Source organism: Bradyrhizobium sp. BWA-3-5 (assembly GCF_032917985.1).
Classification (GTDB): Bacteria; Pseudomonadota; Alphaproteobacteria; order Rhizobiales; family Xanthobacteraceae; genus Bradyrhizobium.
Genome location: NZ_CP136626.1, coordinates 684423 through 739004, shown reverse-complemented (window position 1 = coordinate 739004; position 54582 = coordinate 684423). Strand labels below are relative to the sequence as shown.

General features: G+C 64.4%; 57 protein-coding genes, 1 tRNA gene and 1 riboswitch (2 of these 59 running past the window's edge). Of the genes, 26 read left to right on the top strand and 32 right to left on the bottom strand.

All coding sequences use genetic code 11. From position 1 onward, the window contains the following. Positions 1-859: the 5' portion of a class I SAM-dependent DNA methyltransferase gene (locus tag RX331_RS03475; protein ID WP_317255264.1), read on the bottom strand. Its footprint begins 68 nt before the window's first position; the window shows 859 of its 927 coding nt (coding positions 1-859); it begins with the start codon at positions 857-859; its stop codon lies beyond the left edge, outside the window. Between the two features lie 144 nt (positions 860-1003). On the opposite strand from RX331_RS03475, the gene RX331_RS03470 reads away from it, so the two are divergent. The 5 genes from RX331_RS03470 (at position 1004) to RX331_RS03450 (ending at position 6185) form a co-directional block, all read left to right on the top strand. Continuing rightward, a complete protein-coding gene (locus RX331_RS03470; RefSeq protein ID WP_317257993.1) occupies positions 1004-2041 on the top strand; it encodes a ligase-associated DNA damage response exonuclease in 1038 nt (345 codons plus the stop codon). After that, complete coding sequence (locus RX331_RS03465) at positions 2038-3690, top strand: cisplatin damage response ATP-dependent DNA ligase (RefSeq protein WP_317255263.1); 1653 nt, start codon at positions 2038-2040, stop codon at positions 3688-3690. The genes RX331_RS03470 and RX331_RS03465 overlap by 4 nt, the downstream gene beginning before the upstream one ends. Positions 3691-3787: 97 nt before the next feature. Continuing rightward, entirely contained in the window at positions 3788-4090 is a 303-nt protein-coding gene (locus tag RX331_RS03460; protein WP_317255262.1) for a DUF6460 domain-containing protein, read from the top strand. Between the two features lie 26 nt (positions 4091-4116). Then, positions 4117-4851: an MBL fold metallo-hydrolase gene (locus RX331_RS03455; RefSeq protein WP_317255261.1), complete on the top strand. Its 735-nt coding sequence runs from the start codon at positions 4117-4119 to the stop codon at positions 4849-4851. Positions 4852-4853: 2 nt separating this feature from the next. After that, positions 4854-6185 carry an MATE family efflux transporter gene (locus tag RX331_RS03450; RefSeq protein WP_317255260.1) on the top strand — a complete coding sequence of 444 codons (1332 nt, stop codon included), beginning with the start codon at positions 4854-4856 and terminating at the stop codon, positions 6183-6185. A 164-nt stretch (positions 6186-6349) separates the two neighbouring features. Here RX331_RS03450 and RX331_RS03445 read toward each other — a convergent pair whose 3' ends face one another. Beyond that, the gene (locus RX331_RS03445) at positions 6350-7447 is read right to left on the bottom strand and encodes a quinone-dependent dihydroorotate dehydrogenase (protein WP_317255259.1); all 1098 of its coding nucleotides are present in this window, start codon (positions 7445-7447) and stop codon (positions 6350-6352) included. Then, positions 7444-7788 carry a DUF952 domain-containing protein gene (locus RX331_RS03440; RefSeq protein WP_317255258.1) on the bottom strand — a complete coding sequence of 115 codons (345 nt, stop codon included), beginning with the start codon at positions 7786-7788 and terminating at the stop codon, positions 7444-7446. The genes RX331_RS03445 and RX331_RS03440 overlap by 4 nt, the downstream gene beginning before the upstream one ends. Positions 7789-7963: 175 nt before the next feature. Between RX331_RS03440 and RX331_RS03435 the strand changes: the two genes are divergently transcribed. Then, positions 7964-8617 (top strand): helix-turn-helix transcriptional regulator, encoded by a 654-nt coding sequence (locus RX331_RS03435; protein WP_317255257.1) that lies wholly within the window; start codon positions 7964-7966, stop codon positions 8615-8617. Further along, on the top strand, positions 8614-9189 hold the full coding sequence (locus RX331_RS03430; protein WP_317255256.1) for a mismatch-specific DNA-glycosylase: 576 nt from the start codon (positions 8614-8616) through the stop codon (positions 9187-9189). Before RX331_RS03435 ends, RX331_RS03430 begins: the two co-directional genes overlap by 4 nt. An 82-nt stretch (positions 9190-9271) precedes the next feature. Here the strand turns inward: RX331_RS03430 and RX331_RS03425 are convergent, their stop codons facing one another. Next, on the bottom strand, positions 9272-10054 hold the full coding sequence (locus RX331_RS03425) for a class II aldolase/adducin family protein (protein WP_317255255.1): 783 nt from the start codon (positions 10052-10054) through the stop codon (positions 9272-9274). Between the two features lie 207 nt (positions 10055-10261). Between RX331_RS03425 and RX331_RS03420 the strand changes: the two genes are divergently transcribed. The 3 genes from RX331_RS03420 (at position 10262) to RX331_RS03410 (ending at position 12198) form a co-directional block, all read left to right on the top strand. Continuing rightward, a complete protein-coding gene (locus RX331_RS03420) occupies positions 10262-10870 on the top strand; it encodes an AraC family ligand binding domain-containing protein (protein ID WP_317255254.1) in 609 nt (202 codons plus the stop codon). Next, a complete protein-coding gene (locus tag RX331_RS03415) occupies positions 10867-11352 on the top strand; it encodes a cupin domain-containing protein (protein ID WP_317255253.1) in 486 nt (161 codons plus the stop codon). Before RX331_RS03420 ends, RX331_RS03415 begins: the two co-directional genes overlap by 4 nt. A gap of 90 nt (positions 11353-11442) precedes the next feature. Then, entirely contained in the window at positions 11443-12198 is a 756-nt protein-coding gene (locus tag RX331_RS03410; RefSeq protein WP_317255252.1) for a carbonic anhydrase family protein, read from the top strand. Between the two features lie 143 nt (positions 12199-12341). Here the strand turns inward: RX331_RS03410 and RX331_RS03405 are convergent, their stop codons facing one another. The 5 genes from RX331_RS03405 to RX331_RS03385 all read right to left on the bottom strand — a co-directional run bounded on the left by RX331_RS03405 (position 12342) and on the right by RX331_RS03385 (position 16570). Next, positions 12342-13982 (bottom strand): lysine--tRNA ligase, encoded by a 1641-nt coding sequence (locus tag RX331_RS03405; RefSeq protein ID WP_317255251.1) that lies wholly within the window; start codon positions 13980-13982, stop codon positions 12342-12344. Between the two features lie 154 nt (positions 13983-14136). Then, on the bottom strand, positions 14137-15054 hold the full coding sequence (locus RX331_RS03400; RefSeq protein ID WP_317255249.1) for a transporter substrate-binding domain-containing protein: 918 nt from the start codon (positions 15052-15054) through the stop codon (positions 14137-14139). A 93-nt stretch (positions 15055-15147) separates the two neighbouring features. Beyond that, entirely contained in the window at positions 15148-15738 is a 591-nt protein-coding gene (locus RX331_RS03395) for an SCO family protein (RefSeq protein ID WP_317255248.1), read from the bottom strand. A 22-nt stretch (positions 15739-15760) separates the two neighbouring features. Next, positions 15761-15925: a hypothetical protein gene (locus tag RX331_RS03390; RefSeq protein WP_317255247.1), complete on the bottom strand. Its 165-nt coding sequence runs from the start codon at positions 15923-15925 to the stop codon at positions 15761-15763. Positions 15926-16099: 174 nt separating this feature from the next. Beyond that, positions 16100-16570 carry a hypothetical protein gene (locus RX331_RS03385; protein WP_283031813.1) on the bottom strand — a complete coding sequence of 157 codons (471 nt, stop codon included), beginning with the start codon at positions 16568-16570 and terminating at the stop codon, positions 16100-16102. 288 nt (positions 16571-16858) lie between these two features. Here RX331_RS03385 and RX331_RS03380 point away from each other — a divergent pair, with 288 nt between their 5' ends. Both RX331_RS03380 and RX331_RS03375 read left to right on the top strand, forming a co-directional pair. Further along, positions 16859-18517: an FAD-binding dehydrogenase gene (locus RX331_RS03380; protein ID WP_317255246.1), complete on the top strand. Its 1659-nt coding sequence runs from the start codon at positions 16859-16861 to the stop codon at positions 18515-18517. A gap of 91 nt (positions 18518-18608) precedes the next feature. Next, positions 18609-18959 (top strand): RidA family protein, encoded by a 351-nt coding sequence (locus RX331_RS03375; RefSeq protein ID WP_317255245.1) that lies wholly within the window; start codon positions 18609-18611, stop codon positions 18957-18959. Between the two features lie 68 nt (positions 18960-19027). On the opposite strand, the gene RX331_RS03370 is transcribed toward RX331_RS03375, so the two are convergent. Both RX331_RS03370 and RX331_RS03365 read right to left on the bottom strand, forming a co-directional pair. After that, positions 19028-20167, bottom strand: coding sequence for an alpha/beta fold hydrolase (locus RX331_RS03370; protein ID WP_317255244.1), 1140 nt, complete (start codon positions 20165-20167; stop codon positions 19028-19030). A 143-nt stretch (positions 20168-20310) separates the two neighbouring features. After that, on the bottom strand, positions 20311-21375 hold the full coding sequence (locus RX331_RS03365) for an aromatic ring-hydroxylating dioxygenase subunit alpha (protein WP_317255243.1): 1065 nt from the start codon (positions 21373-21375) through the stop codon (positions 20311-20313). Between the two features lie 121 nt (positions 21376-21496). Between RX331_RS03365 and RX331_RS03360 the strand changes: the two genes are divergently transcribed. From RX331_RS03360 to RX331_RS03340, 5 genes are all read left to right on the top strand, one after another. Beyond that, positions 21497-22405, top strand: a complete 909-nt coding sequence (locus tag RX331_RS03360; protein ID WP_317255242.1) for a LysR family transcriptional regulator — start codon at positions 21497-21499, stop codon at positions 22403-22405. Positions 22406-22487: 82 nt separating this feature from the next. Next, positions 22488-22850: a nuclear transport factor 2 family protein gene (locus RX331_RS03355; RefSeq protein ID WP_317255241.1), complete on the top strand. Its 363-nt coding sequence runs from the start codon at positions 22488-22490 to the stop codon at positions 22848-22850. Positions 22851-23008: 158 nt separating this feature from the next. Further along, on the top strand, positions 23009-23692 hold the full coding sequence (locus RX331_RS03350; RefSeq protein ID WP_317255240.1) for an RNA polymerase sigma factor: 684 nt from the start codon (positions 23009-23011) through the stop codon (positions 23690-23692). A 199-nt stretch (positions 23693-23891) separates the two neighbouring features. Continuing rightward, the gene (locus tag RX331_RS03345; RefSeq protein ID WP_317255239.1) at positions 23892-24413 is read left to right on the top strand and encodes a DUF4142 domain-containing protein; all 522 of its coding nucleotides are present in this window, start codon (positions 23892-23894) and stop codon (positions 24411-24413) included. A gap of 10 nt (positions 24414-24423) precedes the next feature. After that, positions 24424-24744, top strand: coding sequence for a cupredoxin domain-containing protein (locus RX331_RS03340; protein WP_317255238.1), 321 nt, complete (start codon positions 24424-24426; stop codon positions 24742-24744). A 21-nt stretch (positions 24745-24765) separates the two neighbouring features. On the opposite strand, the gene RX331_RS03335 is transcribed toward RX331_RS03340, so the two are convergent. From RX331_RS03335 to RX331_RS03325, 3 genes are all read right to left on the bottom strand, one after another. Further along, positions 24766-26841: a HAMP domain-containing methyl-accepting chemotaxis protein gene (locus tag RX331_RS03335; protein WP_317255237.1), complete on the bottom strand. Its 2076-nt coding sequence runs from the start codon at positions 26839-26841 to the stop codon at positions 24766-24768. 109 nt (positions 26842-26950) lie between these two features. Beyond that, positions 26951-27526, bottom strand: coding sequence for a hypothetical protein (locus tag RX331_RS03330; protein ID WP_317255236.1), 576 nt, complete (start codon positions 27524-27526; stop codon positions 26951-26953). Between the two features lie 21 nt (positions 27527-27547). Then, a tRNA-Gly gene (locus tag RX331_RS03325) sits at positions 27548-27621 on the bottom strand. Between the two features lie 145 nt (positions 27622-27766). Between RX331_RS03325 and RX331_RS03320 the strand changes: the two genes are divergently transcribed. The 5 genes from RX331_RS03320 (at position 27767) to RX331_RS03300 (ending at position 30743) form a co-directional block, all read left to right on the top strand. Next, positions 27767-28339: a methylated-DNA--[protein]-cysteine S-methyltransferase gene (locus tag RX331_RS03320; protein WP_317255235.1), complete on the top strand. Its 573-nt coding sequence runs from the start codon at positions 27767-27769 to the stop codon at positions 28337-28339. 9 nt (positions 28340-28348) lie between these two features. Next, the gene (locus tag RX331_RS03315) at positions 28349-29188 is read left to right on the top strand and encodes an AraC family transcriptional regulator (RefSeq protein ID WP_317255234.1); all 840 of its coding nucleotides are present in this window, start codon (positions 28349-28351) and stop codon (positions 29186-29188) included. A gap of 54 nt (positions 29189-29242) precedes the next feature. After that, complete coding sequence (locus tag RX331_RS03310; protein ID WP_317255233.1) at positions 29243-29602, top strand: VOC family protein; 360 nt, start codon at positions 29243-29245, stop codon at positions 29600-29602. A gap of 138 nt (positions 29603-29740) precedes the next feature. Further along, complete coding sequence (locus tag RX331_RS03305) at positions 29741-30142, top strand: SRPBCC family protein (RefSeq protein ID WP_317255232.1); 402 nt, start codon at positions 29741-29743, stop codon at positions 30140-30142. Positions 30143-30260: 118 nt separating this feature from the next. Further along, complete coding sequence (locus tag RX331_RS03300) at positions 30261-30743, top strand: hypothetical protein (protein WP_317255231.1); 483 nt, start codon at positions 30261-30263, stop codon at positions 30741-30743. Between the two features lie 124 nt (positions 30744-30867). Here RX331_RS03300 and RX331_RS03295 read toward each other — a convergent pair whose 3' ends face one another. After that, positions 30868-32310 carry an MATE family efflux transporter gene (locus tag RX331_RS03295; protein ID WP_317255230.1) on the bottom strand — a complete coding sequence of 481 codons (1443 nt, stop codon included), beginning with the start codon at positions 32308-32310 and terminating at the stop codon, positions 30868-30870. 210 nt (positions 32311-32520) lie between these two features. Here RX331_RS03295 and RX331_RS03290 point away from each other — a divergent pair, with 210 nt between their 5' ends. Then, the gene (locus RX331_RS03290; RefSeq protein WP_317255229.1) at positions 32521-33858 is read left to right on the top strand and encodes a sorbosone dehydrogenase family protein; all 1338 of its coding nucleotides are present in this window, start codon (positions 32521-32523) and stop codon (positions 33856-33858) included. A 167-nt stretch (positions 33859-34025) separates the two neighbouring features. On the opposite strand, the gene RX331_RS03285 is transcribed toward RX331_RS03290, so the two are convergent. Continuing rightward, positions 34026-35132 carry a 2'-deoxycytidine 5'-triphosphate deaminase gene (locus RX331_RS03285; protein ID WP_317255228.1) on the bottom strand — a complete coding sequence of 369 codons (1107 nt, stop codon included), beginning with the start codon at positions 35130-35132 and terminating at the stop codon, positions 34026-34028. A 122-nt stretch (positions 35133-35254) separates the two neighbouring features. Then, positions 35255-35334: riboswitch (SAM riboswitch) on the top strand. 70 nt (positions 35335-35404) lie between these two features. Here RX331_RS03285 and RX331_RS03280 point away from each other — a divergent pair. After that, positions 35405-36631 (top strand): O-succinylhomoserine sulfhydrylase, encoded by a 1227-nt coding sequence (locus RX331_RS03280; RefSeq protein ID WP_317255227.1) that lies wholly within the window; start codon positions 35405-35407, stop codon positions 36629-36631. 108 nt (positions 36632-36739) lie between these two features. Here the strand turns inward: RX331_RS03280 and RX331_RS03275 are convergent, their stop codons facing one another. From RX331_RS03275 to RX331_RS03265, 3 genes are read right to left on the bottom strand one after another with little or no spacing between them, the layout of a single operon-like run. Continuing rightward, on the bottom strand, positions 36740-37795 hold the full coding sequence (locus tag RX331_RS03275; protein WP_317255226.1) for an SGNH/GDSL hydrolase family protein: 1056 nt from the start codon (positions 37793-37795) through the stop codon (positions 36740-36742). Positions 37796-37806: 11 nt separating this feature from the next. Continuing rightward, positions 37807-38589, bottom strand: a complete 783-nt coding sequence (locus RX331_RS03270) for an SGNH/GDSL hydrolase family protein (protein WP_317255225.1) — start codon at positions 38587-38589, stop codon at positions 37807-37809. Beyond that, complete coding sequence (locus tag RX331_RS03265; RefSeq protein WP_317255224.1) at positions 38586-39833, bottom strand: OpgC domain-containing protein; 1248 nt, start codon at positions 39831-39833, stop codon at positions 38586-38588. Before RX331_RS03265 ends, RX331_RS03270 begins: the two co-directional genes overlap by 4 nt. 238 nt (positions 39834-40071) lie before the next feature. Here RX331_RS03265 and apaG point away from each other — a divergent pair, with 238 nt between their 5' ends. Continuing rightward, positions 40072-40467 carry a Co2+/Mg2+ efflux protein ApaG gene (gene apaG, locus RX331_RS03260; RefSeq protein WP_317255223.1) on the top strand — a complete coding sequence of 132 codons (396 nt, stop codon included), beginning with the start codon at positions 40072-40074 and terminating at the stop codon, positions 40465-40467. 260 nt (positions 40468-40727) lie between these two features. Here the strand turns inward: apaG and RX331_RS03255 are convergent, their stop codons facing one another. The 3 genes from RX331_RS03255 to RX331_RS03245 form a co-directional block, all read right to left on the bottom strand. Continuing rightward, positions 40728-41732, bottom strand: a complete 1005-nt coding sequence (locus RX331_RS03255; protein ID WP_317255222.1) for an Hsp33 family molecular chaperone — start codon at positions 41730-41732, stop codon at positions 40728-40730. Between the two features lie 217 nt (positions 41733-41949). Then, positions 41950-42876, bottom strand: coding sequence for an ornithine carbamoyltransferase (argF, locus tag RX331_RS03250; RefSeq protein WP_317255221.1), 927 nt, complete (start codon positions 42874-42876; stop codon positions 41950-41952). Further along, a complete protein-coding gene (locus tag RX331_RS03245) occupies positions 42876-44084 on the bottom strand; it encodes an aspartate aminotransferase family protein (protein ID WP_317255220.1) in 1209 nt (402 codons plus the stop codon). The genes argF and RX331_RS03245 overlap by 1 nt, the downstream gene beginning before the upstream one ends. A gap of 503 nt (positions 44085-44587) precedes the next feature. Here RX331_RS03245 and RX331_RS03240 point away from each other — a divergent pair. Further along, positions 44588-45100, top strand: a complete 513-nt coding sequence (locus tag RX331_RS03240; protein WP_317255219.1) for a GcrA family cell cycle regulator — start codon at positions 44588-44590, stop codon at positions 45098-45100. 191 nt (positions 45101-45291) lie between these two features. On the opposite strand, the gene phoB is transcribed toward RX331_RS03240, so the two are convergent. The 10 genes from phoB to RX331_RS03190 form a co-directional block, all read right to left on the bottom strand. After that, the gene (gene phoB, locus RX331_RS03235; RefSeq protein WP_283031785.1) at positions 45292-46002 is read right to left on the bottom strand and encodes a phosphate regulon transcriptional regulator PhoB; all 711 of its coding nucleotides are present in this window, start codon (positions 46000-46002) and stop codon (positions 45292-45294) included. 10 nt (positions 46003-46012) lie between these two features. Further along, on the bottom strand, positions 46013-46729 hold the full coding sequence (phoU, locus tag RX331_RS03230) for a phosphate signaling complex protein PhoU (protein ID WP_317255218.1): 717 nt from the start codon (positions 46727-46729) through the stop codon (positions 46013-46015). A gap of 13 nt (positions 46730-46742) precedes the next feature. Further along, positions 46743-47564, bottom strand: a complete 822-nt coding sequence (gene pstB, locus RX331_RS03225; RefSeq protein WP_317255217.1) for a phosphate ABC transporter ATP-binding protein PstB — start codon at positions 47562-47564, stop codon at positions 46743-46745. Further along, the gene (gene pstA, locus RX331_RS03220) at positions 47561-48406 is read right to left on the bottom strand and encodes a phosphate ABC transporter permease PstA (protein WP_317255216.1); all 846 of its coding nucleotides are present in this window, start codon (positions 48404-48406) and stop codon (positions 47561-47563) included. The genes pstB and pstA overlap by 4 nt, the downstream gene beginning before the upstream one ends. 1 nt (position 48407) lies before the next feature. Then, positions 48408-49397 carry a phosphate ABC transporter permease subunit PstC gene (pstC, locus tag RX331_RS03215; protein WP_317255215.1) on the bottom strand — a complete coding sequence of 330 codons (990 nt, stop codon included), beginning with the start codon at positions 49395-49397 and terminating at the stop codon, positions 48408-48410. A gap of 195 nt (positions 49398-49592) precedes the next feature. Continuing rightward, positions 49593-50603 (bottom strand): phosphate ABC transporter substrate-binding protein PstS, encoded by a 1011-nt coding sequence (gene pstS, locus RX331_RS03210; RefSeq protein ID WP_317255214.1) that lies wholly within the window; start codon positions 50601-50603, stop codon positions 49593-49595. Positions 50604-50743: 140 nt separating this feature from the next. After that, positions 50744-52045: an ATP-binding protein gene (locus RX331_RS03205; protein WP_317255213.1), complete on the bottom strand. Its 1302-nt coding sequence runs from the start codon at positions 52043-52045 to the stop codon at positions 50744-50746. Positions 52046-52089: 44 nt separating this feature from the next. Then, a complete protein-coding gene (locus RX331_RS03200; RefSeq protein ID WP_317255212.1) occupies positions 52090-53151 on the bottom strand; it encodes a lysylphosphatidylglycerol synthase domain-containing protein in 1062 nt (353 codons plus the stop codon). 277 nt (positions 53152-53428) lie between these two features. Beyond that, positions 53429-53725 (bottom strand): hypothetical protein, encoded by a 297-nt coding sequence (locus RX331_RS03195; RefSeq protein ID WP_317255211.1) that lies wholly within the window; start codon positions 53723-53725, stop codon positions 53429-53431. 2 nt (positions 53726-53727) lie between these two features. Beyond that, positions 53728-54582 carry the 3' portion of an OmpA family protein gene (locus tag RX331_RS03190; protein ID WP_317255210.1) on the bottom strand. It continues 540 nt past the right edge of the window, so the window shows 855 of its 1395 coding nt (coding positions 541-1395); the start codon falls outside the window, past its right edge; its stop codon occupies positions 53728-53730.

The following is a 54582-nucleotide window of genomic DNA, read 5'->3' as shown; positions in this document are numbered from 1 at the left end:
CTTCCAGCAGGGACAGCTTGAGGCCGGCGGATTCGACCGTGGCGCGCACATGAGCTGCCGCGTGGGCGTAGCGCAAGCCCTCGCCAATGATGACGCCGTCGCCGTCATGGGTTTCGGTGGTGAAGGCGACCAGTCCGCCGGCGACGAGCACACGTCTGGCTTCTTCCAGAACGGGCGCGATCTCGGCCACATACACCATGGCATCCGCGGCGAGAATGAGATTGGTGCTGGCGGCCGGCTGCGCGACGAGCCCCTGCAGCATGTCAGCCACGTCCAGTTCGGCATAGATGCCGGTGACGCGCGCACGTTCGATCATGCGCGGCGACAGATCGACACCGATGAAATGATCGACGTTCCTGGCGAAGGCCGATGCGGCAAGGCCGGTGCCGCAGCCAAGATCGATCGCGCGCTTGAAAAACGCCGGTTTGCGCTCCGCCGATCGCACCTTCAGCACGGCGCGAAACAGCAGCTCCGGCCCGCGATAATCGAGATCGCCGACGAGCGAGGATTCGAAGCGCGGCGCATATTGGTCGAACAGGGTCTGCACATAGGCCTGCGACATCCCGGCCAGAGGCGCCGCGCCGAGCCGCATCAGGCGGAGCCCGGCGCCATGGCGATCACCGACATCGCAGGCCTGCGCCTTCTGGAACGCCGCGACGGCGGCCTCGCGCTCGCCGAGCTCTTCGCGGATGCCGCCGAGCGTGAACCAGGCGGACGCGAAATCCGGCGCCAGATCGATCGCCTGCAACAGCAGATCGGCGGCGGCGGGCAGATCGCCCTTCAACTGAAGATCGCGCGCAAATTCGAACCGACGGTCGGCCATCAGATCGCCGGAAGAGAGAAAAAGGCGGGCAGGCATGCTGGGGAACCAATTGTGCCGGGCAATCCGGCCATCCATCAAAAACAGAGAAATCGCAAAAGATGGCCGCGCCGGTCAAGCCCGCGTAAGACGAACAAACATCGCACCGCTAAACATCGCGGATAGACTGCCTATATGGAAGGCATGCGTCCGCAGGACATCCTGATCCCCCTTCCCGCCGGCCTGTGCTGCAAGCCGGGCGGCTTCCATATCGATCCCGTGCGCCCGGTCGAGCGGGCCGTGATCACCCACGGCCATTCCGATCATGCGCGGGCCGGCCATGGCGCGGTGCTCGCCACCCAAGAGACGCTCGACATGATGCGGCTCCGCTATGGCGAGAATTTCGCCCGAGCTACGCAGGCGATCCGCTATGGCGAGGAAATCACGCTCGGCGACGTCAAGGTAAAATTCCATCCCGCGGGCCACGTGCTGGGCTCGGCGCAGATCGCGGTGAGCTGCAAAGACACCTGCATCGTCGCCTCCGGCGACTACAAGGATGCGCCCGATCCGACCTGCGCGCCGTTCGAGGTCGTGCCTTGCGACGTCTTCATCACCGAGGCGACCTTCGGCCTGCCGGTGTTTCGCCATGGCGACGCAGCCGAGGAAGTGAAGAAGCTGCTGGCGTCGGTCAAGCTGTTTCCGGAACGCGCCCATCTGGTCGGCGCCTATTCGCTCGGCAAGGCGCAGCGCGTGATCGCGCTGCTGCGAGAGCAAGGTTATGACGCACCGATCTATCTGCATGGCGCGATGGAGACCATCACCTACTACTACGAAAGCCGCGGCATCGCGCTCGGCGAGCTAAAGCCGGTCAAGGGCATGAAGAAGGCCGATCTCGCCGGCACCATCACGCTGGCGCCGCCCTCGGCCACTTCAGACATCTGGACGCGGCGCTTCCCCGATCCGGTCACGGCATTTGCCTCAGGCTGGATGCGGGTGCGGGCGCGGGCCCGCCAACGCGGCGTCGAATTGCCGCTGGTGATATCAGACCATGCCGACTGGGACGGGCTGACCGCGACCATCGCGGCGACCGGCGCCGGCGAGGTCTGGGTCACGCATGGCCAGGAAGACGCGCTGGTGCATTGGTGCAAATCGCGCGGGCTTGCCGCACGGCCGCTCGACCTCGTCGGCTATGGCGACGAGGAGGAGCACGAGATGATCGCTGCCGGCGAGGCTGATGCATGAACCGCTTTGCCGAACTGCTGGATCGGCTCGCCTACGAGCCCGGCCGCAACAATAAGCTGCGGCTGATCACGGCCTATTTCCGCGACACGCCTGATCCCGATCGCGGCTATGCGCTGGCGGCGCTGACCGGCGCGCTGTCGTTCAAGCACGCCAAGCCGGGGCTGATCCGCGACCTGATCGCCGACCGCACCGATCCAGTGCTGTTCGGGCTGTCGTACGATTACGTCGGCGACCTGTCCGAGACGGTTGCGCTGATGTGGCCAAAGGCAGAACTCGCCGGCCACAACAACCCGCCGCCGCCCGGCCTCTCCGAAGTCGTCGCCACGCTCCGTACGCTCGGCAAGACCGAGCTACCAAGACAGCTTGCGCGCTGGCTCGACGAGCTTGACGAGACCGGCCGCTGGGCGCTGCTAAAACTCGTCACCGGCGCGATGCGGATCGGCATTTCGGCGCGGCTGGCGAAGACGGCTGCCGCCGCGCTCGGCGACAAGGATCCGCATGACATCGAGCTGATCTGGCCTGGTCTCGTCCCGCCCTATCTCGACCTGTTCGCCTGGCTAGAGGGCCGCGGCGACAAGCCGGTCAACCGCGATCCCGCACCGTTCCGGCCGGTGATGCTGGCGCATGCGATCGAGGACACCGATTTCGCCAGCCTCGATCCGGCCGATTTCATCGCGGAATGGAAATGGGACGGCATTCGCGTGCAGGCGGTTTCGGGCCGCGATGAGCGCGGCTACATGCAGGCGCGGCTCTATTCGCGAACCGGAGAGGACATTACCAAAAGCTTTCCTGACCTCGTGCCGTCGCTGCATCTGCCCGGCGCCATTGACGGCGAGCTGCTGGTGCTGCGCGAGGGCCGCGTGCAGAGTTTCAATGTGCTGCAGCAGCGGCTGAACCGCAAAGCCGTCTCGCCGAAACTGATCAAGGAATTTCCGATTCACTTGCGCGCCTACGACCTGCTCGGCGACGGCGAGAACGACCTGCGCGAACTGCCGTTTGCCGAACGCCGCGCGCATCTCGAGGCTTTCGTCAAAAAGCTCGACGATGTCAGGATCGACCTGTCGCCGACAATCCCCTTCGAAAGCTGGGAGACGCTGATGGCGGCGCGCACCGATCCGAAAAGCGCCGGCGCGGGCGAAGATTCTGATGCGGTCGAGGGCGTGATGCTCAAGCGCCGCGACGCCGTCTATCTGCCGGGCCGCCCGAAGGGCCAGTGGTGGAAGTGGAAGCGCGATCCGCACATCGTTGATGCCGTGCTGATGTACGCGCAGCGCGGCCACGGCAAGCGCTCGTCCTATTATTCCGACTACACGTTCGGCGTCTGGACCGATGGCGAGGGCGGCGAGCAATTGGTGCCGGTCGGAAAAGCCTATTTCGGCTTCACCGACGAGGAATTGTTGCAGATCGACCGCTTCGTCCGCCGCAACACGACCGAGAAGTTTGGCCCGGTCCGTCACGTCGTGCACGAGCCGGACCAGGGTCTGGTGCTGGAAGTCGCCTTCGAAGGCTTGGCCCGCTCGCCGCGGCACAAATCCGGCGTTGCGATGCGGTTTCCCCGCATCAGCCGCCTGCGCTGGGACAAGCCACCGCGCGAGGCCGACCGGCTGGAGACGCTGGAGCGAATGCTGAAGAACGTGACGGCAAATTAACATTCAGGGCGTGCATGGCGGCCATTGATTGTGAGAGCCGGGTTCCCCATGTGCCCCGCCGTGCCGTATAATGGGCACGACCCGCGAGGAGAGATCGATGCCCAACGACGTTAGAGACCTGCCGGCCAGCAGTGACGGCCTGTACCGCTTTCTCGGCGGCTCGCCGCTGTCGGTGGCGTTCCGGCTGATCCTGCTGTCGATCCTGGTCGGCGTGGTGCTTGCCGCCATCGGTTTCGATCCCTGGAATATTTTGCACAGCATCCGCATGCTGTTCCAGCGGCTCTGGGATCTCGGCTTCGATGCGGTGAACTGGCTGTGGCGCTACTTCCTGCTCGGCGCGGTGATCGTGATCCCGATCTGGCTGCTGTCGCGGCTGTTCGGCGCCCAGCGCGGGCGATAAGTATCAGGCGTGAAAGGCAGCCGTCGATGCAAGTGCGATTTGTAGGCTGCGGCGATGCGCTCGGTTCCGGCGGCAGGTTCAACACCTGCTTCCACGTCACTGGCGATAGCGTCAATTTCCTGATCGATTGCGGCGCGTCGTCGCTGCCGGCGCTGAAGCGCCTCGGCATCCCGCGCGACGACATCGACCTGGTCCTGATCACGCATTTCCACGGCGACCATTTTGCCGGCCTGCCGTTTCTGCTACTGGACGCACAGTTCACCCGCCGCACCCGCCCGCTTGTTATCGCAGGCCCTCAAGGCATCGAAACGAAGCTTGCCAATTTGCGGGAAGCGCTGTTCGAGCATTCCTCTAAGACGCCACAGCGCTTCGATCTTTCCGTCATCGCACTCGAGCCGGAACAGAGCCGAACGTTTGGCGCCGTCAAGGTGACGCCCTATCCCGTCGTCCACGGCGAATCCGGCGGGCCCTTTCTCGCCTACCGGGTCGAGGCCGAGGGCCGCGTCATCACCTACAGCGCCGACACCGAATGGACTGAAACACTGATCCCGGCGGCGCGCGGCGCCGATCTCTTCATCGCGGAAGCGTATTACTACGACAAGGTCGTCAAGAACCATCTCAGCCTGAAGACGCTGGAAGCTCATCTGCCCGAGATCAACACCAAACGGCTGGTGCTGACGCATATGAGCGACGACATGCTGGGACGGCTGGGCGAACTGCCCTATACGGCCGCCCAGGATGGCATGGTCGTCACCCTCTAGGCATGCACGCGCCCTTAGCACCGACGAAAGTCACGACAGCGCAGGTGTTCACCATCGCCGGCCCCGCGATGGTTGCGAACCTGACCACGCCGTTGATCGGAATCGTCTCGACCACCGCCATCGGCCGGCTCGGCGACGCCACCCTGCTCGGCGGCGTGGCGCTGGCCTCGGTGCTGTTCGACTGCATGTTCTGGCTGTTCGGCTTTCTGCGCATGAGCACCGTAGCGTTTACGGCGCAATCGCTGGGCGCCGGCGAGACCTCGGAATTACGCGCGATCCTGGTGCGCGGATTGATCGTCGCGGCCATCATCGGCGGCGCCCTCATTGTGCTCCAGGTGCCGTTGGCCTCTGTTCTGCTGGGCGCGATGGGCGGCAGCGAGGGCGTCACAGGCGCGGCAAAGACCTATTTCGTGATCCGTATCTGGTCGGCGCCGTTGGCGCTCGGCAATTATGTGATGCTCGGCTGGCTGATCGGACAGGCCCGCGCCAGGCTCGCGCTCGGCACCCAGATCACCATCAACCTCACCAACGTCGCCGCAACCGCCCTGCTGGTGCTGGTGTTCGATCTCGGCATCGCCGGCGCCGCCATCGCCGCGCTGATCGCAGAGGCTGTCGGCCTCATGCTCGGCCTGCTGATCGCGCGCCACCTTTCGAAAGCGCAATTCGCGGCTTCCCGCGCGCTATTGTTCGACCGCACCAAGCTGATGCGCATGCTCGCGGTCAACCGCGACATCATGATCCGCACCGCCGCGCTGATCGCGGCCTTCCTGTTCTTCAACGCGCAGGGCGCCCGCGCGGGCGATACGACGCTTGCCGCCAACGCCGTCCTGAATAATTTCCTGATGATCAGCGGCTTCTTTCTCGATGGCCTCGCCAATGCCGCCGAGCAGCTCTGCGGCCGCGCCTATGGCGCGCGCGACAAGGATGCTTTTGCCGGGGCGGTGAAGCTCGTCGTGACGTGGGGATTCGGCTTCGCGCTCGCGGTCGCCGCCTGTTTCCTGCTGTTCGGGCCGGCGCTGATCGACACCATGACGGCGAGCGTGGACGTGCGCGGCCTCGCGCGCGACTATCTGCCGTTCGTGATCTTCGCGCCACTGCTCGGCGTGTTCGCCTTTGCCTTTGACGGCATCTATATCGGCGCGACCTGGGCCCGTGACATGCGAAATTTGATGCTGGCGTCGCTGGCGATCTTTCTCACCGCCTGGTTCGCGCTGCGCTCGTTCGGCAATGCCGGGCTGTGGGGCGCGCTGCTGGTGCACTATGCCGCGCGCGGCGGGCTGGAGGCGTTGAGGTATCCAGCGCTGCTGAGGAAGTCGTTTGCAGCAAGGAACTAGACCACTGCTCTCGTGTCCCGGACGCGGTGCGGCACCATCAGCGCTTTCACGCGCGTCTTCGATGCGCTATGGTGACGCCCCGCAGAGCCGGGACCTATGCGCGTCGATGGGCCCCGGATCTGCAGCGCATCACTTGCGTGCTGCGCTGCGTCCGGGGCAGGAGATCACGGCACCGGCCAGTCCTCGGCAGTGATGGTCGCGGCATCGGCGCCGACGATTTCGGAGAGCGAGTCGCGCCCCGTGCGCAGGAGCGTCGACGCCAAGTCATTCTTGATGTTGTCGACCAGCCCAAGCCCCTTGTAGACCAGCGACGAGTAGAGCTGGATCAGGCTGGCGCCGGCGCGGATTTTCGTCAGCGCTGCACCGCCGGAATCGATGCCGCCGACACCGATAACCGGGAATGCGCCTTCGACACGGACATAGGTCTCCGCCACCATCCGCGTCGACAGTCGAAACAGCGGCCGCCCGGACAAGCCGCCCTGCTCCTTCGCGCGCGCCTGTTCGCGCAGGCTCGAGGGCCGCGCCAGTGTGGTATTGGCGACGATCATGCCGTCGACGCGGCGCGAGCGCGCGATGTGCACGACGTCGTCGAGTTCGGCGAGGCTGAGATCCGGCGCGATCTTGAGCAGCACCGGCGAATCGCCGGCGTTCCTGCGCACGCGCTCGCGCGCATCGATCACCTTGGCGAGGAGATCGTCGAGCGCCGCCGATTGCTGCAGGTTGCGCAGGCCCGGCGTGTTCGGCGAGGAGACGTTGATGGTGAAATAGCTCGCCACCGGTGCGAAAGTCTCGATCAGCTTGACGTAATCGGCGACGCGGTCGGCGGAATCCTTGTTGGCCCCGACATTGACGCCAACGATGCCGCCATGATGGGCGCGCGCGGCGAGGCGGCGCAGCGCGGCTTCCGCGCCGTCATTGTTGAAGCCCATACGGTTGATCACCGCCTCGTCCCGCTCGAGGCGAAACAGCCGCGGCCGCGGATTGCCGCCCTGCGGCTTCGGCGTCACCGTGCCGATCTCGACAAAGCCGAAGCCGAGCCGCAGCAGCGCGTCCGGTACTTCCGCGCTCTTGTCGAAGCCCGCCGCCATGCCGATCGGGTTGGGAAAATTCAGGCCGAAGGCGCGCACCGCCAGCTTGTGGTCGTCGGCGCGCGGCTTGACCGGCGGCAGCAGCCGCAGACCTTGGATCGCCATGCGATGCGCATCCTCCGGATCGAACCAGCGCAGTAGCGGCAGCGAAAAGGCGTCGAACGCGCGGATCACGGCGCAAGCTCCGGAATGTCGTGCGTGCCGTCGGACCGCGTGCGCATGTGGAGGATATCGGTCACGGCGCCGAGATCGAGTTCGCCGTAGAGATGCGGGAACAATTCGTCGTTGCGCGAGGGCTCCCAGCGTAGCGCATCGCCGAGCGCGTCGGCATCGACCGCAACCAGGAACAGGCCGGTTTGGCCGAAATAATGCTTTCGCGCCGTCTCCGCGACCTGCGCGGCGGTGGAAAAATGAATGTAGCCGTCGCGCAGATCGTCCGCGCTGCCGCGATAGACGCCCTGCCGTTCGGCCTCGCGCCAGGCCGAGGCGGACGTGATTTTATAAATTGTACGCACAGCGTTCCGGGCTTGTCGTTGCTTTCAAGTGTTTCCCGGAAATAGCCGGGTTGGGCGGCCGACCGTAAAGGCGGCAGGCCGCCAACTCAAGCGCCGCTGCAATAGCGCGTAGCACGAGATTTGCGCAAACCGGCCGGATCAGGCAATAATTCCTAGACCGCGTCGGGGATTTTCGATGGCCAGGCAGTCCAAGGCACAGCGCATCCTGACCCACGGCCAGGTCTGGACAGCGCTGGACCGGCTGGCGGAACGCGCCGGCATGTCGCCTTCCGGCCTCGCCAAGCGCGCCGGGCTCGACCCCACCACCTTCAACAAGTCCAAACGCGTCACCGCCGACGGCCGCGAGCGCTGGCCTTCCACCGAATCGGTCTCCAAGGCGCTGGCCGCGACCAATGCGTCGATCGACACGTTCGTGCAGTTGATCGGCGACGGCGCACGCGGCCTGCAATCGGTGCCGCTGCTGGCGCTGGCGCAGGCCGGCAATGGCGGCCATTTTGACGAGAGTGGCTTTCCCGCCGGCAAGGGCTGGGAGGAGGCGGCGCTGCCAGCGGCCAGCGACGAGCACGCCTATGCGCTGGAGATAACAGGCGATTCGATGCGGCCGGCCTATCGCGACGGCGACATCATCGTGGTGTCGCCGGGCACGCCGATCCGGCGCGGCGACCGCGTGGTGCTCAAGACGTCAGATGGCGAAGTGATGGTGAAGGAATTGAAGCGCCGCACCACGCGGACGCTGGAACTGCAGTCGCTGAACCCGGCGCAGGCCGACCGCACGCTGGATGCCGACGACGTCGCCTGGATCGCCAGGATTGTATGGGCGAGCCAGTGACTAGCGACTTCGTGACTGACGTTCTCAGCGACCTGCTGCAACATTCCCTTCGCATCGTTCTATGTGGAACCGCTGCGGGAACGACCTCCGCCGCCGAGCGGGCCTACTACGCGCACCCGCAGAACAAGTTCTGGAGGATATTACACGAGACGAGGCTGACGCCGGAGCAACTGCAGCCGCGTCAGTATCATAGCCTGCTGCAGCATGGGATCGGCCTGACCGATCTCGTGAAGATCGCCGCCGGGATGGACCGTGCGACGCTTCCCAAATTATCGGCGGCGGATCGCGCGCGGCTCAGCCGCGCTGTTACGACATTTCGCCCGCGCTTCCTCGCCTTCACCAGCAAGACGGCCGGACAGAAATTCTTTGGCGGCACGCGCGACTATGGCGAGCAGCGCGAGAGGCTCGGCGACACGAGAGTGTGGATATTGCCGTCGACCTCGGGCGCCGCCAATGGAAGCTGGCAGCCGGGAGTCTGGCACCGGTTTGCGGAAGCGGTCAGAGCGGCGGGCACACCGTCGCCCCTGCGAACGCAGGGGCCCATAACCACAAATCCTTATGGTGAAGAGTAACGTCTGCCCGCGTGCCCTTTCCGCGGGCCGCGGCGTATGGGCCCCTGCGTTCGCAGGGGCGACGGGAGACTGCGACAGAAACTTACGTCGCGTAATCAGGCTCCTTGCGATCCAGCATCCGCTTCAAGGCCGCGAAATGCCGCTCGGCCGGGGTCGGGCCCTTGTAGAGATGATCGTCCATGTAATCGCGACGGGTCTTCTCGACGACCCGCGTCGGCAATTGCTTCAGCTTCTGGCCGGTCCACATCGCGTAGATCTGCACCTGCGCCGCGCGCTCGACGTAATACAGCTTGTCATAGGCCTCGGCGATGCTGGCGCCGACGGTGGTGATGCCGTGATTGGCCATGAACAGCACGGTCTTGTCGCCGATCACCTTGGCGAGCCGCGCGCCTTCGGCGGGATCGAGCGCCGGGCCGGTATACTCGTCGTCATAGGCGATGGCGCCCGACAGCCCGACCTCGGTCTGGCCGATTTCCTTGATGCGGGGATCCTCCAGCCGCGTCAGCGCGCTGGCATGCGGCATGTGGGTGTGAAACACCGCTTTCGCCTTTGGCAGCGCCTTGTGGATCGGCGCGTGGATGCAATAGCAGGAGCGCTCCACCTCGCCCTCGCCGGCCTTGACCTCGCCATCGTCGATGCCGACTTCCATGAAGCAGGACGCGGTGACCTCGGACCAATGCGTGCCGAACGGAATCTGGTAGTAGCGGTCGCTCTTGCCCGGCACGACGAAGGTCAGATGATTGAAGATGCCTTCGGAAAATCCCTGGATGAAGGCCAGCCGGTGCGCGGCGGCAAGATCGATCCGCGTCTGCCATTCCTCGGCGCTGTATTCGCTGAGCGACTTCGGCGAAACCCTGAACTGCATGAGCTTTCTCCCTGATCCGCTGCCTTGCCTGCCCCTCGGCGGAGGCTGGGCTGATTTCTTGGCTGATTTTCTTGGCAAGGAGTGTAGCGCAATCCGGCGCCAGCATCGGGTGAAATTGCCGTGGCCCTGCCATCCGGATTTTGCAGGCCCACTCGGGCTGTGTAATGATGCATTGCGAAAGGCGATCGCTTCAGGAAACTTCTTGGCATGGCGCGTCGGGATACCGGAAACCGCACGATTTATTGGCAAAGCCAGCGCATTCCGGGCCTGAGCCTGTTGCGTGCCGACTTGGCTGCACACGAATTCGCCCCTCACACCCATGATGCTTTCGTCATCGCCGTTACCGAGGCCGGTGGCGCCGAGATCTCGAGCCGCGGCACAACTGAGCAGGTTGGCGCCGCCACGCTGTTCGTCTCCAACCCCGAAGAGCGGCAATCGGCACGGATGGACCGTGATCAGCGCTGGCTGTATCGCGCCTTCTATTTGACGCATCCAGCCATCGATGCGGTCGGCAGCCGACTCGGCATGCAGTTCGCGCCCTATTTCATGCGAAACATGCCGCGCCGACGGCGCGCGGCTAGTGCCCGACGAGGCCGAGCTGATCCTGGGGTCGCTTCTGACCTACCCGTCCGACGCCGGCACCTCGATGTATTTCGACCGGCTCGCCGGGCGTCCGAAGCCGACGCATTGACCGGCGCGATTGTCGCGGCCGGAGAACGGCACGGCGTGCTGGTGCCGCTCAACGGGGCACCGCTGGCGCTGCTGCGGGCCACCAGCGATGGCTTGCGCGACGATGCACGACGGGAGCGGCGATGAGCGAACCACAGGAACTGAAACGACCGGCATTCGATCCGGCCGAGGTGAACGAGAGCAACTACACAAGCTACCCGGCGCTTCACCGCGCCGCCAACCAGACCCGCTACAATCGCCGGCTTGGCGACCATGCGGGCCTGACAAACTTCGGCGTCACATTGACCCGCATAGTGCCGGGCGGCCAGTCCTCCTATCGCCACGCGCATTCGCGCCAGGATGAGTTCGTCTTCGTTCTGGAGGGCGAAGTGGTGATGGAGACCAATGATGGAGCACAGGTGTTGAAGGCCGGCATATGCGCCGGCTTCCCGGCCGGCTCCGGCGATGCGCACCGCTTCGTGAACCGTACCGACAAGGAGGCGAAGCTTCTAGTGATCGGTGACCGCACCGCGAACGACGAGATCAGCTATCCCGACGTCGACATGCATGCCGTGCTCGGACCGGACGGCGTGTACATCTTCACCACGAAAACGGGGGAGCCGCTGTAGATGCCGGAGCCCGGGTCACCCTGGTTTTCAGCTTCCGTTTGTCCTGGAATCGGATAATGCAAGGCTTTCATCCGATCATTGGGGGATCAAATGGATCGCCGAAATGTACTGAAAGTGCTGGCGGGGCTCGCGATGTGCCCGATATGCACGACCACGGGCTTTGCCGCGGAAGGCGCGCATTGGAGCTATGAGGGCGCCGGCGGCCCGGCGAAATGGGGCGACCTCGACGCCGCCAACAAGGCCTGCTCGGTCGGCGCGCAGCAATCGCCGATCGATATTACCGCCACCATCAAGTCCCAGCTTCCGGCACTGAAGATTGCCTGGGGCAAGACGGCGGATACGATCGTCAACAACGGCCACACCATCCAGCTCGATTTCGCCGAGGGTTCGACCTTGAAGCTCGGCGACACTACCTACAGGCTGCTGCAAGTGCACTTCCACCGGCCGAGCGAGCATCTCGTTGGCGGCAAGAACTTTCCGATGGAAGCGCATTTCGTGCACCGCGCCGACAGTGGCGCCTTGGCCGTGGTCGGCGTGCTCCTGACGGAAGGAAAGCCGAATGCGGCCTTTGCCAAAATCATCGCCACGATGCCCGCTAAGGAAGGCCCGGCCGTGAAGGCCGATGCCGGCATTAACCCGAACGACCTGCTGCCGGGCAGACTCAGCTACTACCGCTATCCGGGATCGCTGACTACGCCGCCCTGCTCGGAAGTGGTCGAATGGCTGGTGCTGACCACACCGATGCCGGTCGCCGCCAGCGACGTGGCGGCCTTTGCAAAACTCTATCCGATGAACGCACGGCCGGTGCAGAAGGACAATCGCCGCTACGTGCTGCAGTCGAATTGATTTCTTCCTTCTCCCCTTGTGGGAGAAGGAAGATCGCTGACGCGAAGCGGCAGCGAGACGGATGAGGGGTCTGTCTCTGCGGAAACAGACCCCTCATCCGGCGCTTCGCGCACACCTTCTCCCACAAGGGGAGAAGGGAAAGATCACGCGCTCCGAGCCAGCGCGCCGTCGATCATGTTGACGGCGTTCGCCACGCCGTAGACCGCGACGAAGGAGCCGAAGCGCGGGCCCTTCTCCTGACCCAAAAGCACCTGATAGAGCATGTTGAACCAGTCGAGCGAGACGCCGGGCCGGCCGTCCTTGCCCTTTTTTACCGGATCCAAAAACGGCTCGCGGCGGCCGATTTCATAGACCACGTTCTGGATGTCCTCCGCGCTCGATCCCGCCGGCAATTGCGACAGCGCATCGCGCAGATCCTGCAGCGCGGCGCGCTCGCCGTCGGTCGGCTCGCGGAACTGCTTGGTCGGCGCCACGAAGTCGCGGTAATAATTGATGGCGTAGCCGACCATCGCATCGAGCTTCGGATGCGTCTGCGGCGTCACGCCCGGGCGATAGCGGCCGATGAAGCCCCACAGCGTTTCGGCGTTCTCCGCGTTCGACGACGACACCAGCGTCAGCAACAACTGGAACGTGACGGGCATGTCGGCCTTCGGCGGCGTGCCGGAATGAATGTGCCAGACCGGGTTGGCGAGCTGCTGCTTGGCATCCTGCCGCGTAAAGCCGTCGAGGAATTGCTGGTAGTCGTCGACATTGCGCGGGATGACATCGAAATACAGCCGCTTCGCCGCCTTCGGTTCGCGGTACATGAACAGCGACAGCGATTCCGGCGAGGCGTAGCGCAGCCATTCGTCGATGGTGAGGCCGTTACCCTTCGACTTCGAGATCTTCTGGCCCTTCTCGTCGAGGAAGAGTTCGAAGTTGAAGCCCTCGGGCGGCGCGCCGCCGAGCGCCGAGCAGATCTTGCCCGACAACTTCACCGAGTCGATCAGATCCTTGCCGGCCATTTCATAGTCGACGCCGAGCGCGTACCAGCGCATCGCCCAGTCCGGCTTCCATTGCAGCTTGCAATGCCCGCCGGTCACGGGAACGGTGACACTCTCCTTGGTCTCCGGGTCTTCATAGGAGATCGTGCCTGCCTTGGCGTCATGCGCGGTGACCGGCACGTAGAGCACGAGGCCGGTACGCGGACAAATCGGCAAGAACGGCGAATAGCTGGCCGCGCGCTCCTCGCGCAGGCTCGGTAGCATGATCGCCATCACCTTCTCGATCCGCTCAAGCATGCGCAGCAGCGCCGCATCGAACTTGCCCGAAGTGTAGTAGTCGGTCGCGCTGGCGAATTCGTAGTCGAAGCCGAAGGAATCGAGGAAGGCGCGCAGCCGCGCATTATTATGCTGACCGAAGCTCGGATGGGTACCGAAGGGATCAGGCACCTTGGTCAAGGGCTTGCCGAGATTGGCTTCCAGCAACTCCTTGTTCGGCACGTTGTCCGGCACCTTGCGCAGGCCATCCATGTCGTCGGAAAACGCCAATAGCCGCGTCTTGATCTTGTCCTCGGTCAGCACGCGGAAGGCATGACGCACCATGCTGGTGCGCGCGACCTCGCCGAAGGTGCCGATATGCGGCAGCCCCGACGGACCGTAGCCGGTCTCGAACAGCACCTCTTCCTTCGGGTTTTTCTTCAGCCGCGCGACAATGGCCTTGGCCTGCTCGAACGGCCAGGCGTTGGATTGTTCGGCGAGCGCGCGCAGGTCGCTCGGGCTGGAGGCAAGGTCGATAACGGACATTTTTTAAAGGCTCTCTTCGGAAGCCGCGGAAACTAGCGCTTCCGCGGCAAAATGCAAAATAACGGCGGCTTCGCCGTCATTCCGGGGCGCGAAGCGAACCCGGAATCTCGAGATTCCGGGTCTGGTGCTTGCGCACCATCCCGGAATGACGGTGTCAGAACGGACTGATCGAAAAATACCGCAGCCACAAATCGGTGAAGCGGCCTTTCTCCCAGAGCCGGAACAGCGCCCAGTTCAACGAGGTCCGCAGGAGATCGTTGCCTTTGCGGACGGCGATGCCGATGCCCTCGCCGAAATAGCGGCTTTCGACAAAGGGACCGCCCGAGAAGGCGCAGCATTCGCTGGAATCGGTGCCGTTGATCCAGAACGCCAGCGAGATCGCATCGCCAAAGATGAAATCGACCTCGCTGCGCCGGAGCGCCAGCCGCAGCGCATCGTCGTTGGGGTAGGACTTGATCTCGGCGTCGGTGAACATCGCCTTCAGATAGGCCTCGTGCGATGTGCCGCCGATGACGCCGACCTTCTTGCCTTCGAGATATTCGGGGCGGACCTCCGACATCACCGCCTCGCGCCGCGACACGAAGCGGGCCGGCGCGCGGTAATAGGGATCGGTGAAATCCAGCCGGGCGCGCAAGGCAGGCGTCACCGCCATCGAGGCGATTATGGCATCGCCCCGGTTGCTGGTGATGGCGTCGACCAGCGTCTCGAACCGGCGCATCTGGATGGTGCAGGAGATCTTGATCTCGTCGCAGAGGGCCCGTGCAAGGTCGACATTGAGGCCGGCGGGATTGCCGTCGGCGCCGGTGAAGTTGAACGGCGGGTAATCGGTCTCGGTCAGGAACCGGATCACCGTCAGGCGCGACATGTCGGGCCGGTCGGGGCGCCGCCGTGGGTCCCAGAAGCCGGGCACCGCCTGCGGGGCCGCCTCCACCGCCGGGCGGGGCTGGGTCTGGGCTTGCGCGGTAACGCCGCCGGCCACCACCAATGCGGACGCGAGCGACAGGCCGGCCAGCCAGGCGCGACACGTGCGATGCAGTCTTGCAATGGTTAACGGGGCGGTAAGATATGACATCGTTGGCGAACTAGCGGAAATTTCATGGCCTTATAGACCATCCGGCCCGCGATGCGAGGGCCGTTTTCACCCTTCGGCGAGGCCGGCCGCGGCTCAGAGATACCGCTTCAAATCCTTGGCGGCTTCTTCCGGCGTCCGTTTCAGGTTGAACGGCGCGACGAAATGGCCATCGCGGTCCATCAAGTAAATGAGCGCGGTATGGTCCATCGTGTAGTCGCCGTCCTTGAGCGGGACCTTCCGCGCATAGACCCGGTAGGCCGACAGCACCTTGGCCACCGCGGCGGGATCGCCGGTCAAGCCCTTCAGATGCGGATCGAAGCTGGACAGATAGTCCTTCATCGCCGCAGCGGTGTCGCGCTCCGGATCGACCGAGATGAACCAGGCATTCACCTTGTCCGCATCACTACCCATCGCTTTGAGGACTTCCGAAATCTCGAACAGCGAGGTCGGGCAGACGTCGGGGCAATGGGTGAAGCCGAAGAAGATCAGCGTCGGCTTGCCCTTCAGGTTCTGCTCGCTGACGGTCTGGCCGGCTTGGTCGACTAATTGGAACGGCCCGCCGATCGCCGCCGGCGCCGCGACGTTTTTCAAGCCGCCCATCGCCCACATCATCACCAGGAGCCCGACCGCGAGGCTGCCGACAAAGGCAGCGAAAATCACCAGCGGGCGAAGGGCTCGGTCCATGTGTGAAATTCCTCTTACCCGATCAGAAGCAGGCCGAGATGCCGGCGGCGATCATTTCGAAAAACACGGTGGTGCCGTATTGGAACCACAATGCGGCCGCGCCGAGCACGACCAACGTCCCGAGCCCGGCGGCGCACCAGGCAATCGTCGTCGCCACCCCGCTCTGCGGCCGGGCGTCCGTCATCATGTCCTGTCGGGTGGAAATCGGCTGAACCATGGGCTTGAGATAGGGTCAGTTCCGCAGGCAGGCAAGCGGAATGGCCTCACTGGACATCACGTCCTGCGGAGAATGCCGGCGAAGGTGCACCAAAAGCAAATGGCCGGGACGAGCCCGGCCACGACGTCAGCTTGCTTGGCACGTTTAGCGAGACGCCGGCTTGTTGGTGGAGGCCTGGGCGTCAAGGTAGCAGGGCTTGTACATCGCCTGCAGTTGCTTGCCCCGCAGGAAGATCATGCGTGGGGTCAGCCCGCCGCGCGCCGCAATCCATCTGCGCACCGGCGGCGGGTACATCGAATAGAGCATCTGGGTCGCCTCGGCATTGGTGACGGCGCGGCCGTTGGCGCCGAAGTCCCAGGCGGCGTGGAAGCCGAGATTGGCGTGCGAGGTAACGCAGATCCGGTCATGGGGAACCGCGCCGAGCACGATGGTGCAGGCCGATGCGCACAGGCCATCGATGATGACGGTTTCGCCCGAAGTACGCAGGCCCTGGTACTTGTCGACATAGGTGCCGATCCGCCCGCCGCGATCATCGGCTATTCGCACTACGGCTTGGCTTGCCCCCACCCCTGCCAATAGCAGCACCGCGGCAAGCAAACCCGTCAACAGCTTCATCATCCCAGCCCCAGTCGAAAGTGTCGAAACCGAATCTGATCGTCTCAGTGATGCAAGACGGACGTAGCGTCGTTTGTGATCGTGATTTTGTCTAGGCAGCCACAGCAGGTCAAAACAAATTCAAATTAAGTGTTGCTTGGCCGCTGCACCCTCCGCGCGCAAAGGTCCCAAACTGGAACAAGCAATTCTTAACGAGGTGGCGATGCAGCCACAGGCAAGAACCCGCTTGCCCGTTGACCGCACGTGAAGTCGCGGGCTTGAATCAAAACCGGCACGGGGGAGAAAACGATGACCGAGGTCACAGACGTAATCGTGGTCGGCGCCGGACTGGCGGGACTGGTTGCGGCAACGGAGATCGCAGACGCCGGCAAACGCGTCGTCGTCGTCGACCAGGAAGGCGAGCAAAGCCTTGGTGGGCAAGCCTTTTGGTCATTCGGCGGATTGTTTCTGGTCGATAGTCCTGAGCAGCGCCGACTAGGCATTAAGGATTCCCACGATCTCGCACTGCAGGACTGGATGGGCACCGCGGGCTTCGACCGCGACGACGACCATTGGCCAAAGCGATGGGCAGAAGCCTATGTCGCTTTTGCCGCTGGCGACAAGCGGGATTGGCTGCGTGCGATGGGTCACCGTATTTTTCCGGTGGTCGGCTGGGCCGAACGCGGCGGCTATGATGCGATGGGCCACGGCAATTCGGTGCCGCGCTTTCACGTCACCTGGGGCACCGGGCCCGGCCTCGTCGAGCCGTTCGAACGCCGCGCACGCGAAGCGCAAAGAAACGGCCGGTTAACGTTTAAATTCCGCCACCGCGTCGACACACTGATGATGAGGAACGGCGCTGTCGAAGGCGTCAGCGGCGCGGTGCTCGAGCCCGACAGTATCGAGCGCGGCAAGAGTTCGTCGCGAAAAGTGATCGGCGATTTCAGCTTTCGCGCGCAGGCGGTGATCGTCGCCTCCGGCGGCATCGGCGGCAACCACGACCTGGTCCGGCAGAACTGGCCAGCGCGCCTCGGCGCACCGCCGAGATTCATGATCTCCGGCGTGCCCGAACATGTCGACGGCCGCATGATCGGCATCACCGAGGCCGCCGGCGCGCGGCTGATCAACCGCGACCGGATGTGGCACTACGTCGAGGGCATCCAGAACTGGAACCCGATCTGGCCGCGCCACGGCATCCGCATTCTGCCCGGTCCGTCCTCGATGTGGTTCGACGCCACCGGCAAGCGCCTGCCCGCGCCGCTCTTCCCGGGCTCCGACACGCTCGGCCAGCTGCACTACATCATGAGCACCGGATATGATTATTCCTGGTTCATCCTGACCCAGAGCATCATCAAGAAGGAGTTCGCGCTCTCCGGCTCGGAGCAGAATCCCGACCTCACCGGCAAGAGCTGGCGCATGACGATCAAGCGCGCCACCAACAAGGGCGCGCCGGCGCCGGTGGAAGCGTTCAAGCAGAACGGCGCCGACTTCATCGTGCGCGACAACCTCGCCGACCTCGTCAGTGCGATGAACGCGCTCGCCGGCAACGACCTGCTCAAGCATGATCACATCAAGGCGCAGGTCGAAGCGCGCGATCGCGAGATCACCAATCCCTACGTCAAGGATGCGCAGGTGATGAACCTGCACAATGCGCGGCGCTATATCGGCGACCGACTGATCCGCACGGCACGGCCGCACCGAATTCTCGATCCCGAACACGGCCCGCTGATCGCGGTGAAGCTCAACATCCTGACCCGCAAGACGCTCGGCGGCTTCGAGACCGATCTCGACTCGCGCGTCTTCGGCACGAACCGCGAGATCATCAGCGGGCTCTATGCCGCAGGCGAAGCTGCCGGCTTCGGCGGCGGCGGCGTGCACGGCTACCGCTCGCTGGAAGGTACCTTCCTCGGCGGCTGCCTGTTCTCCGGCCGCAATGCCGGACGCGCCGCGGCGAAGGCTGTCGGCTGAGCAAGGCATCGGTGCAATCGATGCAAATAACGCAGTGGCGCGCAGGGCTCGAGCGCGCTAAGAAGCCGCCGCCCCCTATCAGGAGAACAATATGACCATCCAGCGCTTCGAAACCGGACCTCGCATGAGCCAGGCCGTCGTCCACGGCAACACCGTCTATCTCGCGGGCGTCGTCGCCGGCAAGGCGGCAGGCAAGAGCGTGACCGAGCAGACGCAGGAAATCCTCTCGATCATCGACGGCCACCTTGCCAAGGCTGGTACCGACAAGTCGAAGCTGCTGTCCGCCACGATCTACATCACCGACATGAAGACGTTTGGCGAAATGAACGCGGTGTGGGACGGCTGGGTCTCGGCCGGCAACACGCCGGCGCGCGCCACTGTCGAGGCCAAGCTCGCCGCGCCCCAGTACAATGTCGAGATCATGGTGATCGCGGCGAAGTAAGGCGATCCACCGAAAGACGTTTCAAAGCCCCGGATTGCCCGTGCAGTCCGGGGCTTTTCATTTACGCCTCACGCGCGGATCCTAACGCCGCCGACATCGCCGATATCGGCTTGAAGCCAGCGTGCGATACGGCGCCAGGAATGGCTCAGGACCTTTCGCCCCATGAAGAGGCTGAGGTGGCCGCACGGCTCGCAGGCGCGTTCCAGCCATGATGGCTGCGTGCCGAGCAGCCGACCCGTCGCGAACGCCTGATCGCGGGGGACGACGATGTCATCGTCGCCGGCCAGCAGGAAGACCGGCACGCGCAGCTCAGTGGGATCGATCGTCCGGCCGAGCGCGACAAAGCGGCCGTTCGCGATCTGGTTCTGCCGGAAAATTCGCTCGGTGACATCAAGGTAATAGGAACCCGGCAGATCGAGTGTCGCGCGGTCCCAGCGCATGAAACGCTTCAGAAGCTGCACCTCATCCGATCGATTGCCGAGCGTCCGTTGCAGCACGGCTTCCACGTCCTGCTGGCTGAACGGCATGTTCCAGATTCGCAGCATGTGTTCGCCGCTGACGATGCCCTCGCCCTGCTGCACCATCTGCGCGAAAGCTGCCGGCGGAAGCGCAGCCACCATCTTCGACAGCTCGGAAGGCGTGGAGACATCGACCGGGGCGCCGGCCAGCACGAGCCGCCGCACCTTGTCCGGAAACCGCGCGGCATAGGTCAGCGACAACCATCCGCCCTGGCACAGGCCGACAAGATCGACCGGCACCCCGATCTCGTCCACCGCCACATTGAGATCGGCAAGATAATTGTCGATCGATAGATAGCGCATGTCCGGCGTCGCCGAGCACCAGTCGGTGACGTAGATGCGATGCGTGCCGCCTTGCTGCAGCGCCTCGACAACACTATGGCCCGGTGCGAAGTCGGCAACCAGCGCGCCATGCAGCGCATAGGGCGCGCAGATGAGAAGAGGCTGCTGCGCTGAACCCGCCGCCGCCGAGAATTCGCGCAACCGCATCGATGCAAGCTGTAGTGCGACCGCATTCTCCGTCGTCCACGCGAGGGGCGCCGGGTCCGGCGCGGAGGCGGGCTTGTCGCTGGCGAACCATCGCGCGTAGCTGTCAAGCGCAATCCGCGTGGCTTCCAGCGGCCACAGCCAGGCCTGCTGCGCCCAATCGGCGCCCGCCTGTTGCTTCGTCGTCCTGGTCTCTTCTGACACGGATCGATCGTCTCCCTGATGCGGAGGAGGCAAGAGCCTCTTTCCCAACAACCGACGAAGTCAAGATCGGGCTTTTACGCCGGATCAGGCGCAGCTCCCAGCCTTTATCAGGGGTCGCGGCGCGGCCACCGGCCGCACCGACGCTATGCGGCCTGTGCGGTGCTCCTTTCCGCTTCGATCCGCCGTGCCAGCAGCCAGCGGAAATAGGTCAGCGCTGCATCCGCACCGATAGCCAACAGCTGATAATTCGGATCGGCATCGAACACCTTCTGCTGCGCCTCGATGATCGCGAGATCCTCGTGGAAAGCCTCTACCAGGCTGTTGCGCAGCGACAGCGCGATGTTCGGGTTGTCGAGATCGTAGTCGTGCAGATAGTTCCAGAAGAAATGCGTCGTGCTGCGCGTCTCCGGCGTCATGAACTGTGCGTTTCGATACTGCCGCGTGCCCGGCACCTGCACGCCCTTTTCGGCGCCCTGGCCGGCCGGCGCGAACATGGTGTCGAGCAGGAAGATGCCTGGGATCAGCATGCGGCCGATATTGCGGCGGTCGACCTTGTCGGTCCGGTTCGCGATCACCTTGCAATGGTAGGGCGGCGGATCGGCGCTCATGTGCCAGCGTTCGACGCGAAAGCCATCGTCGAGCTTCTCGATCGCCACCGGCTTGGTCTTGTAGGCGTATTCCTCGGAGCCGCCGAGCGTATGGGTATGCACGAAGGCGAGATGGGCGAAGTCGCTCAGATTGTCGACGATCAGGAGCCAATTGGCCTTGTAGTGCATGTAGCCGGGCAGACCACGCCACTTGGGATCGGCGAGCGGCGGATAATCCACGATCAGATTGGGATCAGCCTTTTCGGCGTCGCCCATCCAGATCCAGATCAGGTTGTAACGCTCGACCACGGGATAGCTGCGCACGCCGAGCTTTGCCGGAATGACGTCCTGCCCCGGAATCTGGATGCATTTGCCGCCCGGCTCGAACTTCATGCCGTGATACATGCAGCGAATGTCGTCGCCTTCGATGCGGCCCATCGAGAGCGGCGCCGCGCGATGGCAGCAGCGGTCGTCGAGCGCCACCACCCTGCCACTCGCGCCGCGATAGATCACGACGGGCTTTTCCAGGATGACGCGGGAAAGCTTCCGGCCGTCGATCAGCTCGTGATTCCAGGCCGCGACGTACCAGCAATTGCGCAGAAAGATTCCGTCATCAGACATGCCGTTTCCCCTCTGTTTTGCGCGCTGCGCTCGTTTTGTGTCATGTTCTAGGGCATCGGCAGTTCGGCGGATATCCTTAAATCCCTGGACACACCGTCCCGCCGCATGGACGATTGCCCCGATGGACTGGCGCGATTGGGAGCTGTTTTGCGAGGTGGTGCAGCATGGCGGCTTCAGCGCTGCCGCGCGGGTGCTCGGCCATCCCAAGTCGAGCCTCAGTGCTGCAGTGCAGCGGCTGGAAGCCAATCTGGGCTTAAGGCTGATTGAGCGCACCACGCGCCATCTGCGCCTCACCGATGCCGGCGAGATCATTTATCAGCGGGTCAGGCCGCTGTTCGCGGCATTGCACGACACGCATGGCGAGGCGCTGGCGATGAGCAGCGCGATCTCAGGCACGCTGCGCATCAAGTCGCCTTACGAGTTCGGCGCGCATCATGCCGGCCCCGTCGCGATCGAACTGATGGACCGCTACCCCGACCTCGCCATCCGGATCGATGTCGAGCACGAAATCGTCAGCCCTGTCGCCGAAAATTACGACATCGTGTTCGCGATGCTTGAACAACCTTTGCCATCGACCGGGATCGTGATCCGGAAAGTGTCGTCGCTAGAACGCGGCCTCTACGCCGCGCCCGCGCTGCTTGAAAAATTCGGCGAGCCGCGCACGCCGGAAGAGCTCGCGCGCCTTCCAATACTGACCGGACCCCATGATGCGCCCTGGGCGCTTACCACGCCGGGCGGCGTCACCGAACATCTCACGATGCAGAAGGCGCGGCTGGTGAGCTCGAATGCCGATATTCGCTTGCAGGCGGCGCTCGCCGGGCTCGGTGTGCTACGGGTGACGGCAAGCTTTACCGACGCGGCAATCCGTGCGGGATTGTTGCAGCGGATCCTTACCGATCACGTCTGCGACCCGCTCCATGTTCACGCATTGCTGCCGGCCCGGCAGTTCGTTCCGGCCAAGGTCCGATGCTTCCTCGATGCACTGGACGCCCATGGCCGCAACAGCGAGATCGAAGACAAATATCCTTGACCTCGGAGGTAATCGATCAACGAACGCGAACCTTCGATAGTGCCTTCAGCCGAACAACGCGGCACCATCGAAGGAGAGCAACATGACCGATCATGCAACCGTCGCTACCCGCTATATCGAGCTGTGGAACGAACGCACCCCGCAGCGCCGCCGCGAGATGCTGACCGCGAACTGGACGACGGATGCGACGTATATCGATCCCCTGATGAGCGGCGCCGGCCATGACGGTATCGATGCGCTGATCGACGGCGTGCAACAACGCTTTCCGGATTTCAGGTTCCGCCTGATCGGCGGGGCCAACGGTTTTGGCGACCATGTCCGCTTCTCCTGGGGGCTCGGTCCCGATGGCGGTGACAGCCCGATCAAGGGAACGGACTTCGCCGTGCTCAGCGACGGCCGCATCCGCAGCGTTACCGGGTTCCTGGATCAGGTCCCGGCGGGGTGACGGATGAGCAGGGTGGGTTGCGTTGCGTAACCCACCGATTCCTGGCGAGATGGTGGGTTACGGCTTCCGCCTAACCCACCCTACGCAGCGGAAATAATTTCGGGAACCTATCCGCCCCTGCCGCATCCAATCCCAATACCCTGTTATTGGTGGACATCATGCGTCAGGCCCACATGCCGAACATCGCACCCCTCGACACCGACGGCGCCGAACTGGTGCGCCGCGCCCTTGCCCGTGACGAAGCCGCGGTTCGCACCATCATGCAGGCCAACAACCGCAAGCTCTATCGCCTCGCCCGCGGCATCCTGCGCAATGATGCCGAGGCCGAGGACGTGGTGCAGGAAGCTTACGTCCGCGCGTTTACCCATCTGGAAAGCTTTCGCGGCGATTCCAGCCTGTCGACCTGGCTGTCGCGGATTGCGATGAACGAAGCCCTCGGCCGGCTCCGCCGCACGCGGCCATCCGTAGATCTGGACGCGCTGCCGCCGGGCAAACTCGAAGCCGAGATCATCCCCTTCCCTCTTGCCGCGTCTGACGATCCGGAAAAATCCATGGCCCAACGTGAAATTCAAGCGGTTGTCGAGCATGCCGTCGATGAACTGCCGGAAGCGTTCCGTCTTGTCTTCATCACCCGTGTGATCGAGGGGATGAACGTGGAAGAGACCGCCGAGATTCTCAACCTGAAGCCGGAGACGGTGAAGAGCCGATTACACCGCGCCCGCACCATGCTGCGCGAGATCGTCGAGCAGAAGATCGGTCCGGTGGTGATGGACGCGTTTCCGTTCGCCGGCAAACGCTGCGAACGACTGACGGACGCGGTGCTGAAGCGACTGGGGTATTAGGGCGCGCTTCCCGAGTGGGGCTTTCATCCTTCGCGACGCACCGTGGGGAGCGCGTCGAAGCCGCGCATCTCGAACCATGCAGGCCCTGTCTGCAGCAACATGCAACAAAATTAATTTTCCCGGAACCTCCGCCTACTTCCACCATCCAACACCTGTGCATCAACAACGCGCGGCTCGCCGCGCCACAGGAGTGTCAGACATGTTCATTCGATTGAGCGCGGCGATTGCCGCGTTGAGCCTGCTCGGCAGCGCCGCACTGGCAGAGGGCGCTAAACCCACCGATCCGCAGATCGCGCATATCGCCTACACCGCCGGGGTGATCGACATCAACGCCGCCAAGCAGGCGATCGCCAAAGCCACCAACAAGGACGTCAAGTCGTTCGCCGAAGATATGGTGCGCGACCACGAGGCGGTGAACAAGCAGGCGCTCGACCTCGTCAAGAAGCTGAAGGTGACGCCGGAGGACAATGACACTAGCAAGACGCTGTCGAAGCAGGCGACTGAAAAGCTCGCCGAGCTCGACAAGCTGAAAGGCGCCGAATACGACAAGGCCTACGTCGCCAACGAGGTGGCCTACCACAAGGCCGTCAACGGCGCGCTGGAGACGCAGCTGATTCCATCCGCCAGCAATGCCGAGCTGAAGAGCCTGCTGCAGACCGGCCTGAAGATTTTCCAGGGCCACCAGCAGCATGCCGAACAGGTCGCCGCCAAGTTGAAGTAGGGAGACCGCGATGCGCCGGGAATGCTATCTGCCGGTCATGGCCGCGCTGTTGTTCGGCGCGGTGGCGATCCCGGCGCAGGCGGCGACGATCCAGATCACAGCGGCCGATATGGTGTTCGCGCCGTCAGAGGTTTCCGCCAAGGTCGGCGATACCATCGAATGGATCAACAAGGACGTGCTCGTGCACACCGCGACTGCGCGCAACGGCGACTTCGACGTGATGATGCCAGCGAAGAAGACGGTGACGTCGGTGCTCAAAAGGGCCGGCACGATCGAATATTACTGCCGCTTTCATCCCAACATGAAGGCGGTACTGACGATCGCTCCGTAGCCGTCTTTGCGGGCCGGCAGCTCAGGCCGCCCGCACCGAGCTGAGAAACCTGCCGACCTCACGCTTGAGCCGCTCGCTTTCGCCCGACAGCGATTTCGCCGCGCCAAGCACCTGGGCCGAGGCGGACCCTGTCTCGCTGGCGCCGCGCTGCACATCGGCGATGTTGGAGGAGACCTGCTGCGTGCCGTTCGCGGCCTGCTGCACGTTGCGGGAAATTTCCTGGGTTGCCGCGCCCTGCTGCTCGACCGCGGCCGCGATCGTCGAGGCAATCTCCGACATCCGCCCGATCGTGTCGCCGATCTCCTTGATCGCCGCGACCGATTCCTGCGTCGCAGCCTGGATCCCCAAGATCTGCTGGCTGATCTCGCCGGTCGCTTTCGCGGTCTGCTCGGCCAGCGCCTTCACCTCAGAAGCCACCACGGCAAAGCCGCGCCCCGCTTCGCCGGCCCGCGCGGCCTCGATGGTGGCATTCAGCGCCAGAAGGTTGGTCTGCCCGGCAATGGTGTTGATCAATTCGACGACGTCGCCGATCCGGGTGGCGGCCCTGGCAAGTTCGGCGACGCGGTCGTTAGTCTTCCGCGCCTGCTCGACCGCCTCGCCGGCAATTCTAGCCGAGCCCTGAACCTGGCGGCTGATTTCGTTGACCGAGGACGCCATCTCTTCGGTGGCCGAGGCGACCGATTGCACATTGGTGGAGGCTTCCTCCGAAGCCTGCGCGACCACGCTGGTCAGCTCCTCCGCACGCTCGGCGGTCGCCGTCAGCGTGCCGGCGGAGGCTTCCAGCTCGGTCGAGGCCTGCGACACGACATCGACGATCTCGCCGATCATCGCCTCGAAATCGCTAGTGATCCGGTCGACGCGCTGGCCGCGATGGATCTTGGCATCCGCTTCCACCGCGGCGGCCTCGTCGGCCGCCTTCTTGGCGATCAGCGCGTCCTTGAACACCTGCAGCGACCCGGCCATCGCGCCGATCTCATCGGAGCGTCCGATCGTCGGGATGGTGACGTCGTGCCGGCCGGCAGCGAGATCGCCTACGACATCGGTCAGGTTGGCCAGCGGCGTGATCACGCGCCGGCGCAGCATCAATGTGACGCCGCCCAACACACCAAGCAGTGCTACGACGGCAACGCCCGCCAACGCCAGCATCGTCAGCGCGCTATCGCGCGCGGCGCCGGCACGTTCGGCGGCCTCGTTAAGCGCCGCATCGCGCACCGCAAAGAAGGCCTGTACGGCCGGCACGATCGCGCTGGCGAGCTGATCGGCATTGATGGCGTAGTTGCCGTCCGCGCGCCCAACCGCCATTTCCTTTTCCAGCCATGGTGCGGCCTTGCTGAAGTAGCCCTCGATCGCGTCGTGCATCGCCTTGGCTAGTCGCGGCGGGCTGCCGATCTGGTCGACGCCGGCCTCGATCCGTTCACGGTCGAGATCGACCCGGCCCTGGGCGCGGTCAGTAATAGCAATCTCAGCCGCCGTCAGCGGGCGCCGCGTGCTGATCGCAAGCGACATGGTGGCGGCGCGACCGCCGGCCGAGATCCGCAGATCCTGGGCGGTGCGGGCGACATTGAGCAGCGCGGTCAGCGAGGCATCCGCCATCGCCACCTGATTTTCCAATCTGTTCAACAGCGGCTCGAGAATCCCGACCACCGCGGCAATGCCCGGCAGGAAGCCTTTGATTGCTGCTGGATCGCGCACGCTCATCGGCACGGTCAGCGCGCGATCGCTGGCCGCGCGCACCTCGCCAAGCTTGGCCGCCGCCTGGTTAAGGCCCTCGACAATCGCAGCGCCATCGTTGAGCCCACCGACCACCGTCCGCGCCTTTGCGAAGGCTGCATCGGCCGCCTGCACAGCCTTCGCCACAACCTCGAGCTGGGCCGGTGTCGCCGCCTCTTCCCGGAACAGCGGCCCAACATAGGGCGCACGATAACCAGCGACCTGCTGGCCGACCGCCAGCACCGCGCCATAGGCCTCGACGGTCTTGATCGCCTCGCTCTTGCTGGCGAAGGTCCGGTACTGCGGGACAAGCACGCCGGCGCCGAGGATGATCGCCAGAACCGTTACCGAAAGCATCGACAGAGCAAAAAGCCGTCCGATCCGCATGTTGTGATTCCGCTGGGTTAAGCTGCGGTCAACGTGCGCAGAACTCGGCTAAAGCGGCCTTAATGCAGGCGGCCACGAAGGACGATGCGGGCCCCGTAAAAATACTGTGTTAGCGCCGCAGGACCATCACCAATCGCACCGCGACGCCAGCCTGCCACAGCGGATAGAGGAATGCGATCTTGTCGAGGCCAAGCGCGTCATCAAGCGCGAGCAGCGTGCCGAGGAGCGCGCCCGTGATCAGCATCGGCCACCACGCCGCAACCTGTCGCGGCCCAGCCGGCAATAGCGCGATCCCGAAGGCCATCACGGCCGTACCGACCAGACCGCCGGTCAGGCCGCCAAGCAGATAGCGCATCGCGCGCGGCGCATCACCGGTATTTCCCTCGACGAGGATCGCAGCATCCACCGCGCAGACGAAGGCGATCATGGTGATGATCGCGGCGAGCAGCGCCGCCCACCATGCATTGCGGCTGAAGCATCGCCCCAGAATGAAGACGAGCACCGCGAACGGCAGCGCAATCAATGCAAGGCGAAACTGAACCAGGGGAAACCGGCCGTTGCTGCCGACGAGATTGTCGACCAGCGCGGGCAGCCACGTCGTGGCAATGCCCGATACGAGCCCGCCGGCAGCGACCATCAAGAGATTGTTATGCGAGATGTCAGCGGGAGTGATCGCCTGGGTCAACGCTCACCTCGCTGGAGGAACTGGAGCGGGCGAAGGGAATCGAACCCTCGTATGCAGCTTGGGAAGCTGCCGTTCTACCATTGAACTACGCCCGCGAGGTTGCGCCTGATGATTTAGCCGACCTCGCGCCATCCGCCAAGTTATTCCGTGAGCCGCCTCGCTTCACTGTTAACTTCCCGCAAAATTCCAGATGCGGCTGCGCACGCCGGTAGTATGATCGACTTTCGGGGCAGATAGCATATGACGGGGCGCGGCTACAGCATTTTCGACACGGGGATTGGCCGCCGCGCCATTGCATGGAGCCCGGCGGGCATCATCGGCGTGCAACTCCCCGAAATGCGCGAGATCGACACGCGGCGGCGCCTCTACCAGCTTTATCCTGACGTCCGCCAGCTTACCCCGCCCGCGAATACCCAGGCCGCGATCGACGGCATCACGGCGCTATTGCGCGGCGCGGCCTGCGATTTCGCCGATGTGACGCTCGACATGGCCGGCATTCCCGGCTTCAACCAACGCGTCTACGCCTACGTCCGCACGATCCCGCGCGGCGAGACGCGGACCTATGCGGCTGTCGGCATTCGCGCTTCGGGGGCGGTTCGTTCTGTCGCGCAGGCGATCGGCCGCAACCCCTTCATGATCATCGTGCCGTGCCATCGCGTGCTCGAAGCCGGCAATTACGCCGACAAGATCTCAGCCAATGGCGGGGCGATCTCCAACCGGCGGCTGCTGTCGGTCGAGGGCACCAGCCGGATGCCCGGCAAGACGCTGTTCGACGGTCGGCTGCCGGTTGCGCCGCCTCGCCCTCATCCTTAAGTAGGCGGCATGATCGCAACCACGCTGCTTGAACGCAAATCGGTATCCGTCTTCAATTTTCGCTGCACCGCAGGACCGGGCGACAAGCCGTTCGCGGAGCAGCACGGCGGCCACTCGATCTCCTATGTGCGCAAGGGCAGTTTCGGCCTGCGCAGCCGCGGCAAATGCAGCGAGCTGGTGGTCGGATCGGTGCTGGTCGGCCATCCCGGCGACGAATATACCTGCACCCACGAGCATGTCTGCGGCGACGAATGCCTGTCGTTCTTCTTTACCCCTGAATTGGTGGAGACGATCGGCAACCGCAGGGCGCCGTGGCAGATCGGCTCGGCGCCGCCGCTGCCCGAGATCGTAGTCCTGGGCGAGCTCGCCCAATCGGCAGCAGATGGCAGCAGCGACATTGGCCTCGACGAGATCGGCCAAGTGCTGGCGAGTCGCCTCGTCGAGGTGGTTTCCGGCACGCGGCGCAAATCCGGCCCCAATGCGGCGCGCGACCGCCGCCGCGCGGTGGAAACCGCGCTGTGGATCGACGCCAATTCGCACCAGCCGATCAACCTGGAAGATGCCGCCGCGAAGGCCGGGATCAGCCCGTTCCATTTCCTGCGATTGTTCTCGCAGGCGCTCGGCGTCACGCCGCATCAATATCTGGTGCGCTCGCGGCTGCGTCATGCCGCGCGGCGCCTTGCCGAGGACGACGCGCCGATCACCGATATCGCCTATGACGTCGGCTTTGCCGACCTTTCCAATTTCGTCCGCACGTTCCATCGCGCCGCCGGCGCCTCGCCGCTGAAGTTCCGCCAAGCCTCACGCGGCATGCGCAATATTTTCCAAGAACGGCTGGCCCTGCACTAGCTAGGCTTTCTCCAGGCCGCGCGCTTTTCGCGGCATTTTTGACTGGAGAACAGCATGTACGATCACATCGGATTGCGCGTCGCCGACCTCGACGCCAGCGTGCGCTTCTATACGGCCGCGCTCGCGCCGCTCGGCTTCGAATTGTGCTCGCGCGATGATTCCGGCGCCGGCTTCGGGCCGAAGGGCGCGCCCGCGCTCTGGCTGCATTTGCACAAGGGCAAGGCTGGCACCGGCGCGCATGTCGCCTTTCGCGCCAAGGACCACGCCGCGATCACAAAATTCCATGCCGAAGGCCTGAAGGCCGGCGGCCGCGACAATGGCGGCGCAGGCCTGCGCGCGGATTACAGCCCGACCTACTACGCCGCGTTCCTGATCGATCCCGACGGCAACAATGTCGAGGCGGTGTGTACGTAAGCCCCCGCTCTCTCCCCATCGTTGCGAGCGGAGCGAAGCAATCCATAGCGCCACACAGGAAAGATGGATTGCTTCGTCGCTTCGCTCCTCGCAATGACGACTTCAGCAATCACCACTTACCAACCAAGGACTCACACCATGGCTTCCGTCCACAAAGAGATCATCATCGACGCAAAGCCCGACCACGTCTGGGACGCGCTGCGCGATTTCGGCGCGCTGCATACGAGACTGGTGCCGGGCTTCGTGACCGACACCAAGCTCGACGGCGATGCGCGCATTGTCACGTTCGCGAACGGCACCGTCGCACGCGAAATCCTGGTCGATTGCGATGAGGCGCGGCGGCGGCTGGTCTATGCCATCGTCAGCGAGCGCATCCGGCAGCACAGCGCGTCCGCGCAGGTGTTTGCCGAGGCCGACGGACGTACCCGTTTCGTCTGGATCGCCGACGTGCTGCCGAACGAGTTCGCGCCCTACATGGATGGACAGATGGATCTCGGGCTCGCGGCGATGCAGAAGGCCCTGAGCCGCAGTGCGGCCTGAACGATCGGTCCAGACGTGATCCTTCTCACAGATCGGCCATCCGCCGGTTCCTAGCCTCACCCCTTGCGCCCGAACGGTGCCGCCGTCCGCGGCTGCCGGCGCATGAGGAGTGAAGACGATGATGGGAGCTCACAAGCTGATCTGCCAGGCAGCCGCGCTGTTGCTGCTGACACTAACGTCGATGCCGGCGAAGGCGCAATTCGCCGGCTTTGGCGGCGGCAGCGGCGGCCAGGATATGATGACGCAGATGGCGCCGATGCTGGAGATGATGAAGGCGAAGATGGGCAAGCGCCGCTTCGCGGCGATGATGCAGACCATGGGGCCGATGATGAGCCGTATGATGGAAAACGGCGGAGGCGGTTTCGCCGGCATGATGGGCGGCGGAATACCGGGCGGCTTCGGCGGCATTCCAACGGGCGGCGGTTACGTGGGCGAAGGCTACGGTATCACCGCCGGCAATTACGGCGGCATCGGCGGCGGCGACTTCATGGGCATGCTCGGCGGCGCCGGCGGCAGCGAGCTGACGGGCATGGTGCCGCAACTGATCCGCATGGCCAATGTCGGCGGCGGCCGGCATGGGCGGAAGCGTTCGCGGCGGTAGGTAGCTCCGTCATTGCGAGCGACGCGAAGCAATCTATGGCGCCACAGGCGGAGAGATGGATTGCTTCGTGGTGTCATCGGGCGCGCATTTCGCGCGACCCGTTGGCTCCTCGCAATGACGATCGCTAAGACAACGCCGGCCTAGCCTCCGCCACGGGCTGGGGCTTCGGCCCCCAGCGCGTCAGGATCACGCTGAGGCAGGACAGGCCGCCGAGCAGCACCATCGACGACGCCGCCAGCACGAAGAAATTCTGCGCGGTGGCGTCGTGCGATGACAGCCACCAACCGCCGGCGCCGATGAACAGCAGCCGCACGCTTTGCGCCAGCACCGGACCAACCACCTTGGCCGCGCCTTGCGATGAAAAATAGCAGGTCGTGGCGAGGCCGAGGAACGCGTACATCGGCGCCGCCGTCGACAAATATTGCCGGCTCGCGGCACGCACGCTCGCATCGTCCGTGAACAGATTGACCCAGATGTCGGGAAATGTCGCGATGAAGCTTGCCACCGTGCCGACCGAGACGAAGGCGACGAGTCCCGCGATCCAGCAGATCCTGCGCGCCCGCGCGATGCGCCCCGCGCCAACCGCCATGCCGACCATCGGAACGCAGGCGATGCCGACCGCGAACGAAATCGAGGTCAGCATGAATTCGAGCCGCGCGCCGATGCCGTAGCCCGCGAGAATTTCGGTGCCGAAACTCGCCAGCATATGGGTGAAGATGCTGATGGTCAGCACCGACTGCAGCGGCGAGAAGCAGGCGATCGCGCCAACCTTCAGGATGTCGATGAACATCGGCATCCGGATGCGCAGGCCACGGACCTTCGGAATCACGCGCGCGCGGCCCGAGAACAGATACCAGGACATCACGGAGATGCTGACCAGATAGGCGATCAGCGAGCCGGCCGCGACGCCGCGCATGCCGAACTGCGGGATCGGGCCGAGGCCGAGCGCGAGCGTGCCGCCCAGAATGATCTGGCAGGCTGACGAGGACAGCATCAACAGCGACGGCAGCTTCATGTTGCCGGTGCCGCGCAAGATGCCCGACATCGTGTTCATCAGCCACGGCACGACGGCGCCGCCGAAAAAGATCTGCGTGTAGGCGACCGCCTGCGTCAGCACCTTGCCGCGCCCGCCGAGCAGTTCGAACAGTGCGGGGCCGAAAATCAGCATGCCCAGCATGAAGACGAGCCCGAAGCAGAAGCCGATCAACAGCGCGTGCGATGCCAGCGTCGAGGCGCGCTCAACGTCGCCGGCGCCGAGGGCGCGGGCAATCGCCGAAGCCACGCCGCCGCCCATGGCGCCGCCCGACATGGTCATGGTCAGGATCACGGTTGGAAACACCAGCGCCATCGCCGCCAGCGCCTCGACGCCGAGCCGTCCGATATAGGAGGTTTCGGCGATCACCACGCAGGTGCCGGCGGTCAGCGCGATCACGTTGGGCCAGGCCAACCACAGCAGGGTGCGCAGGATCGGGCCGTCGAGCAGCGCATTCTTCGCCGGCGCGTCCGGTAGCGGAAGCGGGCGCTCCTTCTCGTCTACGGGAATTTCGGCGACGCCAAGCTCGGACATTTCTGCTCCCCGCCCGCGGACTTCGGTACCACGGCGCGCTGCTTCCTAGCATGGCGGCGGGTGATTCCACGTGCGCCGGGCGCAACGGGGGCCTGCGGGATTGCGGGTGACCCGCGATTTCGGGCCTGTTTCACGCCGATTTCAGTGCCAGGCCAAGAACGTTCAGCCGAGCAACGCATTGTAAGGGCGACATCCCGATGGAGGCCAACCATGCGTAGAAACATCCTGCTGACCGTTGGCGTCGCCGTGCTGGCGCTGCCGCTGGCCGCCTGCAACGACCCCAAGGACACCGCGACCGTGGCCCAGAGCTATGGTCCTTCGCCTTCCCTGCCGCCGCCGGAACACTCCTGGATCCCAACCGTGGATATTGCCTCGGTCAACCGCTGGCCGGATGGCGCCAAGCCGATCGCCGCCAACGGCATGACGGTCAATGCCTTCGCCACCGGGCTCGACCATCCGCGCACCGTCTACACACTGCCGAACGGCGACGTGCTGGTCGCCGAGAGCAACGCCCCGCCGAAGCCGGACGACGGTAAGGGCATCAAGGGCTTCATCTACAAGCAGGCGCAGAACTGGGCCGGCGCCGGCGTGCCGAGCGCCAACCGCATCACCCTGTTGCGCGATGCCGACGGAGATGGCGTGGCCGAATTCCGCAGCGTGTTCCTGAGCAATCTGAATTCGCCGTTCGGCATGGTGCTGGTCGGCGAGGACTTTTACGTCGCCAATACCGATGCGATCGTGAAATTCCCCTATCGCGAGGGCGACACCCAGATCAGCGCCCCCGGCACGAAGCTGGCGGACCTGCCGGCCGGCACGATCAATCACCACTGGACCAAGGATCTCACCGCCAGCCCGGACGGCACGAAACTGTATGCGACCGTCGGCTCCAACAGCAATGTCGGGGAAAATGGCATCGAGGCCGAGAAGGATCGCGCCGCGGTGCTGGAGGTCGATCGCGCGAGCGGGAAGTGGCGCGTGTTCGCATCGGGCCTGCGCAACCCGAACGGTCCAGCCTTCAATCCGAAGACGGGTGAACTGTGGGTCGTCGTCAACGAGCGTGACGAGCTCGGCAACGATCTCGTGCCCGACTACATGACCTCGGTAAAGGATGGCGCGTTCTACGGCTGGCCCTACAGCTATTATGGCGACCATGTCGACACCCGCGTCGAGCCGCGGCGGCCGGACCTGGTGCAGAAGGCGATCGCGCCGGATTACGCGCTCGGCGCGCACACGGCTTCCCTCGGGCTTGCCTTCAACACCGGCAACCTGTTTCCGCAGGAGATGCAAGGCGGCGCCTTCATCGGCCAGCACGGCTCGTGGAATCGCAAGCCGCGCTCGGGCTACAAGGTGATCTTCGTGCCGTTCAAGGACGGCAAGCCATCCGGCGGGCCGCAGGACGTGCTGACCGGCTTCCTCAGCGACAAGGGCGATGCGCAGGGCCGACCGGTCGGCGTGCGGCTCGACAAGCATGGTGCGCTGCTGGTCGCCGATGACGTCGGCAACACGGTATGGCGCGTGACGCCAGCGGCGAAATCGGCGTCGCGGTAGGGTGAGGTTTTCGTGCCCCGGACGCCACACAGCACGAAGTGATGCGCGGCAGAGCCGGGGCCTTCGTTCGATTGTCTGCTGAGTAAGCTGAGTCCCGGCTTAGCGCGCACGTTACCGGACGATGCTACGCATCGCCTAGGCTGCACCGCGTCCGGGACACGACAGAGCTACACCCGGAAATGCTTGCTTAGCTTCAGGCCCTGCGCCTGGTAGTTCGAGCCGATGCGCTGGCCGTACATCGCATCGGGCCGCGACAGCATTTTCTCGTAGACCAGGCGGCCGACGATCTGGCCGTGCTCCAGGATAAACGGCACCTCGCGCGAGCGCACCTCGAGCACGGCGCGGGCGCCCTTGCCGCCGGCGCCGGCATAGCCGAAGCCGGGGTCGAAGAATCCCGCATAATGCACGCGGAATTCGCCGACCAGCGGATCGAACGGCACCATCTCGGCGGCATAATCCGGCGGCACCTGCACGGCTTCCTTCGAAGCCAAGATGTAGAACTCGCCGGGATCGAGGATCAGGCTGCCGTCAGATCGGGCCGGGATCGGCTCCCAGAATTCGTCGACCGCGTAGCCGCCGCGGCGGTCGACATCGACGACGCCGGTGTGGCGCTTGGCGCGGTAGCCGACGAAGCCGCCGGTGTTCTGCCCGGACAGATCGACCGACAGCGCGACGCCGTTGGCGAGATCGGCATCATCGACGTCGACCAGCCGCTCGGCGCCATGCAGCGCATCGAGTTCGTCGGCATTGAGGATGGCCTCCCCGGTGCGGAAGCGCACCTGGGAGAGCCTGGAACCCTCGCGCAGCAGCACCGGGAACGTCTTCGGGCTGATCTCGGCATAGAGCGGACCATGATAGCCGGCGCCGATCATGTCGAAGCGGCGGGTGCCGTCGGCGATCACGCGGGTGAAGACGTCGAGCCGCCCGGTCGAGCTTTTCGGATTGGCGGCGGCGACGATTTCCGGCGGCAGCGCGAGGCTCTCCAGCAGCGGCACGATGTAGACGCAGTTGGTCTCCAGCACCGCGCCATCCGAGAGGTCGATCTCGTGCAGCTTCAATTCGTCGATGCGCTCGGCGACGGTTGAATCAGGTCCGGGCAGGAAGCTCGCACGCACACGGTAGGCGATGTCGCCGAGCCGCAAATCGAGGCTTGCCGGCTGGATCTGGCTTTCGACAAATGGGTATTCGGGCAGGATCAGGCCGGCATCCGCCATCGCCGCGATGATGCGGTCGGGCAGAATCCCGTTGGCGTCGGGCGGAAGCGTGAACGGCACGGCGCGGTCCTCTGAGGTGGCCCATCCGGACGCCAAAATAGCATCCAAACCTTGTAAATATAGGCTCTTACGGGTTATCCGATGACCGCCTTGACTGAAAGGGCGCAAGCGAATATCAGCATGACTTATCCCGTGGTGATTTGAGCCGGCCGGCTTGCAGCCACGTTAAATAAATCGCTAAACAGGCCGGGGACACGTGTGATCCCGGCCTGTGGAAATTCTTCCAGGCCGGTTTTTTGTGACCATTTTCCAGTGGTCACGTCGGAGGTCACATGTCTGAATCCAAATCTTCGGAATCCAAGTCTTCTGAAGCGAAGTCGTCTGCCGCCCGCTACCGCCCGGAAACCCGCCTGGTCCATGGCGGCACCCTGCGCTCGCAATTCGGCGAGACCTCGGAAGCGTTGTTTCTGACCCAGGGCTACGTCTACGACAGCGCGGAGCAGTGCGAGGCGCGCTTCAAGGGCGAGGCCCCCGGCTTCATCTATTCGCGCTATTCCAATCCCACGATCGCGATGTTCGAGCGCCGCATGATCGAGCTCGAGGGCGCGGAAGCCGCACGCTCGACCGCGACCGGCATGGCCGCGGTGACGACCGCGATCCTCGCACCACTTCGCGCCGGCGACCATCTGGTCGCCTCGAAGGCGCTGTTCGGCTCCTGCCTCTACGTCGTGCAGGAGCTGTTGCCGCGCTACGGCATCGAGACGACGCTGGTCGACGGCCTCGATCTCGACCAGTGGCGGCGCGCCTTGCGGCCGAACACCAAGTCGTTCTTCCTGGAGAGCCCGACCAATCCGACGCTCGACGTGCTCGACATCCCGGCGATTGCCGAGATCGCGCATAGCGGCGGTGCGCGGCTGATCGTCGACAACGTCTTCGCCACGCCGATCTGGCAGAGCCCGTTGTCGCTCGGCGCCGACGTCGTGGTCTACTCCGCAACCAAGCACATCGACGGCCAGGGCCGCTGCCTCGGCGGCATCATCCTGTCCTCAGAAGCCTTCATTGCCGAACACATTCATAACTTCATGCGGCAGACCGGCCCGTCGCTGTCGCCGTTCAACGCCTGGGCCCTGCTCAAGGGACTGGAGACGCTCGGCGTGCGGGTGCGCGCGCAGACCGAGAGCGCGGCGAAGATTGCGGACGCCCTCGCCTCGCACCCGAAAATCTCGCGCCTGATCTATCCGGGCCGCGCCGATCACCCGCAGGCGGCGCTGGTGAAGAAGCAGATGCGCGCCGGCTCGACGCTGATCGGCTTCGAGGTCAAGGGCGGCAAGGCGGCGGCGTTCCGCGTCCTCAACGCGCTGCAGATCTCGCGCATCTCCAACAATCTTGGCGATGCCAAGAGCCTTGTCACGCATCCGGCGACGACGACGCATCAGCGGCTGACACCGGAGGCGCGCGCCGAGCTCGGCATCAGCGAGGGCTTTATCCGCTTCTCGGTAGGGCTCGAGCATGCGGATGATCTGATCGAGGATTTTGCGCAGGCGCTGGAAAAGGCGTGAGGATGGTGATGCGAAGGGTGGGCAAAGGCGCGTAGCGCCATGCCCACCATGCTATCCGGATATGCGGCGTGAGATGGTGGGCTCGCTCCGCCCACCCTACAGCACTAACTACATCGGCCGGTACGTCCGCACGTCGCTGGGCACGTTGACGCCGAGCTTGATCTGGCCGACCGACTTGATGATGTCGTCGCCGAGCAGTTGCGCGAAGCAGGCATAGCCCCAGTCGCTCATGTGCAGGCCGTCGGAGGTCACGAAATTCTCGATCGGGATCGCCTGCTTCTCGTGCCAGTCCTTCATGACCGCGAAGCGCGGGAAGATTCCGACCTTGCGCAGTTCGGCGACCTTGCCCAATAGCTTCGTCATCTTGCCGGCGCTTTCAGCGTGCTCGTTGACTCGCGGTGAATATTGCGGATCGATCAGCACGACGTCGGAGCCAACGGCCTGAATGCGCGAGATGCCTTGCTCGACGAGCTTGGCCGTTTCGTCCGGATCGAGGTTGCGCAGCACGGCGTTGGTGCCGACCTGCCAGATCACGAGGTCCGGATGCAGATCGATCACCGCGGTCTGCAGCCGTTTCATCATTTCCGGCGCGTCCTCGCCGCCCTTGCCGGCGTTGACCACGGAGATGTAGGCCGTCGGATATTGCCGGCGCAATTGCGCGGCGAGCCGGTTGGGATAGGTGAACTCGGGCGCACTGGAGCCGTAGCCTTGCGTCGACGACGAGCCGAACGCGACGATCACCACCGGCTGGCCGTTCGCGAGCTTGCTTGCGACGCGCGGCAGCGAGCCCATCGTTTTGGAGGCGCCCTTCGGCGGCAGGCAGGGAACGCGGCTGAAGATATCGCCGGCCGATTTGGCGGCCTCCTTCACCTTGTCGATCGCCTTGCCGGTGATGCCCTTCGCGGCCGGATTGGCATTGGCCGTCGTAGCAGCTGACGGCACGGAGCTTTCAGGCGCCGGCTTTGGCTCAGCCTTGTTTTCGGAAGCGTTCCCGGTCTTGTTCTCAGACGCGTTGCCGGTTTGGGCTTGATCGGACAGCGCCGCGTGCTGGCCGGCCGGGGGCGGAGCCGTCTGCGCCTGCAGCGCCGCCGGCGCTAGCAGCGCCACGGCAGCAGCGGAGACGGCCAGCCAAATCGTTAAACGAAAAGGGTAGTGAGAACTCATTAACGCCAGTCCTAATTTTGCTGCGCCGGATCGAGGCGGGCCGCATCGAGCACAAATTTCGACAGCGCGCGGCCGAGGCAGGCATGAACCCGTTTGGCCATGTCGGTGCCGTGAAAACTACCGAACAGATCGAAATCTCCAGCGTCGTTCCAGTGACGCATGATGGCAAAACGGTCGAACAGTGGAACCGAGTGCTGCTGCGCCACAACCTTCATGTTATCTAGGTATGGCGGCGCGGAAATCATCGTTTCCGTGCGAGGGCTATATTGCAGATTGACCAGCACTACATCGGTTCCCGCATTTTGCAGCGCAGCAACCCCGTTGTCGATGGCACCGCGAAAATCGTCGGGATCGACGGATCGCATAGCATCGACGGTTCCCGTCTGCCAGATGACCAAAGTAGGCCTTTTTGCTTCCACCAGCTTAACGAGGCCGGCATCGACCTCCTCGGCGGTCTTGCCGCTCTGTAGTTCTACGGAGAGGTTGATCGGGATCGTGGGCAGCTTCTCCTTCAGGGCCGCCTGCAGTCTGGCCGGGTAGGCGCTGCTCTCCGAGGACAGGATGGTCGAGGAGCGGCTTCCCACTACCAGGACAGTGAGCGGCCGGGCGTTCTTGACGGCCTCGGCGACCTTCGGAAGAGTGCTTTCGGTGGCGAGGAGGTAGGATGGGACCTCGCAGGTCTGCGCGGCGGCGGCATCCTTGTCTTGGGCCTTATCCTGGGCGCGCACGGGGCCGGCGGCTGCAAGGCCCGCGAACAGCGTCAGGACCAGCACAGCTCCGGAGCGGGGTTTCATACGCTTCCCCCCGCCATATCCGCATTGATGACCGGCTTTTTCGTTTTCGACGCTCCCTTGTCGGCCGAATGCTTGTACCACGAAATTACCCACGCCATGCCCCACATGGCGAGGATTCCAACTAGGCTGACGAGGGCGTGCGTGAGGGCCCCCCCGCCGACTTCGGCCAGCACGAAATGCCCCGCAAAGGCCAGGAAGACGCCGAGGCAGAATATCTCAAGCGAATGCTGGCCGCAGAGGATCAGTGGTCGCAGCCAAGGCGATTTGAGCCCTGACCAATTCCTCGGCAGGAAGCGCACGGTAAGCGCCGCCAGCGCCAAAAAATGGGCAAAGCGCAGCACGTCGAGATCCGTCTTGGTGATCGGATACATCCACTGTTCGAGCCGCTTGGGCATCAGGAAGCTGAGCTGCGGGATGTGCCAGGTCAGCGTGACGAAGAACGCGAACAGCAGATAGGCAACGCAGATCCACAGCGTCACCTGCGAGGACAGGATGGCCGACATGCGCTGCGCCCCGCCGAGCGCGCACCAGGCGCCGAACACGAACAGCAACTGCCACGCAAACGGATTGAAGATCCAGAAGCCGCTCGGATAGGCCGTCAGGTACCAGTCGAACTGCCAGGTCAGCGCGTAGAGCAGCACGGACAACGCCAGTCCGATGTCCGCCCGCCACTTCAACAGCCACAGGATAACAGGCAAGAACAGCATCAGCACAATGTAGAGCGGCAGCACGTCCATGTTGACGGGGCGAAAGCGCAGCAGCAGCGCCTGGACGATGGTGACGTCGGGCTGCTTGAGGAAATCCATGATGCCCATTTCTTCGCTGTAGAGCGGGTTTTCGAAACGGGTCGCGACATAGGAAATTTCCGCCAGGAAGATCGTGAACAGGAACACATGGGCGACGTAGATCTGCCAGACCCGCCGCATGATGCGCGCGGTCGCCACGACGAACCCGGCCTCCAGCATCGCCCGGCCATAGACAAAGGCGGCGGTATAGCCGGAGATGAAGATGAAGATCTCGGTGGCGTCGGAAAATCCGTAGTTGCGGATCGTGAACCAGGTCAGGATATTGGTCGGCAGATGGTCGATGAAGATCAGCCACAGCGCCATGCCGCGAAACAGGTCGAGCCGCAATTCGCGCTCTCCGGTGACCGGCAGCGCAATCGCCGGGGCGGCGGCCTTGACGTCGCCGGCTTTGGCATCGCTGAGAGGCGTTCCGGCAACTGGATCGGCAATGGACGACATCGGGCACCGTTGGTTGAGCTTTGACGCGTGCACTGTCCGGAAAAGATAATATCGGCCCGCAGCTTGCACACAAGATACGCCAACAGCAGATACGGGGCCGGACCGCGCGCGGTTGCGCTCTAGAGCGGAACTGTGTTGAAACCGCGGTCAGGCAAGCGACAAACCGGATGGCGTGGCGATTGGTTCCGCCGGTTTTCCCGGCTATGATAAGGCGCAGGATTTCCGGAAATTTGCTCGCATGTACCGCGCCGTCACCCGCCAGATCGAAGTTACCGTCGAACCAAACTTCCTGCCGGAGCGCTCGTCGATCGATCGCGGTCAGTATTTCTGGTCCTACACCATCGTCATCACCAATACCGGCGCCGAGACCGTGCAGCTTCGCACCCGGCACTGGATCATCACCGACGCGACCGGGCGCAAGCAGGAGGTTCGCGGCGAAGGCGTGGTCGGCGAGCAGCCGGTTTTGGCGCCGGGCGAGCGCTTCGAATACACCAGCGGCGTGCCGCTGCAGACCGCCTCCGGCTTCATGACCGGACGCTTCCAGATGGTCAACGAAGGGGGCGAACGCTTCGAGATCGACGTGCCCACGTTCTCGCTGGATAGCCCGGATAACGGGCGGCGAGTGTTGAATTAGGGGCAGCCCTCGCCGTTGTTGCGAGATGGCGATCAACCCCGACTGTCATCCCCGCGAAGGCGGGGATCCAGTACGCCGCGGCTTCTCGGCTCGAGCACTGGCGTCTCTGGAATAATGTCAAAGCCGGGCGATGACAACCGAATGTGAGGCGGCGACTAGCGAAATCGATGCGTGCCCACCATCAAGCAACGCACTTGGTGAGAGATGGTGGGCACGTTGCTTGCGCTCCTTTGCGCACCCCACGAAACAATGACTGAGCGCTACTCCTCGACGCCCGCTTCGTGGGGCGTGAACTGGTAGACCGAGGAGCAGAACTCGCAGGTCACCACCACCTTGCCGTCTTTGACCATGTCGGCGCGGTCCTTCGGCGCAAAACTCTTCAGCATGGCCGAGACCGCCTCGCGCGAGCAGGAGCACTGCGCGCGCAGCGGCAGCGGCGTGAACACGCGCACGCCGCGTTCGTGGAACAGGCGGTACAAGAGACGCTCGCCCGACAGGTCGGGATCGATCAGTTCGACATCCTCGACGGTACCGATCAGCGACTGGCCCTCGACCCAGGCATCGTCCTCGGCGACCTGATGCGCTTCCGTGCCCTCAGGCGCATCGCCTGGATGCAGATCGGCCTGCCGCGCCCGCTCGGGCGCCTTCGGCAGGAATTGCAGCAGCATGCCGCCGGCACGCCAGCGATGCTTGCCGCCGTCGCCGCCGCGCCATTCCTCGCCGACCGCAAGCCGCACGCGGGTCGGGATCTGCTCGGAGCGCAGGAAATATTCATGCGCAGCATCTTCCAGGCTGCCGCCGTCGAGCGCGACCAGGCCCTGATAGCGGCTCATGTCGCCGCCCTGATCGATGGTCATCGCCAGATGGCCCTTGCCGAGCAACTGGCCGGACGTCAGACCGTCCTTCAGGCGCCGCACGTCGTAGCGCGCATAGGCGCGCAGGCGATCGGGCGACTGGAAATCGACGATCAGGAACGACACCGGGCCATCGGTCTGCGTCTGCAGGATGAAGCGGCCCTCGAACTTCAGCGCCGAGCCGAGCAACGTCGCCAGCACGATCGCTTCGCCGAGCAGCTTGCCGACCGGCGTCGGGTAATCATGCTTCGTCAGGATGTCGTCGAGCGCGGGGCCGAGCCGGGTCAGCCGCCCGCGCAGGTCGAGCGCGCCGACCTCGAACGGCAGCACCGCATCATCGACGGGAATGGCCGACGGCGCGCGAACGGGCGCATCGCCAGCGATTTTCATGTCGGGGGATTGTGAAACCATGGCGCTCTATCTGGGGTCTGAGAGGGCAAAGCGTAAGGGGTGAAGAGCGGAACGTTGAGGGCCGTTCAGCTCTCTCATGTCCCGGACGCGGTGCAGCGTGTAACGCTGCTCCGCAGAGCCGGGACCTATTGTGCATGCAGCGAAATGGGCCCCGGCTCTGCAGCGCACTGCTTGCGCGCTGCGCTGCGTCCGGGGAACGCAAGTCGCGAAGATCCGCCTACGCTACTTCGTTGAAACACCAGGCCAGAATGCCCTTTTGCGCATGCAGGCGGTTCTCGGCCTCTTCGAACACGACCGATTGCGGGCCGTCGATCACCTCATCGGTGACCTCCTCGCCGCGATGTGCAGGCAGGCAGTGCATGAAGATCGCCTCCGGCTTGGCCAGCGACATCAGTTTTTCGTTGACCTGGTAGGGCTTCAGCACGTTGTGACGGTGCTCGCCCTCCTTGTCGCCCATCGACACCCACGTGTCGGTGACGACGCAATCGGCGCCGCGCACGGCGGCTTCCGGATCGGTGCCGAGCACGATCGGCGCGCCGGTCGCCTTGATCCAGTCACGCATCGCCTTTTTCGGCGCGAGCTCCGGCGGAGTAGCGACATTGAGCTTGAACTTGAAGCGCTCGGCCGCGTGCGCCCAGGACGCCAGCACGTTGTTGTCGTCGCCGGTCCAGGCCACCGTCTTGCCCTCGATCGGCCCACGATGCTCCTCAAAGGTCATCAGGTCGGCCATCACCTGGCAGGGATGCGAGCGCCGCGTCAGCCCGTTGATCACGGGCACGGTGGCGTGCGCGGCGAGCTCCAGCAGTGCATCGTGGTTGAGGATGCGGATCATGATCGCATCGACATAGCGCGACAGCACGCGCGCGGTGTCGGCGATGGTCTCGCCGCGGCCGAGCTGCATCTCGGCGCCGGTCAGCATGATGGACTCGCCGCCAAGCTGGCGCATGCCGACGTCGAACGAGACCCGCGTGCGGGTCGAGGGGCGCTCGAAGATCATCGCCAGCGTCTTGCCTTCGAGCGGCTTCTTGTTTCTCTCGTGCGCCTTCAGCTTAGCCTTCATGTCGGCGCTCAAGGCCAGCATGTTGCGCAGTTCGTCTAACGGCAGCTCGTTGATATCGAGGAAGTGACGGACGGACTTGCTCATCATCCCGCCGCCTTCTTGAGCTGTGTAGCCGACAACGCGGCGCAGGCGCTTTCGAGCATCTGAACGGACTGGTCGATCTCGGCCTCGCTCACGATCAGGGGCGCGAGGAAACGCACGACATTGTCGCCGGCGCCCACCGTCAGCAGTTTCTGATCGCGCAGCGCGTTGACTAGATCGCCCGACGGCACCACGGCCTTGACGCCGACCAAGAGCCCCTCACCGCGCACTTCCGAGAGCACGGCAGGATAGCGGTCGACCACGGAGGCGAGCTTCTGTTTGAGCAGCAGCGACATCTTCTGCACATGGTCGAAGAAGCCGGGTTTCAGCATCACGTCGAGTACGGCATTGGCGGCAGCGATCGCCAGCGGATTGCCGCCGAACGTCGAGCCGTGCGAGCCCGGCGTCATGCCGGAGCCGGCTTCCGCCGTCGCCAGCACTGCGCCGATCGGGAAACCGCCGCCGAGCGCCTTGGCGAGCGACATCACATCCGGCGTCACGCCGACGCGCTTGTAGGCGAAGAGATCGCCGGTGCGGCCCATGCCGGTCTGCACCTCGTCGAAGGCGAGCAGCAGGCCCTTCTCGTCGCACAGCTGGCGCAGCGCCTTGAAGAAGGCCTGCGGCGCCGAGCGCACGCCGCCCTCGCCCTGCACCGGCTCGATCAGGATGCCGGCAGTCTGCGGGCCGATCGCCTTCTTGACGGCTTCGAGATCGCCATGCGGCACCTGGTCAAAACCGTCCATCGGCGGGCCAAAGCCTTCGAGATATTTGGCGGAGCCGGTGGCAGCGAGCGTCGCCAGGGTGCGGCCGTGGAACGCGCCTTCGAAGGTGATGAGGCGGTAGCGCTCCGGGTGTCCCTTGGAAGCATGATAGCGGCGCACCACCTTGATCACGCCTTCCATCGCTTCCGCGCCGGAATTGCAGAAGAACACCAGGTCGGCAAAGCTCTGCTCGCAGAGCCGCGCGGCGAGCTTCTCGCCGTCGGGCGACTTGAACAGGTTCGACATGTGCCAGAGCTTTGTCGACTGCTCCTGCAGCGCCTTGACCAGATGCGGATGACAGTGGCCCAGCGCGTTCACCGCAACCCCCGAGGTGAAGTCGAGATAGCGCTCGCCGGTGGTCGACGTCAGCCAGCAGCCCTCCCCGCTTTCGAAGCCGAGATCGACCCTGGCGAAGACGGGGAGCAGATGCGACGTGGCGCTATTGGTCATGACGATCACTTGAAGTTGGAGACCTGCCTTCAAGACCTGCCGCGGAGCACACGCGTGCCTTGGCGCGAAGGCGGCAACAGCCGGTCTTGCGAAACGAAACGTGCCGCCTCTTAAGGGCGGCACGTGAGAGGTATTCTATGTGCGCGCGGGGCGCTGTCAACACGCCATGGAACGGCCGTTCCTGCAGTGCAGGATGGCAAAATCCGTAGGATTGCGGTGTGGTGGAAAACACGCAGTGCAATGCCTAGATGTCAGAACATGTGGACGTTGAGGCCCGGACTCTTGCGCCCGAGTCACGCCATATTGTAGCTTTTGGACTGTCGGGTACGACATCTCGTGCGGCAGTTTTGATCCCTTAAGAGTCTTTTGTGAAAGCGTAAACGTTCGGGCGCCCTTCCGCGCCCGGCGAGGGCTAAGGGATTCTGACCGCAGGGATTTTTGAGACGAATGACCCGCGGGCGCTGCCCCGAATTTGGCCGGCGCGACGCGAAGGGAAACATACGATGACGGTATTGACCTGGTCCGACGATCGCGTCGAGCAGCTGAAGAAGCTCTGGGAAGCCGGTTTATCGGCCAGCCAGATAGCCGCGGAACTCGGCAATGTGACGCGGAACGCCGTGATCGGCAAAGTGCACCGCCTAGGCCTGTCCGGCCGTGCCAAGAGCCCCTCCTCGGCCGCGCCGCGGCAGCGCAAGGCGCGCCCCGCCGCCCAGCAGATGATGCGGGTATCGCGGCCGGTGTCGCGCGGCAACACCGCGCTCGCGCACGCCTTCGAGGTGGAGCTGGAGCCCGATCCGGTCGCCTTCGACAATGTGGTGCCGATGAGCCAGCGGCTGTCGCTGCTCGAGCTGAACGAGGCGACCTGCCACTGGCCGGTCGGCGATCCCGCGAGCCCCGAGTTCTTCTTCTGCGGCGGCAAGGCGCTCACCGGCCTGCCCTACTGCGCGCACCACTCGCGCGTGGCCTATCAGCCGGCCGCCGATCGGCGGAGGCAGCAGCCGAAGCAGACGCGGTAAGGGCGAGCTGCCTCAATGAGGTCGTCCCCGCGAAGGCGGGGACCATAACCCCCATTGTCTGTGGTTATGCCGAGCTGGAGCTCCAGCGCATTTCAAAAATCGAGATTTGTGGTTATGGGTCCCGGCTCCTGATGCGCAATTGCGCATATGGGCCGGGACGACAGTGATGCGAGCCGAGATACCGCGGAACGCTACTGTGGCTGCTCCGCCTTCGCGAACCGGTCATCCAGCGCATAGCCCGCGCCGCGCACGGTGCGGATCGGGTCCTGCTCGCGGCCGGGGTTGAGCAGCTTGCGCAGGCGGCCGATGTGAACGTCGACGGTACGCTCGTCGATATAGATGTCGCGGCCCCAGACGCTGTCGAGCAGTTGCTCGCGGCTGAAGACGCGGCCGGGATGCTCCAGGAAAAATTCCAGCAGGCGATATTCGGTCGGGCCAAGATCGATCTGGCGGCCGGAGCGCGCGACGCGGCGCTTCTCGCGGTCGAGCTCGATGTCGCCATAGGTGAGCACCGTAGCAAGGCGCTCGGGGCTGGCGCGCCGCAGCAGGCCCTTCACCCGCGCCAGCAGTTCCGGCACCGAGAACGGCTTGACGATGTAGTCGTCGGCGCCGGTCGCGAGCCCACGCACGCGCTCGCTTTCCTCGCCGCGCGCGGTCAGCATGATGATCGGCAGCTGCTTGGTCTCGGGCCGAGCCCGGAGGCGGCGGCACAGCTCGATGCCTGACAGGCCCGGCAGCATCCAGTCGAGCACGACCAGATCCGGCACCCGCTCCTTCAACCGCGTATCGGCATCATCGCCGCGGGCGACGGTCTCGACCTCATAGCCTTCGGCGTCGAGGTTATAGCGCAACAGCGTGGTCAGCGCTTCCTCGTCCTCGACCACCATGATGCGTGCGCTCATCCTGTCATCCTCAGCTATTGGGAATGGTCGCAGCAAACGTCGTCATGTCGCCCTTCGGGCGCTTGTCGAGCATCTGCTGTCCCTCGATCATGTAGAATACGGTTTCCGCGATATTGGTAGCGTGGTCGCCGATCCGCTCGATGTTCTTGGCGCAGAACATCAGGTGAATACAGAACGAGATGTTGCGCGGGTCTTCCATCATATAGGTGAGCAGCTCGCGGAACAGCGAGGTGCAGATGGCATCGACTTCCTCGTCGCCCTTCCACACCGCCATCGCGGCCGGCAGATCGTGCGCTGCATAGGCGTCCAGCACCGACTTGACCTGCGACTGCACGAGGTCGGTCATATGTTCGAGGCCGCGCATCAGCTTGAGCGGCTGGAAATCGTTCTCCAGCGCCGAGACGCGCTTGCCCATGTTTTTGGCGAGGTCGCCGATCCGCTCAAGGTCGGTGGCGACGCGCATGGCGCCGACGATTTCGCGCAAGTCGATCGCCATCGGCTGGCGGCGGGCGATGGTCAACACCGCGCGCTCCTCGATCAGATGCTGCAGGCGGTCGATCTCGACGTCGGAGGCGACGACGCGCTTGCCGAGCGCAACATCACGGCGCACCAGCGCGTCGACGGATTCGGTGATCATGCGCTCAGCCAGGCCGCCCATCTCGGCGACGAGACGGGTCAGTTCCTGAAGGTCGCTGTCAAATGCCTTGGCGGTGTGTTCGGAAGCCATCTCTCAAATCTCCTCAACCAAACCGGCCGGTGATGTAGTCCTGTGTGCGTCGATCGCCGGGCGAGGTGAAAATCTTGTTGGTGTCGTCGAATTCGATCAGCTCGCCAAGATACATGAAGGCTGTCTTGTCCGAGACCCGCGCCGCCTGCTGCATGTTATGCGTGACGATCGCGATGGTGTAGTCCTCCGACAGTTCCTGGATCAGCTCCTCGATCTTGGCGGTCGAGATCGGGTCGAGCGCGGAACACGGTTCGTCGAACAGAATCACCTCGGGTCGCACCGCTACCGTGCGCGCGATGCACAGCCGCTGCTGCTGGCCGCCGGACAGCGACAGCCCGCTGGCATTGAGCTTGTCCTTGACCTCGTTCCACAGCGCGCCGCCGCGCAGCGCCTTTTCGACGCGGTCGTCCATCTCGGACTTCGAGATCTTCTCATAGAGGCGGATACCGAAGGCGATGTTCTCGTAGATCGTCATCGGGAACGGCGTCGGCTTCTGAAACACCATGCCGACGCGGGCGCGGAGCAGGTTGAGGTCGAGCTTGGGATCGAGGATGTTGGTCTGGTCGAGCAGCAGCTGGCCGGTGGCGCGCTGGCCGGGATAGAGATCGTACATCCGGTTGAAGATGCGCAGCAGCGTGGACTTGCCGCAGCCGGACGGGCCGATGAAGGCAGTGACGCGGTTGGTGCCGAGCGTCAGGTTGATGTTCTTCAGCGCGTGGTGTTCGCCGTAGTAGAAGTTGAGGCTACGGACCGTCACCTTCGGCGCGGCTTCCGGCAGCGGCAGCTGCGGGGCTGGGCCGGTCGCGGTACTTACGGATACGGAGAGTTCGGTCATTTGGATGTCCTCTCGGCGCCAAGGATGCGCGCGCCAATATTCAGGGCCAATACGGTGAGCGTGATCAGGAGCGCCCCGGCCCAGGCCAGCTGCTTCCAGTAGGCATAGGGGCTCTGCACGAAATTGTTGATGGTCACCGGCAGGTTCGCCATCGTCTTGGTGAGGTCGAGGCTGAAGAACTGGTTCGACAGCGCGGTGAACAGCAGCGGCGCGGTTTCACCGGCGACGCGGGCGGTGGCGAGCAGCACGCCGGTGATCAGGCCGGCGCGCGCAGCGCGGTAGGCGATGCGCCGGATCACCAGCGAGCGCGGCATGCCGAGCGCGGAAGCGGCCTCGCGCAACGGATTCGGCACCAGCCCCAGCATGTCCTCGGTGGTGCGCACCACCACGGGGATCACGATCACGGCGAGCGCGAGACAACCGGCGATCGCCGAGAAGCCGCGCATCGGCACCACGACCGCGCCATAGATGAACAGGCCGATGATGATCGAGGGCGCACTAAGCAGGATGTCGTTGATGAAGCGGATCACCGAGGTCAGTTTGTCGTGCTTGCCATATTCGGCGAGATAGGTGCCCGCGAACAGGCCGAGCGGCGCACCGATGCCGACGCCGATCGCGGTCATGATGATCGAGCCGATGATGGCGTTGCGCAGTCCCCCCTCGGTCGATCCGGGCGGCGGCGTATCCTGGGCGAAGACGGCGAGATTGAGCCCGGTGAGGCCGTTGTAGAACAGCGTGAACAGGATCAGCGCCAGCCAGGTGACGCCGAATGCCGCGGCCCCAAGGCACAGGAACTTGATGACGATGTTCTTGCGGCGGCGGGAAGCGTAGATTGCGTTCATGTCAGTTCCCCGCCTTCTTTTCCAGACGCATCAGCATCAGCCGCGCGGCGGCAAGCACGAAGAACGTCAGGATGAACAGCAAAAGGCCTAGCAGGATCAGGCCGGACTGGTGCAACCCGTCGCTCTCGGCGAATTCGGACGCGATCGCCGCCGAGATCGTGGTGCCTGGCGCGAAGATCGAGGACTGGATCTTGAACGAATTGCCGATGATGAAGGTGACCGCCATGGTCTCGCCGAGCGCGCGGCCGAGCGCCAGCATGACGCCGCCGATGACGCCGACGCGGGTATAGGGGATGACGACGCTGCGGACGACTTCCCAGGTGGTGCAGCCGACGCCGTAGGCGGCTTCCTTCAGGACCGGCGGCACCGTCTTGAAGACGTCGACCGAGATCGAGGTGATGAAGGGCAGCACCATGATGGCGAGGATCAGCGAGGCGTTGAACAGGCTGAGATAGGACGGGGGCCCTGCGAAGATCGCGCCCAGCACCGGCACGCCGTCGAACAGGTTGATCATGAAGGGCTGGAAGGTGTTGGCCAGGAACGGGCCGAGCACGAAGAAGCCCCACATGCCGTAGATGATCGAGGGGATGCCGGCGAGCAGCTCGACCGCCAGCCCGATCGGGCGGCGCAGCCACATCGGGCAGATCTCGGTGAGGAATACCGCGATGCCGAGGCCGACGGGGATCGCGATCATCATCGCGATGACGGAGGTGATCAGCGTGCCGTAGACCGGGCCGAGCGCACCCAGAACCGGCGGATCGGCCGACGGCGCCCAGCGCTGCGTCGTCAGGAATGCAAAACCGTATTCCCGGATCGCCGGCCAGGCACCGACGATCAGCGAGAGAATGATGCCGCCGAGGATCAGCAGGACCGAGATCGCGCAGATCCGCGTGATCCAGTAGAAGGTGACGTCGCCGACCTTGAACGCGCTGAGAGCCCTTGCGCGATCGTAAGGTCCGGCAGCTTCGATTACGTCGCTTTCAACCGCCATTTCTGCCACGCCCGATCCCCTTTACTTCTATTCGATCCGGTTCGATCCGTCTCGTGCCCCGGATGCAGCCCGGCGCATGAGCGGTGCGCTGCTATGCCGGGGGCCATCTTTTTGACGCGTTCTTGGTGACGCGTGGGTCCCGGCTCTGTGGGTGCGGCGCGTTGCGCCGCACTGCGTCCGGGACATGAGATCCGGTCAGCTCTTGATCTCGGCCGACCAGGTCTTCTCGATCAGCTTGACCACCGATTCCGGCATCGGGATGTAGTCGAGCTCTTCGGCCATCTTGCCGCCCTTCCCGAACGCGTATTTGAAGAACTTGATGGCTTCCTGCGAGGCGGCCTTATCAGTGGCATCCTTGTGCATCAGGATGAAGGTCGCCGCGGTGATCGGCCACGACGCATCGCCGGGCTGGTCGGTGAGGATCACGTAATAGCCGGGCGCCTTGGCCCAGTCGGCGTTGGAAGCGGCCGCCTGGAACGCTGCGATGGTCGGCTGCACCGTCTTGCCGGCCTTGTTAATCATCGCCGCATAGGTCAGCTTGTTCTGCTTGGCGTACGCGTATTCGACGTAACCGATCGCATTCTTGGTCTGGCCGATATTGCCGGCAACACCTTCATTGCCCTTGGCGCCAACGCCGGTCGGCCATTCGACCGCGGTGCCGGAGCCGACCTTGGCCTTCCACTCGGCGTTCGACTTCGACAGATAGTCCGTGAAGTTGAAGGTGGTGCCCGAACCGTCGGAGCGGCGGACCACGGTGATCGCGTCACCCGGCAGCTTCAGCTTCGGGTTGAGCTTGGCGATCGCGGCATCGTCCCACTTCTTGATCTTGCCGAGATAGATGTCGCCGAGCACTTCGCCCGACAGCACCAGTTCGCCCGGCTTGACGCCTTCCAGGTTCACGACCGGCACGATCGCGCCCATCACCATCGGCCACTGCACGAGGCCGTCCTTTTCAAGCTGCTCGTGCTTGAGCGGCGCGTCGGTGGCGCCGAAGGTCACGGTCTTGGCCTGGATCTGCTTGATACCGGCGCCGGAGCCGATCGACTGGTAGTTCAGGCCGTTACCGGTCTCCTTCTTGTAGGCGTCGGCCCATTTCGAATAGATCGGGAAGGGAAACGTCGCGCCTGCGCCGGTGATGTCGGCAGCGAAGGCTGACGTCGACGCGGCGACCAGGCCGGCGGCGACGATTGTCCTGATGAAATTCATGGTTGGTCTCCATCTTGGTGAGCGAAGCGCCGGTGCGCCCGATTGCGCTCACACCGCCCGTGTAGGAGCGGTCGATAGAGCTTTTACGAACGTTGGATGACAGTTGGATGACAGCAACAAGCGGTTGAAATTGCTTGTAATCAGGCTGACGCCGGGGGCTTCGCCTGGGGAAAACAGGCGGTAAACGTCGCGCCGTTCCTCGGCACGCTTTCGATCAAAAGACGGCCGCGATGACGGTTAAGAATGTGTTTCACCAGGGATAAACCGAGCCCGGTTCCGCCCTGCGCGCGGCTGTCGCCGACATCGACCCGGTAAAAGCGCTCGGTCAGCCGCGGCAGGTGCTCCGGGGCGATGCCGGGGCCGAAATCGCGGACCATGACGCGGACTTCCGGCCCGCCATCGGCCGCCGTGGCCTCCTTCAGCGAAACCATCACCCGTCCGCCGGAGGCGCCATATTTGAGCGCGTTCTCGATGAGGTTTTCGAACAGGCGCAGCAGCTCCTCGCGGTCACCCGCGATCGGCACCGGCGCGGCCGGCAGATCGATTTCGATTTCGACCTGGCGCTCCCTGGCGAGCGGCTCCAACCCATCGGCGACCTGGCGAATGATGGGGACGATATCGACCGAGGATTCGGGCTGCACATGCGCCGACAATTCGACCCGCGACAGCGACAGAAGATCGTCGATCAGCCGCGCCATCCGCGTCGCCTGCGCATGCATGATGGAGAGAAAGCGCTCGCGCGCCTTGGAGTCCTCCTTGGCCGGCCCCTGCAGCGTATCGATGAAGCCGGACAAAGCGGCCAGCGGGGTGCGCAATTCGTGGCTGGCATTGGCGACGAAATCGGCGCGCATTTCCTCGACCCGCCGCAGCGGCGTCTGGTCGTGGAAGGTCAGCAGCATGCATTTCTCGGTGCCGCCGAACGTCGTCGGCACCGGCACCGGCGTGATGATCAGCTCCATCCAGCGGTCGACCGGCCCCTGATCGAGATAGCTGGCGCGGCGCGGCTCGGTGGTGACGATCGCCTCGCGCAGCGCGGTGACGATCTCGGGCGAGCGCAGCGCGAACTGCGCCAGCTCGTTCTTGCGCAGCGCTGGCGCAAGCTGGGCTGCCGCCGCATTGAGATGGATGACGCGCCCGGCGCGGTCGAGCAACACGGCGGGATCCGGCATGCCTGATACGACCGCGCTGACGGCGGCGGTCTCCACGGGGCGCACCGCGCCGACATCCTCGCGGGAGCTGACGCCATCGTGCAGCCGCCATGGCACCAGCGCCGCCGCGGCGATGCAGATGAAAACGGCCAGCGCACGCGCCAGCGACAGATCGGCCAGCAGCACCAGCGCGCACAGCGCAAAGCCCGCCGCGAGCAGGATGATGGCCGAATGCCTCAGCCGGTCCGGCCAGGGTGCAAAGAAGGAGGCAGAATGAGAATCGTCAACCGCCATGGCGCAGGCTTTCTTCCTCTAAAGCTGAGGCGCCCGCCGCGTCATCAGGTGCCCGTTTCCCCACGCTCGCGCACATAGACGGCGGCCTCATGCCTCGGCGGCTGGGGGTCGGCAGCAGGCGCCAATTGGCGCAGGCGCTTCGAACGCGCGCCGATGATAATCTCCCTAAGCGTCAGCAAGATTACAGAAATGACAAACGGCCCGATATAATAGAGCACGCGGAACAGCAGCATGCCGGCGAGCAGTTCCTCCCGGTCCATCTGCCAGAGCCCGACCAGCATGGCGGCATCGAACACGCCGAGCCCGCCCGGCGAATGGCTGGCAAACCCCAATAGCGTCGCCGAGACGAAGATCACCGCGACCACGACGAAGCCGATTTGCGGCTCGTCCGGCACCAGCATGTACATGGCAAGCGCACAGAAGCCGAGATCGATGATGCCGATGGCGATCTGCAGCAGCGTCAGCGGGCCGCCCGGCAGCGTCACCGTCCATGGCCCGCGGCCGACGCCACGGGGCGCGGCCCAGACCCAGGCCACATATCCGAACAGGGCGAGGAGGATGCCGAACGCCGCGATGCGGTTGAGCCAGGGCGGCAGCTGGTCAATCGAGGCGGCCGCCTCCGGATGGTAGGCGATGCCAAGGCCGAGCACCGCGGCATTGCCGAGCCAGAAGGTCAGCCCGGCGAGGAAGCAGATCTTGGCGACGTCGATCGCATTCAGCCCCCAGGCCGAATAGATGCGGTAGCGCACCGCGCCGCCGGTGAAGACGCTGGCGCCGACATTGTGCCCGATCGAATAGGAGGTGAACGCAGCCAGCGCGTTGATGCGATAAGGCACATGGCGCTGGCCGATGGCGCGGACCGCGAACCAGTCATAGAAGGTGAGCGTGAAATAGCCCGCTGCGACGAACAGGGCCGCCAGCGCGACCTGGGTCGGCTCGGTGCTCTTGATGGCGTCGATCACCTCATTGGTGTCGATGCCACGGAGCATGTGATAGAGCACGTAGCACGCAACGGCGATCACCGTGATGCTGATCAAGACCCCGAGCTTGTGCAGGACCTGCTTCTGGCGCAGAAACGAGATCGCCCTGCGTATTGCTTCCAGCATCTACACCTCGAATTGCGTTTCCGTGACAACGGCAATGGCGTGAACCCCGCCGCTGACGCTACGCTCCCTGGCCCCTCTGGTAGCGCGTTTTGGGCCGCAGTGGAATTCGCCTGACGACGATAAAACGCGCTTCTTCAAGATATTAGGCCTGGTTGATAGCCGCGGTAGCGGGGTTTTTCGACATTCTCCCCGCCCCGGGCAGATTCCGGACCATAGAAGGGGTGGGTCAACAACCCGTGACAATGAGCGCGGAGCGGCTGGCCGGCGCATCGTGCGGTTAGGCCGGCGGCGCGCTGCGCGAGACCACCCAGCCGCGCAGCAATGATCCGACCGCGCAGCCGCCCAAATAAAGCGCGAACATGATCAGGCCGAGATCGAGCCAGTAGCCGAAACGGCCAGGCACGACGCGCGTGAGCGCGGCGGCGATCAGCGCCGCGACCAGCACCGAAAGCCCCCATCGCAGCTTCCGCGACACCCCCTTGCCGTGCTGGACCACCGAAATCCAGCCCATGGCGAAGCCGAGCAGCACCGCCCCCACGAGCCAGCCCCAGTAGAATGTGGTCAGATAGGCCATGCTCACTTCACCACGAAATCGATGCGGCGGTTCTGCGCCTTGCCCTGGTCGGTATCATTGCCCGCAATCGGCTGCGTCGAGCCATAGCCGGCCGCGCTGAACCGATTGGCCGGCAGCCCCGCCTTGACCAGGTAGTCGGCAACCGCCTGCGCGCGCTTTTCCGACAGCGCCTGATTGGCCGCCTCATCGCCGTCGCTATCGGTATGTCCTGATATCTCGATGTTGGCGGTCGGACAGCGCAGCGCGGTCTCGATCAGGCGATCGAGCAGGCCGGCGGAATCGGCGACGATGTCGGCCTTGCCGGATTCGAAGCGGATTCGGGCCTTGCCGAGCAACTCGGTGAATAATTGCTGGCACACCGTCGCGTCCACCGGCGCGGCGGCCGGCTTGACCGAGATTTCCGGCTTGAACTGCCAGCCCTGCGGAAAATCCTTGCCAAGGCCGGCGCGGATCTGGACGGCAGCGGCTTCGTAGAGCGCGTCCCCCGACAGCTTCACCTCGCGGTCGGAGACGACCAGCGTGCCGGTCGAGAGCCGCGACAGCGCGCCGAGCGCGGGCACGACGGCGGCGGCGAAGCGCGATGGCGCGCCGACGCTTTCCTTCAGATTATCGACGACCTTTTCGTTGAAGAACTTGCGTCCCGCCGCCGCCACCAGTTCGGCGTGGGCGTTCTTGTCCGGCACGTTGCCGGTCAGCGTCAGCGTCACCGCGACCGGGTCCTTGTAGGCCTGGAAGATGTAGGGCGGCGCCTTGACGTCGTTGGCCGCGACCGAAAAGCCCTCCGGCAGATTCTTCAGCGCGGCGGCGATGGCTTCGCGGCCGCCGAGCTCGCGGGCCATGCCGGAAAGGCTCACGCT

What these genes read in the sequence shown, in the direction of transcription:
- RX331_RS03280 (WP_317255227.1), top strand. Translation starts at nt 35,405, where the DNA reads ATGTCTGAATCCAAATCTTCGGAATCCAAGTCTTCTGAAGCGAAGTCG.
- RX331_RS03305 (WP_317255232.1), top strand. Translation starts at nt 29,741, where the DNA reads ATGGCTTCCGTCCACAAAGAGATCATCATCGACGCAAAGCCCGACCAC.
- RX331_RS03425 (WP_317255255.1), bottom strand. Translation starts at nt 10,054, where the DNA reads ATGCAGTTCAGGGTTTCGCCGAAGTCGCTCAGCGAATACAGCGCCGAG.
- RX331_RS03380 (WP_317255246.1), top strand. Translation starts at nt 16,859, where the DNA reads ATGACCGAGGTCACAGACGTAATCGTGGTCGGCGCCGGACTGGCGGGA.
- RX331_RS03290 (WP_317255229.1), top strand. Translation starts at nt 32,521, where the DNA reads ATGCGTAGAAACATCCTGCTGACCGTTGGCGTCGCCGTGCTGGCGCTG.
- argF (WP_317255221.1), bottom strand. Translation starts at nt 42,876, where the DNA reads ATGAGCAAGTCCGTCCGTCACTTCCTCGATATCAACGAGCTGCCGTTA.
- RX331_RS03460 (WP_317255262.1), top strand. Translation starts at nt 3,788, where the DNA reads ATGCCCAACGACGTTAGAGACCTGCCGGCCAGCAGTGACGGCCTGTAC.
- RX331_RS03390 (WP_317255247.1), bottom strand. Translation starts at nt 15,925, where the DNA reads ATGATGACGGACGCCCGGCCGCAGAGCGGGGTGGCGACGACGATTGCC.
- RX331_RS03310 (WP_317255233.1), top strand. Translation starts at nt 29,243, where the DNA reads ATGTACGATCACATCGGATTGCGCGTCGCCGACCTCGACGCCAGCGTG.
- RX331_RS03195 (WP_317255211.1), bottom strand. Translation starts at nt 53,725, where the DNA reads ATGGCCTATCTGACCACATTCTACTGGGGCTGGCTCGTGGGGGCGGTG.
- RX331_RS03300 (WP_317255231.1), top strand. Translation starts at nt 30,261, where the DNA reads ATGATGGGAGCTCACAAGCTGATCTGCCAGGCAGCCGCGCTGTTGCTG.
- RX331_RS03395 (WP_317255248.1), bottom strand. Translation starts at nt 15,738, where the DNA reads ATGGACCGAGCCCTTCGCCCGCTGGTGATTTTCGCTGCCTTTGTCGGC.
- RX331_RS03275 (WP_317255226.1), bottom strand. Translation starts at nt 37,795, where the DNA reads ATGAGTTCTCACTACCCTTTTCGTTTAACGATTTGGCTGGCCGTCTCC.
- pstS (WP_317255214.1), bottom strand. Translation starts at nt 50,603, where the DNA reads ATGAATTTCATCAGGACAATCGTCGCCGCCGGCCTGGTCGCCGCGTCG.
- phoU (WP_317255218.1), bottom strand. Translation starts at nt 46,729, where the DNA reads ATGGCTTCCGAACACACCGCCAAGGCATTTGACAGCGACCTTCAGGAA.
- RX331_RS03315 (WP_317255234.1), top strand. Translation starts at nt 28,349, where the DNA reads ATGATCGCAACCACGCTGCTTGAACGCAAATCGGTATCCGTCTTCAAT.
- RX331_RS03255 (WP_317255222.1), bottom strand. Translation starts at nt 41,732, where the DNA reads ATGGTTTCACAATCCCCCGACATGAAAATCGCTGGCGATGCGCCCGTT.
- RX331_RS03365 (WP_317255243.1), bottom strand. Translation starts at nt 21,375, where the DNA reads ATGTCTGATGACGGAATCTTTCTGCGCAATTGCTGGTACGTCGCGGCC.
- RX331_RS03420 (WP_317255254.1), top strand. Translation starts at nt 10,262, where the DNA reads ATGGCGCGTCGGGATACCGGAAACCGCACGATTTATTGGCAAAGCCAG.
- RX331_RS03470 (WP_317257993.1), top strand. Translation starts at nt 1,004, where the DNA reads ATGCGTCCGCAGGACATCCTGATCCCCCTTCCCGCCGGCCTGTGCTGC.
- RX331_RS03435 (WP_317255257.1), top strand. Translation starts at nt 7,964, where the DNA reads ATGGCCAGGCAGTCCAAGGCACAGCGCATCCTGACCCACGGCCAGGTC.
- RX331_RS03465 (WP_317255263.1), top strand. Translation starts at nt 2,038, where the DNA reads ATGAACCGCTTTGCCGAACTGCTGGATCGGCTCGCCTACGAGCCCGGC.
- phoB (WP_283031785.1), bottom strand. Translation starts at nt 46,002, where the DNA reads ATGAGCGCACGCATCATGGTGGTCGAGGACGAGGAAGCGCTGACCACG.
- RX331_RS03345 (WP_317255239.1), top strand. Translation starts at nt 23,892, where the DNA reads ATGTTCATTCGATTGAGCGCGGCGATTGCCGCGTTGAGCCTGCTCGGC.
- RX331_RS03410 (WP_317255252.1), top strand. Translation starts at nt 11,443, where the DNA reads ATGGATCGCCGAAATGTACTGAAAGTGCTGGCGGGGCTCGCGATGTGC.
- RX331_RS03450 (WP_317255260.1), top strand. Translation starts at nt 4,854, where the DNA reads ATGCACGCGCCCTTAGCACCGACGAAAGTCACGACAGCGCAGGTGTTC.
- RX331_RS03265 (WP_317255224.1), bottom strand. Translation starts at nt 39,833, where the DNA reads ATGTCGTCCATTGCCGATCCAGTTGCCGGAACGCCTCTCAGCGATGCC.
- RX331_RS03270 (WP_317255225.1), bottom strand. Translation starts at nt 38,589, where the DNA reads ATGAAACCCCGCTCCGGAGCTGTGCTGGTCCTGACGCTGTTCGCGGGC.
- RX331_RS03415 (WP_317255253.1), top strand. Translation starts at nt 10,867, where the DNA reads ATGAGCGAACCACAGGAACTGAAACGACCGGCATTCGATCCGGCCGAG.
- RX331_RS03350 (WP_317255240.1), top strand. Translation starts at nt 23,009, where the DNA reads ATGCGTCAGGCCCACATGCCGAACATCGCACCCCTCGACACCGACGGC.
- RX331_RS03240 (WP_317255219.1), top strand. Translation starts at nt 44,588, where the DNA reads ATGACGGTATTGACCTGGTCCGACGATCGCGTCGAGCAGCTGAAGAAG.
- RX331_RS03295 (WP_317255230.1), bottom strand. Translation starts at nt 32,310, where the DNA reads ATGTCCGAGCTTGGCGTCGCCGAAATTCCCGTAGACGAGAAGGAGCGC.
- RX331_RS03355 (WP_317255241.1), top strand. Translation starts at nt 22,488, where the DNA reads ATGACCGATCATGCAACCGTCGCTACCCGCTATATCGAGCTGTGGAAC.
- RX331_RS03335 (WP_317255237.1), bottom strand. Translation starts at nt 26,841, where the DNA reads ATGCGGATCGGACGGCTTTTTGCTCTGTCGATGCTTTCGGTAACGGTT.
- RX331_RS03340 (WP_317255238.1), top strand. Translation starts at nt 24,424, where the DNA reads ATGCGCCGGGAATGCTATCTGCCGGTCATGGCCGCGCTGTTGTTCGGC.
- RX331_RS03205 (WP_317255213.1), bottom strand. Translation starts at nt 52,045, where the DNA reads ATGGCGGTTGACGATTCTCATTCTGCCTCCTTCTTTGCACCCTGGCCG.
- RX331_RS03405 (WP_317255251.1), bottom strand. Translation starts at nt 13,982, where the DNA reads ATGTCCGTTATCGACCTTGCCTCCAGCCCGAGCGACCTGCGCGCGCTC.
- pstB (WP_317255217.1), bottom strand. Translation starts at nt 47,564, where the DNA reads ATGACCGAACTCTCCGTATCCGTAAGTACCGCGACCGGCCCAGCCCCG.
- RX331_RS03385 (WP_283031813.1), bottom strand. Translation starts at nt 16,570, where the DNA reads ATGAAGCTGTTGACGGGTTTGCTTGCCGCGGTGCTGCTATTGGCAGGG.
- RX331_RS03400 (WP_317255249.1), bottom strand. Translation starts at nt 15,054, where the DNA reads ATGTCATATCTTACCGCCCCGTTAACCATTGCAAGACTGCATCGCACG.
- RX331_RS03245 (WP_317255220.1), bottom strand. Translation starts at nt 44,084, where the DNA reads ATGACCAATAGCGCCACGTCGCATCTGCTCCCCGTCTTCGCCAGGGTC.
- RX331_RS03200 (WP_317255212.1), bottom strand. Translation starts at nt 53,151, where the DNA reads ATGCTGGAAGCAATACGCAGGGCGATCTCGTTTCTGCGCCAGAAGCAG.
- pstC (WP_317255215.1), bottom strand. Translation starts at nt 49,397, where the DNA reads ATGGCGGTTGAAAGCGACGTAATCGAAGCTGCCGGACCTTACGATCGC.
- RX331_RS03375 (WP_317255245.1), top strand. Translation starts at nt 18,609, where the DNA reads ATGACCATCCAGCGCTTCGAAACCGGACCTCGCATGAGCCAGGCCGTC.
- pstA (WP_317255216.1), bottom strand. Translation starts at nt 48,406, where the DNA reads ATGAACGCAATCTACGCTTCCCGCCGCCGCAAGAACATCGTCATCAAG.
- apaG (WP_317255223.1), top strand. Translation starts at nt 40,072, where the DNA reads ATGTACCGCGCCGTCACCCGCCAGATCGAAGTTACCGTCGAACCAAAC.
- RX331_RS03360 (WP_317255242.1), top strand. Translation starts at nt 21,497, where the DNA reads ATGGACTGGCGCGATTGGGAGCTGTTTTGCGAGGTGGTGCAGCATGGC.
- RX331_RS03455 (WP_317255261.1), top strand. Translation starts at nt 4,117, where the DNA reads ATGCAAGTGCGATTTGTAGGCTGCGGCGATGCGCTCGGTTCCGGCGGC.
- RX331_RS03320 (WP_317255235.1), top strand. Translation starts at nt 27,767, where the DNA reads ATGACGGGGCGCGGCTACAGCATTTTCGACACGGGGATTGGCCGCCGC.